We start from the raw sequence: 40,558 nt of genomic DNA on the forward strand, positions 1-40,558 counted from the left end.
GCGCAGCACCTCGCAGAGCAGGCCGAGGCCCTGGGTGTAGCCGGCGCAGACGACCAGCCGCTCCGGGTCGGTCCGCACCCCGCGGACCCGGGCGAGGTAGCCGGCCAGGGCGCGGCGCAGTTCGATCCGGCCGCGCGGGTCGGTGTAGCCGAACGCCTCGTGCGGGGCGGTGGCCAGCGCCCGGCGGGCCGCCGCCAGCCAGGCGGACCGCGGGAAGCGCGAGACGTCCGGGCGGCCCGGCATCAGGTCGTGCCGGACGGCGGGCGTGCGCGGCGCCGGGGACGCCGGCACCGGCACGGACGGGGTGCCGCGGTCGGCCACCACCGTGCCCGAGCCCTGCCGGGAGGCCAGCCAGCCCTCGGCCGAGAGCTGCGCGTACGCCTCCGCCACGGTGTTCCGGGCGATCCCGAGGTCCCGGGAGAGCTCCCGGGAGGACGGCAGCCGGGTGGCCCGGGGCAGCCGCCCGGTGCGGACGGCCTCGCGCAGCGCGTCCTCCAGGGCGGCCCGCAGGCCCAGGCCCCGGGAGCGGCCCGCGGTCAGGTCGAGGTGCAGGTCGCCACCGAAAGTGGCCCAGGATCCCATCCGCCCAATGAACCACACCCGCGGGCCACTTCGCTCCTAGCGTGGAGCCCATGACCACGAACGACCCCGCCCACGTCCCCGCCCACGTCCCCGCCCCCGTCCAGCGGATCTCCCTGCCCGAGCAGGCCGCCGGCTTCTACCGCGCGATGATCGACCTGGACCGCGCCGCCCGGGCCGGCATCGAGCCCTCGCTGGCCGAGCTGGTCAAGATCCACGCCTCGGCGATCAACGGCTGTGCGTTCTGCCTGGACATGCACACCACCGACGCCCGCAAGGGCGGCGAGCAGGAGCACCGCCTCGCCACCCTGCCGGCCTGGCGCGAGGCCCCCTGGTACACCGCCCGCGAGCGCGCCGCCCTCGCCCTCACCGAGTCCGTCACGCTGGTCACCCAGGGGCACGTGCCGGACGCCGTCTACGACGAGGCCGCCAAGCACTTCGACCAGCAGGAGCTGGCCCAGCTGATCGCCCTGATCATCGCGATCAACTCGTGGAACCGGATCGCCATCACCTCCCGGATGAGCCCGTCCCCCAAGCAGGCCTGAGCCGGCGGCACCCCGCCGGAGAGCCTCCGCGAGTCCCTGGAGGCGTCTGCCGTAAGGCATCTCACACTCCGTCGGGCCCGGTCCGGTGCGGACCGGGCCCGACGCGCCCGTATATTTGAACTGACTGGTCAGTTCAAAAACGGGGGAGGGGCGCCATGGCCGACCGGAACACCGCCGGGGCCGCCGTCCGCGCCGAGGCGCTGTCACTGCGCGGAGCACGCGGCTGGGTCTACCGGGACGTCGGGTTCGAGGCGCCACCGGGCGCCCTGGTCGCCCTGGAGGGCGAGGCCGGCACCGGCCGCACCTCCCTGCTGCTGACCCTCGCCGGACGGATGCGGCCCACCGGCGGCAGCGCCTCCGTCGACGGCCTGGAACTGCCCCGGCACGCCGCGAGGGTCCGCCGGATCGCCGCCCTCGGCCCCGTCCCCGGCGTCAACGAGCCCGACCCGGCGCTCAGCGTCGCCGCCCACCTGCGCGAGCAGCTCCACCTGCACGGGCGCCCGTTCGCCCCCCTGGTGCGCCGCGGCACCGACCGGCGGGCCGCCGAGGCGCTCGCCGCCGCCGGACTCGACCCCGACCGGCTGCCCGAAGGGCTGCACACCCCCGCCCGGGAACTCGGCGCGCTCGACCGGCTACGGCTCTCCACCGCGCTCGCCCTGATCGGCGGACCCCGGCTGCTCTGCGCCGACGACATCGACGACCGCCTCGACGACACCGCCCGCCGCGCCGCCTGGCAGCTGCTCCGCGACGTCGCCGACCGCGGCACCACCGTGCTGGCCACCACCACCGACGCCGGCCGCGCCGCCGGCCTCGCCGACCTGACGGCGCGCACCGCGCCCGCCGAGGTCCCCGCGAAGACCGCCGCGGAGACCGCCGCGGCACCCGAGGAGGAGGCCGCCGATGCGCGCGCTTAGCCTGGCCCGCCTGGAGTTCGGCCGCTTCTCGCGCGGTCGGCTGCCCCGCGCCGCGATGGTCGCCCTGCTGCTGCTCCCGCTGCTGTACGGCGCCCTCTACCTCTGGTCGTTCTGGGACCCGTACGGCCGCCTCGACAAGCTGCCGGTCGCCCTCGTCAACGAGGACCGCGCCGTCACCGTCGAGGGCAACCGGGTCGACGCCGGGCACGACCTGACCGCCAAGCTCCGGCAGAGCCACACCTTCGGCTGGCAGGAGACCACCGCCGCCGACGCCGAGAAGGGCCTCGCCTCCGGCCGCTACTACCTGACCCTCACCATCCCCGCCGGCTTCAGCGCCGGCATCGCCAGCAGCAACGGCGACCACCCGGAGCGCGGCACCCTCCAGGTGCGCACCAACGACTCCAACAACTACGTCGTCGGGTCGATCTCCAAGACGGTGTTCAGCGAGGTCCGGGCCGCGGCCAGCGCCAAGGCCTCCGCCGGGTTCTACGACAAGGTCTTCCTCGGCTTCTCCGACCTGCACGACCGCACCGCGCAGGCCGCCGACGGCGCCCACCGGCTCGCCGACGGCACCGCCCGGGCCAAGGACGGCTCGGCGAAGCTCGCCGACGGCTCCGCCCGCGTGAAGGACGGCGCCGACCGGCTCGCCGCCGGCGGCCGCACCGCCAGCACCGGCGCCGCCGACCTCGCCACCGGCCTGGACCGGGCCAAGCAGGGCAGCAGCAGCCTCGACGACGGCATCGCCCGGATCGACGACGGCCTCGCCAAGGTCACCACCGGCGCCCAGCAGGTCGCCGACGGCACCCGCCGGCTCACCGACGAGGTCGACCCGGTGGCCCGGAAGCTCTCCCCGGTGCTGCACACGTACCCGGAGCAGATCCGCACCGCCGCCCGGCTCACCGCCGACGCCGCCGGGAAGCTCTCCACCGACCTGAAGGACCTGCCCGCCCGCTCCTCGGCCGTCCTCGCCGACGCCCGCCGGGTGTCCGCCGACGCCGACGCCTCGTACGCCCGGTACTGCCCCGGCGGCGCCCCCGCCCCGGGCCGCGACGCCGAGGACTGCCGGGAGGCGGCCGAACTCTCCGCCATCGGCCACCGCCTGGTCGCCGTCGCCGAGCACACCGACGCCGTGGTCCAGCGGGCGGCACCCCGGCTGGCGGACGTCGCGGCCCGCGCCGACGACGTGCAGACGGCCGCCCGGAAGCTCGCCGACCCCGACCTCGCCGCCGAGTTCGACGCCAAGGTCGCCGACCTCCACCGGCTGGACGACGGCGCCCACCGGGTCGCCGACGGCGCCGCGAAGGTCAAGCAGGGCACCGCCGCCGCCCTCACCGGCATCCGCGGCCTCGACAGCGGTCTCGGCAAGCTCGACGACGGCGCCCACCGCCTCTCCGGCGGCGTCTACCGGCTCTCCACCGGCATGGCCGACCTCGACTCCGCCACCGGGCAGATCGCCGACGGCATCGGCCGCCTCGACGACGGCCTGGGCCCCCTCGCCGACGGCTCCGGCCGGCTCGCCACCGGCCTGCAGGACGGTGCCGCGAAGATCCCCGACTACACCGACGGCCAGCGCGCCGCCCGCGCCGCCGCGATGAGCGACCCGGTCGCCCTCGCCCGGCAGGAGCTCAACAAGGCGCCCAACTACGGCACCGGCTTCGCCCCGTACTTCGTGCCGCTCGCCCTCTGGGTCGGCGCGATGGTGACCTACATGCTGATGCGCCCCCTCGGTCCGCGCGCCCTCGCCGGCAACGCGCCCGCCTGGCGGGTCGCCCTGGCCGGCTGGCTGCCGGCCGCCGCGATCGGCCTCGCCCAGGCCGCCGCACTGATCGGCGTGCTGCACTGGGGCCTCGGCCTGCAGCCCGAGCGGACGGCCGGACTGCTCGGCTACCTCGCGCTCACCGTGCTCTGCTTCACCGCGCTGATGCAGTGGATCAACGCCCGCTTCGGCCCGGCCGGCCGACTGCTGGCCCTCGCCCTGCTGATGCTGCAGCTCACCTCGGCGGGCGGCACCTACCCCGTCGAGTCGAGCCCCGGGTTCTTCAACGCGATCCACCCCTTCCTGCCGATGACCTACGTGGTCGCCGGACTGCGCAGGCTGATCAGCGGCGGCGACCTCACCGCCGTGTGGACGGGCAGCGCCGTGCTCGCCGCCTTTTGGGTCGGTGCGCTCGCGCTCACCGTGCTGACCGCCCGCGGCCGCCAGGTCTGGACGCTCTCCCGGCTGCACCCCGAGCTGTCGCTCTGACACCCGGCCGGACCCTGCCGGGCGCGCGGTACGATCCGCGCGCCCGGCATTCTTCGTCTCCCACCCACCCGGCGCCGGACGGCGTCGGTGCCCCCACCCACCCGGAAGCACCCATGAGCCAACGCCGCAGCGCGACCCGGCAGAAGCTGTACGAGGCCGCCGTCACCCTCATCGCCGAGAAGGGCTTCTCCGCCACCACCGTCGACGAGATCGCCGAACGCGCCCAGGTGGCCAAGGGCACCGTCTACTACAACTTCGCCAGCAAGACCGAGCTGTTCGAGGGCCTGCTCAAGCACGGCACCGGGCTGCTCACCGACTCGCTGCGGGAGGCCGCCGAGGGCAGACCGCCGATGGAGGGCCTCGACGCGATGATCCGGGCCGGCCTGGTCTTCATCGCCGCCTACCCGTCCTTCGCACAGCTCTTCGTCGCCGAGACCTGGCGGACCAACCGGGCCTGGCACGAGTCGCTGCGGATGATGCGCGACAGCGCCGTCGCCGTGGTCGCCGCGGTGCTCGACGAGGCCGTCGGCGAGGGCCTGCTCTCGGACGACCTGGACACCCAGCTGATCGCCTCGGCGCTGTTCGGCATGGTCCTGGTGGTCGCCCTCGACTGGCTGGCCTTCCAGCCCGACCGCAGCCTGGACGACGTGCACGCCGCCCTCGTCCGCCTCGTCCACGGCCGCATCACCCCGGCCTAGGGCCGTCACCGAAGGCGTACGGGATGCGCCACAGGGGCGGGAGGTGCCCCCACCCGCCCCTTGTGGTGCACCTCCCGATGACGGCGTCAGCCGATCCGCACCGGCAGCTTCCGCACGCTGTTGGAGACGAACGAGGCGATCGGCTCGGGGGCCGGACCGTCCGCCGCCACCAGCGTCGGGTAGCGGCCGAACAGCCCGCGCAGCGCCGTCTCCGCCTCCAGCCGGGCCAGTCCGGCGCCCAGGCAGAAGTGCGGCCCGTGCCCGAGGGACAGGTGCCGCGACGGCGCCCGGGTGATATCGAACCGGTCCGCCTCCGGGTGGTGCCCGGAGTCCCGCCCGGCGGCCGCGTACGAGGCCAGCAGCGCCTCGCCGCGCCGGATCAGCACCCCGCCGACCTCGATGTCCTCGGCCGCGTAGCGCAGCGGGAACTGGCCGACCGGAGAGTCGTACCGCAGGGTCTCCTCGACCACTGCCGACCAGGTCGCCTTCCCGTCCAGCACCAGCTGCAGCTGGTCCGGGTGGGCCAGCAGCGCCCGCACCGCGTTGGTGATCAGGTTCAGCGTGGTCTCGTGCCCGGCGACCAGCATCAGCAGCAGGGTGCCCACCAGCTCCTGCTCGGAGAGCCGGTCGCCCTCCTCGCGGGCGGCGATGAGGTCGGTGGTGAGGTCGTCGCCCGGCTGCTCCCGCTTGGCGGCGATCACCGAGCCGAGCAGCGCGAACAGGCCCTGCTGGGCGGCGATCGCGGCCTGCGGGGTCGCCGAGCTGGACACCAGGGTGTCGGACAGCTCGTGCAGCTCGTCCTGCTGCGTCACGTCCAGGCCGAGGAGTTCACCGATGACCTGCATCGGCAGCGGGTAGGCGAAGTGCTCCCGCAGGTCGAACTCGCCCTCCAGCCCGGCCAGTCCGTCGAGCAGCCGCTCGGCGCGCGCCTCGACCGCGGGCGCCAGCTCGGCGATCCGGCGCGGGGTGAACGCCTGGGTGACCAGGCCGCGCAGCCGCCGGTGGTCGGCGCCGTCCGCGGTGACCATGCCGGGCACCGTGACGAAGTTGAGCAGCGGCCAGCCCTCGGGCAGCCGTCCCTCGCGGAAGGTCGTCCACAGCTGCGCGTTCTTGCCGACCCGCGGGTCGGCGAGCAGCTCCTGCAGGGTGTCGTGGTGGGTTATCGCCCAGACCACCACCCCGCCAGGGAGTTCCACCAGGACCGCCGGCCCGGCCTCCCGGAGCCGGGCGTTCTCGGTGTGCTGGTCGCGTCCGAAGGGGTCGAGTCTGACGGGGGCGGGACGGTCGGCGGTGTCCATGTCGGCCTTTCGGACGCGGCGGGGCGGGGCGGGGAGAACGCGCTGTACAGCACCGGCAGGTCGACCAGGGCGCGCGACCAGGGCGACGGCCGCCACGTCAACTCGCCCGCCGGCACGGCGAGCTGCAGGTCCGGCAGCCGGTGCAGCAGGGTCTCGACGGCGGTCTCGACGATCAGCCGGGCCGGGTGCTGGGCCGGGCAGACGTGCCGGCCGGCGCCCCAGGCGAGGTGCGCCCGGTTGCCGCCGATGCCGTCCGGGCCGTGCACCGCCGGGTCCGCGTTCGCCCCCGCGAGGCCGAGCACCAGCATGTCGCCGGCGCTGATGTACTGGCCGCCGAGCACGGTGTCGCCGGTCGCCCACCGGCCGGGGAAGTTCTGCGTCGGCGGGTCCCGCCAGAGCACCTCGTCCAGGGCGTCCGAGACGCTGAGGCGCCCGCCGGTCAGCGTGGAGCGGAAGCGGCGGTCGGTCAGCAGCAGCCGCAGCGCGTTGCCCGTCCAGTTGATGGTCGTCTCGTTGCCCGCGACGAGGATCACCACCAGGTGGTGCACCGCCTCCTCGTCGGTCAGGCCCGCCTGGTGCGCCAGCAGCCAGGAGGTGAGGTCGGCGCCGGGCTGCTCGCGGCGGCGCCGCACCAGGTCGACCAGGATCGCCTGGAACTCGGCATTGGCCCGCACCGACTTCTCGCTGCTGTCCACGAAGTGGCTGATCAGCTCGATCAGGTGCGGGCCGGCCTCGGCGGGCAGACCGAGCAGCTGGGTGAAGACCAGCAGCGGCAGCCGCCGGGCGTACTGGGCGATCAGGTCGGCGGTGCCGTCCGGGCCCCAGCCGTCGATCAGCGCGTTGGCGGCCGCCTCGGTGGTGGTGCGCAGCTGCCGGTGGTCGATCCTGGACAGCGTGTCGGCGACGGCCGAGCGCAGCCGCTGGTGCTCGGCGCCGTCCAGGTTGAGCAGGGTCGGCCGCCAGGCGGTCATCGGCAGCAGCCGGGAGTCCGCGGCCAGCCGGCCCTCCCGGGCGACCCGCCAGCGCCGCGAGTCCTTGGAGAACAGCGCCTCGTTGCGGGTGAGTTCGAGCAGCTCGGGGTAGCCGAGGACGAGCCAGGCCTCGACGCCGGGCTCCAGCTCGATCGGGGCGACCGGCCCGTGCTGCTCGCGGAGCCGGGCGTACAGGCCGTGCGGGTCGTCGGAGACCGCCGGGCCGTACAGCGGCGCGGGGCGGCCGCCGGCCCGGTGCATCGGGCAGCCGGGCGGTGGCACCGGACCGGTCTCCGGCAGGGGGCTGGTCATGGCTGGAGCTCCAGTACGGCCGTGGCGTGCAGATGGGCGACGAAGTCGATCAGCACGTCGTAGGCGGCCTGCCGGTCGCGGGCGTCGCAGTGCAGGATCGGCACGTCGGGCAGCAGGTCGAGCGCGTCGCGCAGCTCCTGCTCGGAGTGGCGCGCGGTGTCCGGGAAGACGTTGACCGCCACGGCGAACGGGATGCCCTGCTCCTCCAGCTGGCCGAGCACGTCGAAGCTCTCGCCGATCCGGCGGGTGTCCACCAGGGCGATCGCCCCGAGTGCACCGCGCGAGAGGTCCTCCCACAGCGGCCAGAAGCGCTCCTGCCCGGGGGTGCCGAACAGGTAGAGCGCGAGCTGCGGGTTGAGGGTGATCCGGCCGAAGTCGAGGGCGACGGTGGTGGTGGTCTTGCCCGTCCGGCCGGTGAGGTCGTCGATGCCGACGCCGGCCGCGGTCATGGTCTCCTCGGTGCGCAGCGGCGTGATCTCGCTGAGCGACCCGACGAGGGTGGTCTTGCCGACGCCGAAGGGCCCGGTGACGAGGACCTTGACGGCGCCCTGCACGGTGGAGGGCAGATAGGACGGTTCAGCGGAGTTGGCGGAGGCCAACGAGCACCTCCTCGAGGAGCGACGTGGGCAGGCGGTCGGCCTGCGGGACGTCCGGCGACCGGTGGACGGCGGTCGCCGGGGGCAGGACCTGGACGGCGCCGAGGTCCCAGAGATCGCCGACCAGCACCTTCACCACGCTGAGCGGCAGGTGCAGGTGGGCGGAGATCTCGGCGATCGCGAGCAACTGCCCGCAGAGCGCCAGGATGCGCTGGTGTTCCCGGTTGAGCTCGGCCTCGCCGAGGTCCGCCCCGGGCACGGTGGAGACCAGGCTCTCCAGTGCCAGGACGTTCCGGCTGGGCCGGCTCCGGCCGCCCGTGATCACGTACGGCCGGACCGGGCCGCTCACCGCGCGTCCCCGGCCGCCTGCTCCATCCGGGGCGGACTGGTCAGGTGGGTGCCGATCCGCTCGACCATCACCTGCATCTGATAGGCCACCAGGCCGGCGTCGACCGCCTCGCCGGTGACCACCGCGAGGTGGGCGCCGGCGCCGGCCGCGACGATGAACAGGTAGCCGCCGCCGTACTCGACGACGATCTGCCGGGTCGCACTGGTCGGGCCGCCGAAGCCCTGCGCCACGCCGCGGGCGAGTGACTGCAGACCGGAACAGGCGGCGGCGAGCCGCTCGGCGTCGTCACGGCCGATCTTGGCGCTGCGGCCGATCTCCAGGCCGTCGTTGGACACCACGACGGCGTGCTGCACCTCCGGCACGGCGACGATGTCCGCGAGAAGCCAGCCGAGGTCAGGGTTGGTGGTCATAGAACTCTCCTGCGCGCAGGGGGTGTTGGGGGGAGGCGGGAAGCGTCCCGGCCGGCCCGGGGGCGGGCTCGGCCGGAGTGCCGTGCTGCTGGTCCTGCTGGTGCTGCGGGTTCTGCTGGTCCTGACCGGAACGGCCGGTGGCCGACCGGCCGCTGGCGGTGCCGGCCTGGAAGAGCGCCATGAAGGCCTGCGCCTCCCGGGCCGAGCGCTGCGGCGCGGCACCGGGCTGCTCGGCGGCGTGCTGCCGGCCGGCCGCGGGGGCGGCCCGCCGGCGGTTGGTGCGGCGCGGGAGCGCGCCGTCGGCGGGCGCGGCCTGCGGGGCCGGCCCGGCCACGGGTGACGAAGGGGCCGCCGGAACCGTGGGCACGGCCGGGGCGGAGACGGCGGCCGGGACGGCCGGCCCGTGCGGGAGCGGCTCGGTGAGCAGCGCGTTCGGCAGCAGCAGGACCACCCGCACACCGCCGTACGGCGAGGGCGCGGAGCTCAGCGTGACCCGGAACCCGTACTGCTCGGCCAGCCGACCGACCGCGGCGAGGCCCAGCTGCGGCACCTCGCCCAGCCGGGACACCTCCAGCCCGCCGCCGCCGGACAGCGCCGCCGCGGCCTTCTCCACCGCACCCTCGGGCATGCCGACACCGGCGTCGTCGATCTCGATCACGGCGCCGTTGTGCACCGGCATCAGCGTGACGAACACCTGTGTGCTGGGCGGGGAGTAGCGGGTGGCGTTGTCCAGCAGCTCGGCGACCGCATGGATCAGCGCCTCCGCGGCGGCGCCCACCACCGCCGTCTCCAGCCGGCTGCGCACCACGACCCGCTGGAACGGCAGGATCCGCGACTGCGCGCCGCGGACGATGTCCTCCAGCGCGACCGGCTCGGGCCAGTGCCGGCCCGCCCGGGCCCCGCACAGCACCGCCAGCGTCTGGGCCAGCCGGGCCTGTTGGGCGGCCGCGTGGTCCGCCTTGAGTAGGCCCTCCAGCAGGACCGGGTCGTCGTGGTTGCGCTCCATCTCGTCCAGCCCGGCCTGCTGGTCGTGGGCCATCACCAGGATCCGGCGGGCGACGCTGAGGAAGGCGCGCTGGGTGCCGGCGGTGAGCTCCTGCTCGCGCTGGACGGCGGCGCTCTCGGCGCTGCGCCGGGCCAGTTCGCCGGCCAATCGACCGCGCAGCGAGTCGAGTTCGTGCTGCTGCTCGTCGAGCCGGCGGCGCAGGGTGCGGGTGACGGCCCGGTACCTCGCGGCGGTCAGGACCGCGGGGACGGCGAGGACAACGGCTGCCGCTGCGCACCACTGAGACATCGTCACGCGGCGAATTCTAGGATGATGATCCTACGTATGTGTGAACGGATCGCCGGAACGGTGTTCTGAACGCGTCAATCGAGCGGGCCGGGCCGTGATGACGCGTCAATCCTCACTGGCCGTCGACCTCGCCGTAGGGCTCCTGGGCGCGTGCCGGCACCGGCCGCAGCGTGCGCAGCCCGCGCGCCACCGCGAACGCGCGGCGCAGCGCGGCGACCGCGCCGGTGCCGGGTTCGGCGGCCGCCGGGACGAACGGCGGCTCGGCCGGCGGGCGCTGGCCGGGGATGAGCCGGGTGGCGGGCGCGGTGCTGCGGGCCGTCTGCGTCATCTCTCCACGTCCTCCGTGTTCCTGCCGGCTGCCGCCGGACCGGGGCCGGCGCGGGCCGTCCACTTCCAGGTCTACCCAGTGGCGGGCCGGCCGGTGTTCCGATTCGGTGACAGTGCCGTCCGATCCGGCGGCGGTCACCGGGCGTGCTCCACGGCGATCATCGTGCCCTGGAGCAGCGCGACCTCCTTGCCGGGGACGCCGTCGGTGACCGACCGGACCTCGGCGCCGACCACGGTGACGGTCCGTCCGCTGCGCACGACCGTGCCGGTGGCCCGGAGCCGCTCGCCCACCCCGGGGCTGAGCAGGTTGAGCTTGAACTCGACGCTGAGCACGTCCTTGCCCTCGGGCATCAGGGAGAGCGCGGCCGCTCCGGCCGCCGCGTCGGCGAGCGTGGAGATGGCGCCGGCGTGCACGAAGCCGTTCTGCTGGGTCACCCCGGGCCGCACGGGCAGGTCGAGCACCACCCGGCCGCGGGCCAGCTCGACGATCTCCACCCCCAGGGTCGCCAGCATCGGCTGGCCGTCGAGGTTGCTGCGGAGGCGGTCGGTGAGGGTGTCCATGGCGCGGTCCTGGTGCGGGGGGCGGAGTGCCCCAGAACCATCCGCCGCCGACCCGCCCCGCGTCAACCCGGTCGGGGCTGTGCCGGACGGCACACCGGCCGGCCCCGGCCGGCACACCGGACGGCTCGGAGGCCCCGGAGAGCACGGAGACCCCGGACAGCTCGGAGGCCCCGGACAGCACGGAGGCCCGCGCCGGTCGGCGCGGGCCCGTGGAGGTGCGGCAGGGCGGGCGGTCGCGGGACCGTCCGGGCTCAGGCGAGGTCGGCGTCCTCGGCGGCCTGCTCGGCGGCGGCGGTGTCCGGGAGTTCGGTGCCGGTGACCGTCCTGGCGTCACCGGTGCGGTGCTGCGGCCCGTCGGCGTGGGCGCTCGGAGCGGTCAGCGAGGCGACGACGCCGACGGCGAGCGAGGCAAAGGCGAGCATGCTGCGCTTCTTCATGCCCTGCACAACGCGCGGGGCGCCCCCGGGTCACGGGCGGTTCAGCGCGGCCAGTCCCGCAGGCCCGCGACCAGCACCGCGACGAGCCGCTGCCGGGTGGTCGCGACGTCCTCGGCCAGCCGGAACCCGCCGGCGGTGATCAGCGAGGCGAAGCCGTGCGCCGAGGCGCGGACCGTCCGGGTGGCGTGGATCAACTCCGGGCCGGCCAGCCCGTAGCCGCGCAGCACCGCCAGGATCACCTCGACCAGCCGGCCGGCGGCCGCGGTCGACGCCGGGTCGTCCTGCGGCGCCTGCGGCAGGGCCGCGTAGCGGTGCGGGAACTCCACCGCGTAGTCGACGTAGGCGTCGACCAGTGCGGCGAGCGCCTCGTCGCCACTGCGGCCGAGCACCGCCCGGGACAGCCGCCCGGTCAGCTCGTCGGTGACCCGGACGGCGATCAGCCTCCGCAGCTCGGCCAGGCCGCCGGTGACGTGCTTGTAGAGCGAGGGGGTGGCCACCCCGGCGCGGCCGGCGACCGCGGCCAGGGTGAGCGTCTCCGGGCCCTGTTCGTCGACGAGTTCCAGCGCGCGGTCGACGACGGCGGCGGGGGTCAGTCCGGCCCTGGGCATCAGGCGACCTCGTTCACTTCGGCCAGGAAGGGGAGCAGTGCGTCGGCGGTGGCCTGCGGGTACCCCGCCATCGGGTAGTGGCCGCCGCCCTCGATGATCACGGTACGCCCCCGCAGCGCCCGGGCCTGGCGCTCGGCGAGCGCCGCCGGGTCGGGGAAGTCCGGGTCCCGGCTGCCCATGACGACCAGCGCCGGGCACGAGACCCCGGCGCCCCAGCCGGTCGGCGCGGAGTCCCCGCGGACGTAGCCGCGGACCGCCCGGCGGCGCCCCGGCTGCTTCAGTGCGGCGACCAGCCGGGCCCGGTAGGCGTCGAAGTCGGCCGGCCGCGCGGTCGGGAAGTAGAACTTCTGCGCCGCGCCCCACAGCCCGGGGAACCACGTCACGGCCGGGCCGAGCAGGCCGACCGTCGCCTTCTGCAGCAGGTTCGGCGGGAAGTTCTCGAAGAAGGCGTCGACCAGGACGATCCCGGCGACCCGCTCCGGTGCGTCGGCGGCGACCCGCACCACGGTGGCGCCGGTGTACGAGCTGCCGACCAGCACCGCGCGCCCGATGCCCAGGTGGTCGAGCAGCGCACGGACGTCGCCGGCGATCGCGGTCGGCGAGTAGTCGTCCCACGCGGTGGAGGACTCGCCGAGGCCGCGCAGGTCCATGGTGACCACCCGGTGCCCGGCGGCGGTCAGCAGCGGGTGCAGGTGCCGGTAGGCCGCCCGCAGGTCGAGCATCCCGGGGAGCAGGACGACGGGGGCGCCGGTGCCCTGCTCGGTGTCGTCGTACGCCAGGCGGCCGCCGGGGACGTCCAGGTGGCGGGTCTGCAGGGTGTGCTGGATGTCGTTCACGGCCGGCCTCCTTGGCCTCGCTGACGTGGCTGATTGCCCATAGCCATAAAGCTATGGCTAATAGCATTAGCCGTCAAGGGCGGCGCGGCCCGACTGCGGTACGTTTCGGCGGACCGCGGAACCGAGCGACCGGAGGCGTCGTGCCCCTCATCACCGTCAAGCAACTGGCCGGCCGCAGCCCGGAACAGCGCGCCGAGATCGCCCGGGAACTCACCGCCGCCTACGCCCGGGCCACCGGCATGGACCCGGAGAAGGTCTGGGTGGTCGTCGAGGAGATCCCGGCCGAGAACTGGGCGGCCGGCGGCGAGACCTTCGCCGCCAAGCAGGCCCGCGCCGCTTCGGCCGGCTGACCGGCGCCGCCGGGCCGCCCGGGGCCGGGCCCTCCCGTCCGGGCCCGGCTCAGAGGCTGTCCGCCCGGAAGGGGTCGTGCTCGGCCAGCAGCTTGTCCAGCCTGGCCTGGTCGACCCGGGACACCAGCTCGCCGGCGTCCTGCCGGTCGCGGACCACCTTGGCCAGCGTGAACGCGGACGTGATCACGTACAGCAGCGCGACCGCCAGGAACGCGCGCATCCAGGCGTCCACCGGGAGGCGGGCGATCCCGATCGCCAGGGCGACCGTGGCGAGGGCGAAGGACAGGACGGCCTGCACGTAGTAGGCGGCCGTGGTGCGGGTCTGCATCGGTGCGCTCATGCCTTGCAGGGTCCCGGAGCCGCCCCCCGCCCGCATGAGTACGGATACTCACCCCGAGGGGGGCGATCACCCTCCGTCAGGGGCGGATTCGCAATCCATGGCAAATCGCCCATTTCGCGCGTAGCCCTTACGAATCCACCGTCGCAGACGCTTGGAATCAAGGCGTGCCTAGCATTAACGTTTGATAACGCAGCGCGGTCGGCAACGCCGTACCGACACGGCACCGTGCGCGTGTCGCTCAATCCCGCGGCTGCCTTCGCCGGTGGCCACGGGAGCCGGGGAACCACCTTCCTTGGGGTGAATCGGCCGGGCCGGTGGCCCAGCCGTAGGAGACCTTCCTGCTCCGAACCCGTCAGCTAACCCGGTCGGCGAGGGAAGGAAAGGAGTGCGCCCCCGTGGCGTCGACGCACTCGGCGGAGTCCACCGCCGCAGCCACCCAGCTCCTCGACCACCCCTGGGAGCAGGCCGACCAGGCCCGCCACCGGATGCCCCGGCAGACCAGGGGCGGCAACCCGCTGCTCGGCGTCACCGCCACCGTGGCCGCCACCCTCGGAGCCGCCGGCATGACCGCGGCCGCCGCGGGCCCGGCCGCCGCAGCCGAACCCGCCGTGAGCGTGCCCGACCAGGCCGCCGACTCCGCGGACCCGGGCCTCGCGCTCTTCGCCCGCATCCAGCAGCAGGCCGACCACCGCACCGCCGCCGACGAGGCCGCCCGCCTCGCCGCCGCCCAGGAGGCCGAGGCGCGCCGCGCCGTCCAGGCCGCGGTGGAGGCCACCTCCCTCGCCCTGCCCACCGCCGGCTACACGCTCGGCGCCCAGTACGGCCCCAGCGGCCACTGGGCCCACCTGCACACCGGCCTCGACTTCCAGGCCGCCACCGGCACCCCGGTCACCGCCGTCGGCGCCGGCACCGTCACCTCGGCCGGCTGGGCCGGCTCCTACGGCTACCGGATCGTCGAGACCCTGCCCGACGGCACCGAGATCTGGTACTGCCACCTCAACCGGCTCGCCGTCACCGACGGCCCCGTCGAGCGGGGCAGCGTCCTCGGCACCGTCGGTGCCACCGGCAGCGTCACCACCCCCCGCCTCCACCTGGAGGTCCGCCCCGCAGGCGGCGCCCCCGTCGACCCCCTCGGCTGGCTCCGCTCCCACGGCGTCCAGCCCTGATCGATCACCCCGGGGGCAGTACCCCAGGGGCAGAATCCAGGGGCAGCACCCCGGGGGCGCGGGGAACTGCGCAATCCGGATGGGGCGCGCCCGGCAGATCAGGGGCGGCCCCGAGCTGCGTGCATCACCGCCCCCGGCCTGCGCAGTCCTCCCCGGCCTTCGGCCGGGAGGTGCCCCCGCGCGCCCCTAGTGGTCCTCCTCGTCCCGCCCCTGGCGGGCTGCGGCGTAGGCCTCCAGTTCGGCGGTGCCGGGTTCGGGGGCCAGGTCCGGGTATTCGGCGACGAGCAGGGCGGGCAGCCCCGGCACCGTCCACTGCCCGCAGAGCCACAGCGCGACGTCCGCCACGACCTGCTCGAAGTCCTCGAACTCCCCCCGCAGTTCGTACGGCATCGGCTCGCCCAGTGCGGTCAGCGCCGCCAGGTTGCGGTAGCTGCGCTGCATCAGCCCGTACTCCAGCAGCCGCCGCGCCCCGTCCGTCGCCATGCCGATCGACAGCAGGTGAGCCTCGCCCCAGCCCAGTGCGGCGTCCGCCCCGGTCATCGGGTCCAGCCGGCCGTCGTCGACCAGCGCCGCGTACGCCGCGGTCCGCTCCGCGGGCTCCAGCGCACGGAAGCCGTCCAGCCAGGCCCGCACCGCATCGGCGTCCGCGGTGTCCACCCCGTCCGCCCGCAGCAGCAGGGTGTAGAGCCGGGGCCAGGTCAGCAGGTGCGGTCGCCGCAGCAGCGTCCCCAGCAGTTCGCCCTGCCACTCCGCCTCGGCGTGCAGCCGTTCCTGCCGCTTGGCGTTCAGCCGCCGGGCCGCCCGCTGGTGGTCGATCAGCAGCCGGACGGCCGCACCGTACGCACCGGGGTCGCCCTCCGGCTGGACGTACAGGTGGAGCCGTTCGTGCAGCAGCTGCTCCAAGGCGGCCGAGCCGAGTTCGGGCCAGCCGTCGTGCAGCGGCGCGCCGCCGAGCTCCAGCAGGGCCAGGACCTGCTCCGCCGTCTCCTCCGGTACCGGGGGCAGGCCCTCGGCGTCCGCCCAGGCGAGCAGGGAATCGGCGCGGGTGCGGGGGATGAGCTGCAGGTCTTCGTCGTTCACGCCGGTACCGTAGCCGGTGCGGAGCCCGCCGCGCGGCATCCGGGCCCGCCGCGGCCCGGGGTAGGGTCGGGGGCCGTGACAGCCGAACAGGTCCGGACGGTCCGCCAGGTCCGCCTGACCGGACCGCGTCTGGCGATCCGGGAGTTCCGGCTCGACCCGGAGGACGTCCGTGCCCTGCACGCCGTCCTCGGCGACCCGGAGACCGTCCGCCACCTCGCGTACGAGGTGTGCGACGAGGAGGAGTGCGCCGACCAGATCGAGCTCTCCCTCGACGAGGCCGAGGAGGACCCGCGCACCGTCTACCGGCTCGCCGTCGCCCCGGCCGAGCGGGACGGCGGGGCGCCGCCGATCGGCCAGGCCGTCCTCGAACTCGAAGGCACCCGCGCGGCCTCCCTCGGCTGCGTGCTGCGCCGGGACACCTGGGGCCGCGGGTACGCCGCCGAGGTCCTCGCGCTGCTCTGCGGGTTCGGCTTCGGGACGCTCGGCCTGCACCGGTTCGCCGCCCGGGTCGACCCGGAGAACGCCGCCTCGGTGCGGGTGCTCACCCGGGCCGGTTTCCGCCCGGAGGGCCGGATCCGGCACGACCTGCTGGTGCGCGGTGAGTGGCGGGACTCGCTGCTGTTCTCGCTGCTGGAGGACGAGTGGCTGCGGTCCGCCGCAGCACGGGGGTGGGGAGAACCCCACCCCTGAGCCGCCGGTGGGCCGGATTACCCCGGGCGCCCCGCTCCGGCACCGTGGAGTCGTCAGTCCGAACGGACACCGAGGGGCCACGATGACCACCGCACCGCTGCACCAGACCACCGCGCCGTACCCGGGCGGGGCGCCCGCCGCGCGCCGGCCCGGCTTCCTGCGGGCGCCGTTCGCGGCCGCCACCTACCGGGAGATCGGCTTCGTCCTCACCGGCCTGCCGATCGCGATCGCGGCGTTCGTCGTCGCCGTCACCCTGTTCTGCACCGGGCTCGGCCTGCTCGTCACGGCGCTCGGCCTGCCGGTGCTGGCCCTGCTGCTCGTCCAGGCCCGCGGCTTCGGCGCGCTGGAGCGGCACCGGGCCCGGGTCCTGCTCGGCACGCCGGTCGCCGCCCCCGCCCCCGTCCTCGCGAAGCGCCCCGGCTTCTGGGGCACCGTCACCGCCCGGCTCGCGGACGGCGCCGGCTGGCGCGCGGTGCTGCACCAGGTGCTGATGTTCCCCTGGGCGGTGCTGAGCTTCGTCGTCACCGTGACCTTCCTGGTGACGGGCTGGGTGGTCGCGCTGTACCCGCTCTACCACTGGGTCTTCGCCCGCTACACCGACTGGCCGGGCTACCGGGTGTACGACTACACCACCGACGGCGGGCGGCACCACGAGCTCTACATCACCACGCCCGCGCAGATCGCCGGCGTCTGCGCGCTCGGCGTCCTGCTGGTGCTGCTCACCCCGCAGCTGGTCCGCGGGCTCACCGCGGTCAACCGGCTGGCCGCCCGCGGTCTGCTCGGCGGCCGCTGAACACGCCCCGCCGAACGCCCCCGCCGGCCCCACGGCCCCCGGCGGCCCGGATGCGGGCCGCCGGGGGCCGTGGTCCGATGAGGCCTTACCGCGCCCGGCGCCCGCCCGGGGCGCACCGCCCGTCAGCGAGGTGAGCCGTCGTGCTGGTGACGTCCCGTCCGCTCGACGAGTACTGCTCCTCCTTCGGCCTCAGCCGCGCCGGGCTGCGCGCCCTTCCGGGCCCGCTGCTGGACTGCCCGGGCGGCGCCGCCGGGCTCTCCGCCGAGGCCCGGGTGCTCGGCTGCCGGGTGGTCGCCGCCGACCCGCTGTACGCCGCGCCGCCCGCGGTCCTCGCCGACCTCGCACGCGCCGGGCGGGACGCCATGGCGGTGCAGATGCGCAACACCCCGCAGCGCTACCCCGACGCCCGCCACCACCGGTACGACAAGTACCTGCGCAGCTGGGACCGGGCCCGGGAGCTGTTCACGGCCGACCGGGCCGCCCACCCCCACCGCTACGTGGCCGCCGAACTGCCCCGGCTGCCGTTCGCCGACGGCACCTTCGCCCTCACCCTCAGCTCCTACCTGCTGTTCGCCTACCCGGACCGGTTCGCCCCCGACGCGCAGCTGTCCGCCCTGCTCGAACTGGTCCGGGTGACCGATCCGGCGGGCGAGGTCCGCGTCCACCCGCTGCACGACGGGAACGGCCGGCGCTGCCCGCACCTCGACGGGCTGCGGGCCGCACTCGGCCGGCACGGCGTGACCAGCGAGATCACCGTGCGGCCGGCCGGCGGGCTGAACAGCCGGGTACTGCGGCTGCGGGCCGCCCGCCGCCCTCAGGGAGCGGACGGGCCCTTCGGCGCCTGCACCTGAGGCGGGATCGCCGGCACTGCCGCGGCCTGCGGACCGCCGGCCGCGCCGGTGTCCCGGTCGTCGTCACCGCCGCCCGGGCCGCCGTCGCCGGTCGTCGCAGGTGCGGGCAACCGGCGCAGCACGTCCTCGGCGACCGCACGCCGCCGCGAGGACGGCGGCACGTTCCGGGTGTTGCGGATCTTGTAGGCGACGGCGGCGCGCAGCGCCGCCCGCTGCTCCGCGGTGAGCTCGGGGCGGCCGAGCATCGCCTTCGCGGCGAGCAGCGCCTGCAGCAGTTCGAAGGGCGACAGGTGGCGGTCGATCGCCGCGACGACGAGGTCCAGGTTCTCCGGGTCGGGCTTGCCCTGCAGCAGGGCGAGCGCCTGGACCCGCAGGCCCTCGACACCGGTCTCGAAGAGGTCGCGCACCTGGCGCGGCGTGAAGTTCAGCGACCCCGCGGCCAGCACCGTCTGGTTCACCGAGTCGGCGAGGGTCTGCCGGTCGGCGGCGGACAGCGCCCGGGCGAGCAGCAGCCGGGTCAGCAGCCAGCCCGAGAGGAAGCCGAGGACGGTGAAGTACACCGAGAGCGCCGCCGCGAAGCCGGCCGCGCCGGGGCCGCCGCCGACCGCCGGGGCCAGCGCCTCGCCCAGCTCCCTCAGCCGGCGCGGCAGGGTGCCGATCTGGGTGAGGCCGGCACCCAGCAGGATCTTGGTCAGCCAGTCGGAGACCTGCTCCAGATTGGTGTTGGGGGCGTAGCTGGCCGTCGAGGTCGCGGACTGGTCGTCCGGATGGGCCGCCGCCCCGCTGGTCAGCAGCTTGGGGATGCCGAAGAGGAAGCCGAGCAGGCCACCGCCGACCGCGAAGGTCGCCGCGACCACCAGGCCGCCGCCGAGCGCCCGTACGCCGTGCTCGCTCGCCAGGGCGTACAGCACCAGGCCGACCACCCCGGCGCCGACCACCCCGGCCAGTCCGATCCGCACCGCCGGCACCGGCTGTCCGCCGCGCTCCAGCTCCACCCGAGCCACCCCCACCCCGGTCCCCTGTGGTCCGCAGTGACTGTAGCGGACCGGCCGGTCACTCCGGGAGGTCGTGGCGGTCGGTGCGGGCGGTGGCAGTGGCGGTGGCAGTGCGGGTCGTGGCGGTGCGGGCGGTGGCCGCCGGGCGTCCGCGCCCGGACATGCAGACGGCCCGCGGGCTGCTTCCACGGCGCCGGTCCGCGAGGGACCGGCTGCCGAGGCACCGGGGATGTACCGGTGAGCCCGCGGGCCGGGTGACTGCTTGGGTCTGCGCCTGCCGCCGGAGGCCGTACGGCCCCGCACACTGCACAGGCAGGGGCGGCTCTAGCGAGCAGCCACCTCACGCATCCTGATGGAACTCAACTCAGGATCACCTCCTTTCAGTGTGCGGCCACCTTAGGCACGCCCTCCGGAGGAGGGCAACGGAATTTCCGGGTACCGCCGGTACCCGGCTGGGCGGCCCGGCGGGGCACGCCGCGTGCCCGGACACGACGAAGGCCCGGCAGAAGATCTGCCGGGCCTTCGTGCTACTGAGTAGCGGGGACAGGATTTGAACCTGCGACCTCTGGGTTATGAGCCCAGCGAGCTACCGAGCTGCTCCACCCCGCGTCGGTGAACCCAACACTACGTGACGGACGCGCGGAAGGGAAATCCGTTCCCGGCGCGGTGCCGCTCACCCGCCCGGGACGGGGCGGGCGGGCTGTCGGGCGCGCCGGGCGCGGGCCCACACCGCCAGGCAGACCAGGGCCGCGAAGGCGGGCACCATGACCAGCCCGTAGATCAGCAGGAAGCCGTCCGTGCCGAGGCCCGCGGCGCCGTTCCACACCCCGTGCAGGCCGATCGCCGAGACCAGGCCCACCGGGGCGGCGAGCCGGGCGAGCCAGCGCCGCCCGGTGGTGAGGGTGATCGCCACCCCCAGGCCGGTCAGAGCGGTGAACAGCGGGTGCGCGAAGGGTGACAGCAGGGCCCGCAGCACGAAGGTGTGCACGGTGGAGTCGAAGTCGCGCAGGGTGGGCGGTTCGCCGAGGCCGATGGAGTCCAGCCGGGACTGCTGGTCGTCGGTGAAGGCGCGCCCCAGGTACAGGGCGTTCTCGGTGAAGGCGAACCCGCAGGCGGTGATGGCCCCGAGGACGAGGCCGGCCGCCAGCGTCCGCGGGCTCGACCTGGCCCGCGGATGGGCGCGGTTGCCCGGCGCGAGCAGCAGCGGCGGGCGGAAGTACGGCAGCGGCCGCAGGTGCGGCCGTATCCGCGGCAGCGCGCCGCGCGGGCGGCGCGGCCCGGGGACGGCGGGTGCCGGGGCGGCCGGGCCGGGCCCGTGCGGCGCGTCCGGGTCGGCGTCGGCGAGCAGCGCGCAGCGGTGGTCCTGCCGGCAGCTGGGCCGTCTGCGGACGGGCAGCAGCAGGAGCAGGATCGCGGCGCCCTTGCACAGCTCCTCGATCAGTGGCGTGGCGACCTCGGCGCCGAGCGTCTCGCCGCGGCTGCTGCCCTGGTGGGCGACCAGGAAGTCACTGGCCCAGCCGTTGGCCATGAGGGCCACCGTGGTGGCCGCACAGGCGCCCCAGGCCAGGCAGAACAGCGTGTGCCGCAGTGGGACGCGGGCGGTCTGGTTCAGCCAGGCCAGCGAGCCCAGCACGAAGGGCAGCGGCAGCAGGGCGAGCCCCAGGCCGACCAGCAGCCCGGTGGTGCCGGTCTGCCGCTGCACCAGGTGCAGGATCAGCACGCCGCTGCCGGCCAGCGCGAACGCCGCCAGCGAGGAGGACAGCGCGGGGTAGTGCAGCGAGCGGTGGAGGGCCTCCAGCCGCTCCCAGAGCGGCAGCAGGCGGCGGACCGCGCCGGCCCGGGGCCCCGGGATGGTCCGGGTGCCGGCGGGGGTCGCGGGCGGTTCGTCGGCGGCAGTGCGGGCCGTGGTGCAGGGGGACGGGCTGCCGCTGGGCGGACGGCTCACCCGGAAAGCGTAGGCGACGGCTCCGCCCGAGGGGGAGTCCCCGGAACGATCCGTATGCCCATCATCACTCCGGGTGACGGCGCGTCAGCTCCCGGTGGCGATCCGTCGCCACCGGGAGTGGCGGGACTCCGTCGCGGGTCAGCGGCGCCGGAAGAGCAGGTCGTGCACGACGTGCCCCTTGGCCAGACCGGCCCGCTCGAACTTGGTCAGTGGACGCCAGTCCGGGCGCGGCGCGTAACCGGGCACGCTGCCGGCCGGGCGCTGCTCCGGCTCCAGCCATCCGCTGCCGTCGCCCTCGGGGTGGAGGTTCTCCAGCTCTTCCGAGGCGGACAGCACGTCCAGCATCTGCTCCGCGTAGTGCTCCCAGTCGGTGGCGCAGTGCACCAGCGCGCCCGGGGCGAGCTTGGGCAGCACCAGCTCCAGGAAGTGCGGCTGGATCAGGCGCCGCTTGTGGTGCTTGGGCTTCGGCCACGGGTCGGCGAAGTAGACCCGCAGACCGGCCAGCGAGGCGTCCGGCAGCATGTCGCGGAGCAGGATCACCGCGTCGCCGGCCGCCAGCCGCACGTTGCGGGAGCCGTCGCGCTCCAGCATCTGCAGCAGGTTGCCGTGGCCGGGCGTGTGGACGTCGGCGGCCAGGATTCCGGTCGAGGGGTCGGCGGAGGCCATCGCGGCGGTGGTCTCGCCCATGCCGAAGCCGATCTCCAGGGTGACCGGGAGGTCGCCGAAGAGCGCCGGCAGGTCGAGCGGGGTGCCGTCGATCGCCAGGCCGTACCGCTCCCACAGCCGGTCCAGGGCGTCCGCCTGGGCGTTGGTCATCCGGCCGCGGCGCGGCTGGAAGCTGCGGATGCGCCGCTCCCGGTGCTGGGCCTCGGTGGCCTTGTGCGGGTACATCGGCGCCGGGTACGCGGCCGGGGCGGCGGAGAGCCGGGCGGACGGGGACAGCTCGGGGCTGGGGGCGGTGGCAGTCACAATCGCCCCAGTCTACGAGGGTCCGTCGGCGTCCCGGCGTGGCCCGCGTCTCATCGCACCGGCCCCTCCCCGCCCGGGCCGGGCGCCCCACCACCGGCCTCCAGCGCTGCGAGGGCCCGCCGGGCCACCTCGCGGCCGATCGGCAGCGAGGCGGTGGCCGCGGGCGAGGGCGCGTTCAGCACGTGGACGGTCCGCCGCGCCGAGGCCGGGTCGTCCGGGTCGAAGCCGGCGAAGGCGAAGTCGTCCAGCAGCGACCCGTCCCGTGCCACCGCCTGGGCCCGCACCCCGGCCGCGGCGGGGACGAGGTCCGCGGCGGAGACGGCCGGCAGCAGCCGCTGCACCGCGGCGGTGAACGCCTTCCGGGACAGCGAGCGGTGCAGCTCGCCGAGCTCGTACCGCCAGTGCCGGCGGGCGATCCGCCAGGTCCCCGGGAAGGCCGCGGTGCCGGCGAGGTCGCGCAGCCGCACCGTCCGCCAGTCGTAGCCCTCCCGGGCCAGCGCGGGCACCGCGTTCGGGCCGACGTGCACGTCGCCGTGGACGCCCCGGGTGAGGTGCACGCCGAGGAACGGGAAGGCCGGGTCCGGCACCGGGTAGACCAGACCCCGGACGAGACCCCGCCGGTGCTCGGCCAGTTCGTAGTACTCGCCGCGGAACGGGACGATCCGCACCCCCGGGTCGTCGCCGGCCAGCCGCGCCACCCGGTCGCCGTGCAGGCCCGCGCAGTTCACCAGCACCCCGCAGCGGACCTCCCCCGCCGAGGTCTGCACGGTCACCCCGTCGGCCCGGCGGGCGACCGCCCGCAGCTCCGTCCCGGTGTGCAGCACCGCGCCCTTCTGCCCGGCGAGCTCCGCGTAGCGGCGGGCCACCGCCGGGAAGTCGCAGATGCCGGTCGTGCCGACGTGCAGCCCCGCCACCCCGCGGACCTCCGGCTCGTACCCGGCGATGCCCGCCGCGTCCAGCTCGGTCACCGGGATGCCGTTGGCGCGGCCGCGTTCCGCGAGGACGGCCAGCCGCGGCAGCTCCTCGGCCGAGGTCGCGACGATCAGCTTGCCGGTGACCTCGTGCGGGATGCCCTGCTCGCGGCAGAACTCCACCATCTCCGCGGCGCCACCCGTCGCGTACCGGGCCTTCAGCGAACCCGGCCGGTAGTACACCCCGCTGTGGATCACCCCGCTGTTGCGGCCCGTCTGGTGCGCGGCGAGACCCGGCTCCTTCTCCAGCACCGCGACCTGGAGGCCGGGCCGCGCCCGGGTCAGCGCGTATGCCGTGGAGAGGCCCACGATGCCGCCCCCCACCACCAGAACGTCGACGTCGTAGCGCACCTCGGCCCCTTCGCTCGGCTGCCCCCGCCGCAGCGATCGTGCCACGACGGAGGCCCACCGAGAAGGCGGCCGGGGGGCGCGGAGAACCACAGGGGTCCACCTCGGGTGCCCCCGGCGCCCCTGCGGGTCGCCCCGTGCTCTCAGGGGGTTGCCCAGCGCCCCTGCGGGGTCAGTCCTGCTCCCAGGGCCAGTGGGTGGTGCGGCCGGCCTCCAGGAGGGGGATCAGGCGGAAGGCCGCGTCCGTGAGGCCGCCGAAGGTGTGGCGGTGGGCGCCGCCGGAGGGTGCGTGGCCCGCCCGGTAGCCGGCCAGGTTCCAGGTGTAGACCGGGACCTGCGCCGGGACCGCGGCGAGCGGATCCCCCTGCCAACCGCCGTACGCCTGCTCGTCGGTGACGATCACCACCCGGTCGTGGCCGCGGTAGTGCTGCCGGACGGCCTTGCCCGTCTCGGTGCCGCCGAGGTTGGAGAAGCGGTCCAGCACCTTCAGCACCGCCTCCCCGCGCTGCAGCTTGATCCGCCGGCTGGTGGTGCCGAACTCGACCAGGTCGGCGTCGGCCGCGCGCAGCGCCAGCGCCGCACCGAAGACCGCCGCCGAGTCCGCCCGGTTGAGCTGGGTCTGCGCGCTCGGCCGGTCGAACATCGAGCCGGAGCGGTCGACCAGGACGAGCGTGCGGCCCGGCAGCACCGGGACGTTGGCGAGCGAGTGGCCGAGCGCCGTCTCCAGCGCGTGGCCCCAGCGGAGCGAGGGCGCGTGCCGGTGCGCGGCGAGGTAGCGGAACGGGAACTGCCTGGACCGGTGCACCTCGCCCCGGTCGGAGATCCGCCGCGCGACCTGCTCGGCGACCGCGTCGGACACCCCGGCCTGGTCGAAGTTCCGCAGGTTGCGGACGAGTGCCATCGAGCCCATGGACGGGATGATCGCCTCCCAGACCGCAGCGTCCAGCGGACCCTGCAGCCAGCCGGCCAGCGCCTCCCAGGTCATGCCGGCCGCGGCCAGCCGCTCCGCGCCGCCGGGGCCGGTGACGACCGCGCGCCGCTGCTCGACCGGCAGCGCGAGCAGGTCGCGGCTGGCGGTCAGCAGGGCGTCGCCGGCCGGCGGGACGGCCTCGTCCGGGCGGTGCCGGCGGTCCAGCGCGTACCGGAACAGCGGGCCCTGCCACGGCTTGTCGGGGTGCGGCGACGGGTGGGTCAGCTCCAGTACGTCGCCGAACCGGAAACCCTTGGAGACGGTGTCGTACTTGAGCAGCGCGCGGCCGTTGTACAGCCGTCGCGTGGCGTCGGCGACACCCCGCTTGAGCGGCTTCGGCAGCGCCCGGCCGTACCGGGACGTCCAGTAGGCGAGCAGCTCGCCGGGCTCGTCGGGGCGCTGCAGCACCGCGTCGACGGCCTGCCGGGAGAAGCCGGGCACGCCGGCGTCGATCCGGGCGCGAGTGAACTCGGCGGCACCGACCAGCGAGGCGGTGCGCATCGCGGCGCCGTGCCGGAGCCAGCGCAGCAGACCGAGGGTCCACTCCGGGTCGCTCACCGCGAGGAAGCGGACCAGGGCGGTGTACCGGTCGTCGCGCGCGCCGCCGCGCTCGTAGAAGGTGTCCTGGCCGACCAGGTTGGCGACGGCGAGCAGGAAGAGTTCGGACTTCTCGTCGCGCAGGTGGCCCACGCCGCCGGCGTGGTTGAGGGCAGGCTGCCCGGTCGTGGTCACGGGCGAGGTCGGGCCGGTCTTCGGGCGGCGGACGTTGAAGCGAGACATGGAGGTTCCCCCTGCGGGGAGGCGCGGCGGCACCGGGGCGTCCGAGGTCGTGCCGGCCTCGTGGGCCGGCCGCGGCGGAGGTGACGTTCAGGTGCTCTGTCCGCTGAGCTACCGGCCGTGCTCGCGCACGGCCGTCCGGGATTCGAACCCGGGACCGCCTGATCCCATAGAAGTAACCCCCGCCTGCGCACCGGACGCCCCGGCGCGCTGCCTCCCGAGATCAAAAGTGGGTGCCGGCTCATTTCTTGGAGGAAGTAACCGGTCCTGCGCACCGGGAGGTGGCAGTCGTATGCACGTGTGGTGTCCAGAGAACAGAAGCGGCGGAGGTGACGTGTGCTGCTCTACCGACTGAGCTACACCGGCCCGAAGCCGATGACGGGACTCGAACCCGCGACCCGCCCATTAACAGTGGAAGTAACCTCTGCCTGCGCACCTGGACGAGGAAGACGTTAGCCACCGGGCGGCCCGGGGTGCATCCGAATATCCGCGGCGGCCTCAGGTCGAGGCGGTCAGCACCAGCCGCGCGCGCTCCGTCAACTCCCGTACCCGGCGCTCGTCCTGGTAGGGCTCCAGACGGCGCAGCAGCTCCAGCACGTACTCGCGGCTGCGCTGCGAGGAGATCCGTCCGGCCACGTCCACCGCGCGCTCCCCGGCGGCCACCGCGGCGTCCAGGTCCCCCGCCTCGGCCTCGGCCATCGCCGACACCACCAGCCGCAGCGCGTGCGAGCGCACGTAGCCCTCGGTCGGCCTGGCCAGCGCCTCGCGGGTGAACTGCCGCACCTTGGACGGCATCCCGAGGTCGCGGAAGCACTCCGCGGCGTCCGCGGCCAGCCGGTCGTAGGTGTAGAAGTCGATCCAGGTCGGGTCGGCGTCGCCGGGCCGGGAGCGGTCCAACGCCCCCTCCGCGGCGACCAGGGCCGTCGCACAGGCCGCCGCGTTGCCGGCCCTGGCCTGCGCCCGGGCCTCCACCAGGTGGAAGAAGCTCATCGTGCGGGCCGTCGCCAGCCCCCGGTTGCGCTCCAGCGCGGCCTGCGCGAGGTCCACCGCCTCCTCGGGGAAGTTCCGGTAGACCGCCTGCAGGCTCATCGACGCCAGCACGTACCCGCCGAGCGGCACGTCCCCGGCCGCCCGGGCCAGGCGCAGCGCCTGGATGTAGTACCGCTGCGCGGCCTCGTGCTGGCCGGTGTCGAAGGCCATCCACCCGGCCAGCCGGGTCAGTTCGGCCGTCGCGCCGAACAGCGCCCGGCCCACCGCGTCGGTGTACGAGCCGAGCAGCAGCGGGGCCGCCTCCACCCGCAGGCACTCCGGCACCATCGAGGAACGCCAGTCCCCGCCGCCGTACTTGGAGTCCCAGCGGCGGGCCTCCTGGGCGGCCTCGCGGAGCTTCGCCGCGTCCGAGTGGCCCACCCGGTGGCCGGAGCGGTCCGCCGCCGCGGCCTCCCGCGCGACCGACCCGTCCGCCGGGGTGATCAGCCACCGGGAGACCGGCGTCGCGTACGCCGAGACCGAGAAGGTGCCGGCCAGGCTGTCGCTCCACCGGCCGCCGCCGGGGCCTCTGCGCAGGTCCAGGTCGACCCGCCACAGCTCGGTCGCCGAACGGACGGCCTCCGGCACCTCGCGCGGGAACTCCAGGCCGAGTTCGGGGGTCGGCTGGGTGTCGCCGAGGCCGATCTCCTCCAGCGGCACCGGGCGGCCCAGCTTGCTGCCGAGCGCCGTCGCGATCAGGTGCGGCACCGGCCGCTGCGGCACCATGCCCTTGGTGACCCACCGCGCCACCGAGGTCTTGTCGTAGCGCAGCGTCAGACCGCGCTGCGCGCCGAGGTCGTTGACCCGGCGGGCCAGGCCGGCGTTGCTGATCTGGGCGAGGGACAGGAGTGCGCCGAGCCGTTCGTTCGGCCCTCGTGAACTGGCGGACATGGTGGCGGTGGCACCCCCTGGCGAGGTCCTGCGCGGAGGGTGGCGCGCGTATTGCGGCCACCCACTGCACCTAGCGTAGTCGGACGGGTTCCGAGGGTTAAGAGGCCGCATTCCGGATGGCGCGATCGCGCGCACCAACGGCCTGTCGGCGACGGTCCGTCCGCCCCGCGGCGGAAGAGCCCGCTCCGCCGTGCTCCGGGCCGGACTCCCGTGCTCCGGTCCCGTGCCGACGTGCGCCCGCCCGTGCCCCCTGCCCGCAGCGGCAGGTGGGCGATTCGCTGGACCCCGTGGATCGGCCCGCCGTCGAGGACCCGGCGGGCCGGGGGAGACCGCTGCCGCATCCCCGCGGGCAGCGGTGGGTCCGGGAGGGCATGCGGATGCCCTCCCGGGCAGTGCGACGCCTTTCGGCCATTCGGCGATGTCCATGCCACGAGGCGACAGGGGACGGCCCGGGCCACGGAGGGGGCGGCCCGGTCCCGCCCGCGGGGCACCCCGCCGCTCGGCCGGCCCGTCCGCCGGCCGAGCCGCACCACCCCGCGGCAGCCGTCCCGTCGTCGCCCCGCTGCCGTCGCCACGTTGTCGTTGCCGCTGGTGCTGCCGCCGCGCCGTCGCCCGTTGCTCCGCCCGTTGTCGCGCCGCTGACCGGCTCCGACGTGCCCCGGCCGTGCCGCGGGTGCCGCGCCGGCGCGCCGACCGCTCCCCGCCGCGCCCGCCGAACGCCCCGATGCGCCGACGACGTACCGGGCCGCCGCCGAGGACGCCGCTCATCCGCGTGATCCACTGCTGCAACTCGGGTCACACGCCGCACAACCGGTGGCACGATGTCTCCTGCGGCGCACCGCCCTTCGGGACACCCCGTGCGCCCGACCCCTCGTCAGGCGGAGGCGCGATGCGGTGGCTCACCGGCTGGAGCGGAGAGCCCCACGGCGCGGGCGACCCCTCCCCGAACGGCGTCCGCCCGCTGGCCGGGACCGTGCTGTGGACCGGCCCCAACCCGCTCTGGGCGGTCGGCGACTGGCGGCCCGACGAGATCCGCCTCGTCACCCTCCGCCCCGGCGCCGACCCCGTGGTCACCTCGGGCCCACCCCGCCCCGACCACCCCGAACCCGAGGACACCCCCGCCACCACCCGGCTCGCCGTCCTCGGACGCTGCGGCGCCACCGACGCCGAACTCGCCGCCGGCCTGGCCGCCGCCCGCGGCGGCGCCGTCCGCCACCTCACCGGCTGGCCCGGCAGCTACACCGCCGTCCTGCGCAGCGGCACCCGCTCCACCGTGCTGCTCACCGACCTCGCCGGCGCCCAGCCCGTCTTCCACACCCCATGGCGCGGCGGCACCGCCTACGCCACCGCCGCCCTCCCGCTCGCCGACCTGATCGGCGCCCCGGTCGACACCGGCCACCTGGCCGCCCTGCTCGCCTGCCCCGAGTCCCCCGAGGCGCTCGGCCACGGCACCCCGTACGCCGGAGTGCTGCGGGTGCCGCCCGGCCACAGCCTCGGCATCCGCGGCGGGCGGCCCTACCTCGCCGGGTACGAGCAGGAGCCCGGACCGGGCCGCCGCGAGGACGCCCCCGCCGTCCGCGAACTCACCCGCGCGCTGCTGGAGGCCGTCCGCTGCCGGGTCCGCACCACCACCGGCACCTCCGACCCGCACGGCGGTCCGGAGCGGCCCCGGCTCGGCGTCGACCTCTCGTACGGCACCGCCTCCGCGACCGTCGCGCTGCTCGCCGCCGCCGTCCCGCTCGCGCCGGGCCCCGGCCGCGCACCCGCCCGCACTCCCGCCGCCCCCGCCCGCACCGGCGCCGTCAAGGGCTCCTGGGCCCGGCGGCCCGCCGCCGAACCCGCCGAGGGGAACGGCGAGGCCCTCACCGCCGTCACCCACGGCGACGAGGACCGGCTCGCCCTCGCCGTCGACGCACCCCGGCTGCGGCACGTCGTCGTCCCGCCCGGCCTGCCGTACGCAGGGCTCGGCGACGACCCGCTCGCCGGTCCGCTCACCGACGAACCGGGCCCCGCCCTCACCGCCGCCGCCCGGCTCGCCGCCCGCTTCCGCGCCGGCGGCACCGACCACCTCACCGGCTACGGCGCCCGCCAGGTCCTCGACGGCCACCCCGCCCGGCTCGCCGACCTCGTCCGCAGCGGACGCACCCGCGAACTCCTCGCCCCCGTCGCCGCGCTGGCCGGCGCCGACCGGGCCACCGCCGGCGCCCTCACCGGCACCGTCCGCACCCCGGTCACCGTGCTCCGCGCCGCCCACCGGCTCGCCCGCGCCGACTACGCCGACGCCCTCGACGACCTCGCCGTCCGGCTGACCGTCCGCCACTTCGCCGAACCGGCCGGCACCGCCGGCGCCAGCTCCGCCGCCGACCTCGCCTGGAGCGTCCCCGGCCCGGCCGCCCGCTGGCTCTCCGACGAGGCGCTCACCACCGTCGCCCAGCGGCTGCGGATCGCCGCCCGCGGCCCCGTCCCGGTCGAACACCCCGGTGCCCGCCGCGCCCGGCTCGCCCTGCACCGGCACGCCACCGCCTACCGCACCCTCGTGCAGGCCGCCGAACAGCGCGGCCAGCGCCTGCACGCCCCGTTCCTCGACAACCAGGTCGTCCGGGCCGCCCGCCTGCTGCCCGACGACACCCGGCTGCAGCCCGGCGCCCGGCCCGCCCTGCTCCGCTCGATCCTCACCGGCGCAGGACGGACGGACCTCCCCGCCGACTGGGGCCGCACCCCGCGCCCCGACCGCGCCGACGAGGCCCGCGCCGGACTGCGGCTCGCCGCCGACGGCCTCGCCGAGCTCTTCCACCGCCCGCTGCTCGCCGACGCCGGGCTGATCGACCTGCCCGCCGTCCGGCAGACCTTCGCCTCGGCCGCCGAACCCGGCCGCGACCTGCCGCCCGACACCCTGGCCGGCCTCGCCGACCTGGTCGCCACCGAACTCTGGCTGCGCCGGGTCGCCGCCCGCCGGCACGGCTCCTGCTGGACGGGTCTGCCGCCGGTCGAACGGAAGGCACTGGCCCGCCCGGCCTGACCACCGCCGCCCCGCGCGGACGCCACCCCTTCCCGGCGCTGCCCGCTCCGGGACGGTGCGGGCGCGGCGGCGCGCCCCGGCGCGTCCGTCGCACCCGTGGGGCGGCTGACCCGGCATCATGACCGGGTGGCTGCCGCGATGGTCCCCCTGCCCGTGCTCGACGAGCCGCCCCCGACGGCCCGGCCCGGGATCCTCGCGGCCTGCGACGGCTCCGACGGCTCGCTCTGGGCGCTGGACCGGGCGATGACCGAGGCCGAGCTGTTCGGCCTGCCGCTGTACGTGCTGGCCGTCGTCAACCCCTCGCCCGCCGGCTACCCGCCCGGCATGGTCGAACTCGTCCAGCCGAGCATCGAACTGCTGGCCGGCAGCATGGCGGACGGACTGCGCCGCGCGGTGGACACCGTGCAGGCCGCCCGGCCGCGGCCGTACGGCGGGGAGCTCTCGCTGTACGTGGTGCTCGGCAGCGTCATCGAGGTCGTGCTCGCCGCAACCGCGGGCCAGCACACGCTGGTCGTCGGCACCCGCGGCAACGGGGGATTCAGCCGGCTGCTGCTCGGCTCGGTGAGCACCGCGGCCGTCCACCACGCGAACTGCCCGGTACTGGTGGTGCCCGCCCCGCCGGCGGCCTGAGCACCCGTACGGGTCCGCGGGCACGCCGGCCCGCCACTGCGTCAGGCGTGCAGGCGTGCAGGCAAGCAGGCAGGCGGTCGGGCAGGTGGTCAGTCGGTCGGCCGGTCCGTCAGCCGGGCGGCCGCGGCGCGCTGCCGGGCGGTGCTGCCGGTCAGGAACCGCGCGACGACCTCCAGCTCCTCGGTGCTGAACCCCTCGCAGAGCTCCCCGACCTCGCGGCCCCAGTCCTCGAACAGCTCGGCCAGCCGGCCGAGCGCCTCCGGCCGGTGCTCCACCAGGACGCGGCGCCGGTCGGTCGGGTGCTGCACCCGGCGGACGAAGCCCTTGCGCTCCAGCCGGTCCACCAGGCCGGTCACCGAGGCCGGCGCCAGCCCGGACCGCTCGGCGAGCTCCTTCGCGGTGAGCGGTCCGCTGCGCTGGAGCAGGTCCAGGGTCTTCGACTCGGTGGCGCCCAGCCCGGCCTTCTCGGCGATCGCGGAGTGGAACATCACCGTCACCGCGCTCGACTCGCGGCCGACCTCGTAGATCCGGGCCAGCACCACGTCGCGGTCGTGGTCGGCGCCGGGAGCCGGTTGTGCCGCGGTGGTGGGGCGCTGCTGCTCGGGCATGGGGCCAGCCTAGCGGAGTCCTTCGACGGGCCGAATATTTAGTTCTGCCGAACGAAAGACTTGTGGCGCGCTCGGGCTCTGTGCAAGTCTTTCGTTCGGGTGAACGAAATAACCATCCCGCGCAGCCACCCGCGCCCCGGCCCTGCGCCCCCGACTCCTGGAGGGCAGGAGAGATGACCGCACTCGCACCCACCGCCGACAGCCCGCCGGCAGTGCCGCACCCCCGTCGCTGGGCCGCCGCGGCCGTGATGACGACCGCGGCACTGATGGACCTGCTGGACGTGACCATCGTGAACGTCGCGATCCCGTCCGTCGGCCGGGACCTGCACGCCTCCGAGGCCGACCTGCAGTGGCTGGTCTCGGCCTACCTGCTGGGCTTCGCCGCCACCCTGGTGGTGGCCGGCCACCTCGGCGACCGGTACGGCCGGAAGACGCTCTTCCTGGCCGGCACCGCCGCCTTCGGCCTGGCCAGCCTCGCCTGCGGCCTCGCGCAGGGGCCCAGCCAGCTGATCGCCGCCCGCGCCGTGCAGGGCGTGGCCGCCGCCGTGCTGACCCCGCAGGTGATCGGGTCGTTCCGCACGCTCTTCCACGGCAAGGAGCGCGGCGCCGCCTTCGGCATGTACGGCGCGGTCGCGGGCTTCGCCTCCGGGATCGGCCTGCTGCTCGGCGGCGTGCTGACGGACGCCGACCTGTTCGGCCTCGGCTGGCGGACGGTCTTCCTGGTGAACGTGCCGATCGCCGTGGTCTGCCTGGCCGCGGGCGCGGTGCTGGTCCCCGCCGACCGCGAGCGCTCGGCCGCCCGCCCCGACCTGGTGGGCAGCGCCGTCCTGGCGGCCGGGCTGGTCGCGGTGGTGCTGCCGCTCGTCCAGGGCCGCAGCAACGGCTGGCCGCTCTGGGGCTGGCTCTGCCTGGCCGCGGGCGTCGCCGCCGTGGTGGGGCTCGCCCTGGTCGAGTCCCGTCGGGGCGGCCGCACGGCGCCGCTGCTGCCCGCCCGGGCGTTCCGGCTGAAGGCGTTCTCGGTGGGCCTGCTGGTGCAGCTGTTGTTCTCGGTCGCCATGCAGGGCTTCTTCCTGGCCTTCGCGATCTGGCTGCAGCTCGGCCAGGGCTACACGCCGATGCAGGCGGGCCTGGTCACCGCCGCGTTCTCGGTCGGCGGCTTCCTCACCGCCCCGGTCGCCGACGGCCTCGCCGTCCGGTACGGGCGGCTGGTGCTGCTGACCGGAGCCGTCCTGATGGCAGGGGGCTGCGCGTGGATCGGGCACGCGGTCTCCGGTGCGGCCGCCGCGCACACCGGCGCCTGGCCGCTCGTCCCCGGCCTGCTGGTGGCCGGCGCGGGACTCGGCTTCCTGGTCGTCCCGCTGGTCAACGTGGTGCTGTCGGCCGTTCCCGCGGACACCGCCGGCGGTGCGTCCGGGATCTTCTCCACCGCCCAGCAGTTCGGCGGCGCGCTCGGGGTCGCCACCCTCGCGACGCTGTTCTTCCAGCACGCCGGCGACGGCCCCGGCCCGGCGATGACGACCGTGCTGCCCTGGGTGGTCGGGGTGTTCGCGGCCGCAGGCCTGCTCTGCCTCGCCCTGCCGCGGACGGCCCTGGCCTCGCACGACGGCTGACCCGGGGCGTGACCGCGGCCCGCGCGTCGCCGGACGGGAAGGCAGGGCGGGAACGCAGAGCTGGAGCACCGGTCGGGAACACCGGGCGGGAATGCAGAACGGACGGTTGACCGTTCAACCTGGTGGGCGGGCCCCGCGCGCCCGCCCACCGCCCCACCCCCGAACAGGAGCCGCACCCCCATGAAGGTCGAGATCTACTCCGACATCGCCTGCCCCTGGTGCTACATCGGCAAGCGCCGCTTCGAGCAGGCGCTGGACCGCTTCCCGGGCAAGGACGGCGTCGAAGTGGTCTACCGGCCCTACCAGCTGGTGCCCGACGCCCCCGAGCAGGCGAGCCCGCACCGCGCCTGGCTCGCCGAGCGGTACGGCCCGCAGTCCGTCGCCATGGACGCCCGCGTCACCGAGCTCGGTGCCGCCGAGGGCATCACCTACGACTTCGACGCCGCCCTGCACGCCAACACCTTCCTCGGCCACCGCCTGCTCCACCTCGCCGAGACGGAGTACGGCGCCGCCGTCCAGGCCGACGTCAAGGAACGCCTGCTCAAGGCGCACTTCACCGACGGCACCGACATCGGCGACCGGACGGCACTCACCGCGATCGCCGTCGCCGCCGGCATGGACGGCGAGCGGGTGGCCGGCTACCTCACGGGCGAGGAGGGAGTCGAGGAGGTCCGCGACCAGCTCGACCGGGCCCGCTCGCTCGGCATCACCGCCGTGCCGACCTTCGTCTTCGAGGGCCGCTGGGCCGTACAGGGCGGCCAGGAGGCGGACACCTTCCTGCGCGTCCTGCAGCAGGTCGCCGAGGAGACCGGCGCCCTCGTCCCCGCACCCGGCACCGGACCCGACGACGACGCCGCGGCCTGCGCCGACGGCAGCTGCGCGGTCTGACCCGGCACCACCGCGACCACCCACGGCGCCCGGCCCTCCCCCGAAGGACGGCCGGGCGTCCGCATGCCGCCCGTGCCCGCCGCCGGCCGGCCCTCAGCAGGTGAGCCGGGCGTCCGCCCAGTCCGCGACGTCCAGCAGCGCGAAGCCGCCTTCCGCCCGCTCGGCGACCAACCGGATCGAGCGCTGGCCCGCCAGCGGCGCGTGCACCCGCACCGGCCGCCCGCCCGCCCGCACCGGACCGGAGCTCCACAGCACCGAACCGTCCTCGCCCAGCACGCCGAACACCACGCTGCCGCGCCCCACCGCCAGGTCGTCCGGCCCGACCACCGCGTCGAACGCGGTGCAGCTGCGGTTCAGGTCCACCGCCAACCGGGACGGCACGTGCACGCTCAGCGCATGCCGGTACCACTGGCCGGCCATCCACAGCCCCGGGCGCCGCGCCAGCGCCCCGCCGCCGCGCCGGATGCTCGGCCGGCCCTCGTCCTCGGCGTCCCGGCGCCCGGATCCGGCGAACGGCAGGTCGTCCAGCCAGAACGCGGTGGCCGACGGCGTGGGCGTCGGGCTCGGGGTGGGCGTGGGCTCCGGGGACGGCGGCTCGGGAACCGGGCTCGACGGCTCCGGGGTCCGCACCGGGGACGGCGGCTCCACCGTCGCCGACCCGCTCGGCGACGGGACGACCGGCGCGGCGAGCGGCGAACGCCGCGGCGGCGCCGGCTCCACCGGCCGCACCTCGGGCGACGGACTCTCCGACGGCGTCGGCCCCGGCGGCTGCACCGCCGGGGGGTGCGCCGACGACACCACGGCCGCCCGCGGCGCGGCCTCCGGCGACACGTCCGGACCGCTCAGCGCCCAGGCAGCCACGGCCGCAGCGGCCAGGGCCACGCTCGCCGCGATCCCGGCCTTCGCCGCGACCCCCAGCCCCTCACCGGCCACCGCCCCGATCGCACCGCCCGAACCGCCCGCCGAGGCACCGCCCGCCGCGGCCGCCCCGGAAGAAGCAGCCCCACCGGTCACCGCGGCACCCGCCGCACCCGCCACCGCGGCACCGCCGAGCACCGCCCCCGCCGCGGCCGCCTTCGCGAACGCCCCGGTACCGACCCACAGCAGGACACCGCCCGGCAGCACCGCCCGCAGACTGTGGTTGATGTCCGTGAGCTCCACACAGGCCGCCGTGCAGCGGGCGCACCCCTGCACGTGCCGGCCGACCTCCGCCGAGGCCCGCTTGCGCAGCGACCCGCGGGCGTACGCACCGAGCCGGTTCGCGTACGCCGCACACCCCTGCTCCTGGCTGCCCGACACGTGCGCCTGCAGGAAGGCCGCGGCCAGCCGGTCCCGCGCCCGGTGCGCCTGCACCGCGGTCGCGTTCGCCGTCTTGCCGAGCATCACCGCGACCGCCTTCGGCGACTCCCGCTCGACCTCGGTGTGCCACAGCACCACCCGGTCGTCCTCCGGCAGCCCGGCGTACGCCCGCATGACCATCCGCTGGTCGGCCAGCGCCATCGCCCAGGCGTCCGCACCCGGGTCCGCCAGGTCGCAGTCGATCGCGGCACCCGCCGTGCCCTGCGCGAACGAGCCGAAGTCGTCGACCAGTTGCTCGCGCCGCTCGGTCCGCGCCCACGCGGCCGCCACGTTGCGCACCGCCGTCAGCAGATAGGCGCGCACCGCGAACTCCGGCCCGCGACCCGCCTTCAACGCCTGCAGCGTCCGGGCGAACACCTCGCCCGCCAGGTCCTCCGCGGTGAAGCTGTCCCGGCAGCAGGTCCGCGCATAGCGGCGCACCGCCTCGGCGTGCCGGCGGTAGATCTCCTCGTACGCGGTGTCGTCCCCCGCACGTACCCGTGCCGTCAACTCGGCATCGGACGGGGGACGTTCACCGTCCACCGGATCCGCCGGCGCGGGCACCACGGCCCGCGCCGGGGGCTCCTCGCCGATGAAGGCCTCCGGCGTCACACCGCCCCGGCCGGCCGCGGCCTGACCGGGCACCCGGCCGGCCAGCGACTCGCGCAACGGCGCACCCGCCTGGTCCGGCACCTGGCCGGACGGGCCCGCACCGGCCCCCGGCTCACCGCGCTCCTCGGCGCTCACCGCCGCACCCCGGCGGCCGCGCGGCCGCAGCGAGCTGCGGGAACACCGCGCAACGGGACAATGGCTCCAAGCACGGGCAAAGGATTGCATAGCACAGCGCCGGCCGGAAGCCGGACCTGCCGCGACCCACTCGTACGGGCCGTGCGGGCGACGCCCGCACCACCCCAACTCCCTTGCTCAGCGAGCCTGCAGACCCTGCAACAGGATCTGCAGCAGCCGCTGCGCCGGTGCATCGCCGGGTTGACCCTCCGTCGGCTCGGCGCCGTCCGGGACAGCCGTCAGTGCGTGCACCGGGACGGCCGCCGTCAGCACCAGCACCACGTCCGAGACGCTGACCCCGGGACGCAGCTCACCCGCTGCGGCCGCCCGCGCCACCAGCGCCGCCACCAACTGCAGCAGCAGCCGCGGATCGGCGTCCGCCGCACCCGGCCCGGCAGCGGCCGACGGCTCCGCCACCACCTCCGGCCCGCGCTGCTCGGGCACCCGGCCCAGCTCCACCGCGTACCGGAACGCCTCCGGCGGCAGCAGCCGCCCCGCGCCCGACGCGACCGCCCGGCCCAGGAAGCCCGCCAGCGACTCCCACGCAGCCCCGCCGCCGTACAGCGACTCGCGGGCCTGAGCCGTCAGCCAGGCGACCTCCTCCGCGGCGATCCGGCGGACGAGCACCTCCTTGCTCGGGAAGCGCCGGTACACCGTGCCGACACCCACGCCGGCCCGGCGGGCCACCTCCTCCATCGGCGCGTCGTAGCCAAGCTCGCCGAACACCTGGCGGGCCGCCCGCAGCACGCTCTCCAGATTGCGCCGCGCATCCACCCGCAGCCGTCCCGGCCGCCCCGTCCCCGGGCCGGTTGCGACCAGCTCGGACCCGGCGGGCCCGCGCTGCTCCGGCACCGAGCCGTGGCCCGCCCCGATCCGTCCGTGCACCGGCGACACCACGCCGCCCGCCAGACGTTCCTGATCCGTCACTTCAACCCTCCCCCGCGGACGCCGACGGCGCCCGCCCGAACCTTCCGCACCCCCCGGTGCGGCCCCAAGCCGTCCGCCACTCAACAGGTGCGGACTAACCCTTCCCCAGTTCCCCGCCGGCCAGTCGGCCGCCGGGTCGATCGACCCCGACCTTGACGGGGCACAATCCGACCATAGTTCAGGCGAGTTCGTGGCAGAAGCGGACCTACCGCCGCCGCTCCTCCACCGGCCGGCAGCCGCCCTCCGGCGACCCGACACCGCCGCACCCGTCCCGCGCGGCAACCTCCGCCACATCCGGCCCATCCGATCCCGTTCGCCCTGTGGACAAACGCACCCCGCGCATTGCCTCATTGGAGGGCGTCCCGGCGGGACGTGAAACAGGTCACACGGCCCACGGACGGCAGGGGGTGCCCCATCAGGATTCTCATCGTCGGCGGCGGATGCGCCGGCATGGCCGCGGCGCTCGTACTGCAACAGGCGCTCGCCCCCCGACTGCGCACCGGGGACGCCGAGATCACCGTGGTCGAGCCGCAGCCGTACCTCACCTACCACCCGCTGCTCGCCGAGGTCGCCGCCGGCAGCATCGACCCCCGCCACGTCGTCGTGCCCCTGCGCCGGGTCCTCCCGCAGTGCCGCGTGCTCACCGCCCGGATCACCCGGATCGACCACGCCGGCCGGACCGCCCAGGTTGACACCGCCCCCCGCGGCGCCGCCCCGGAACCCACCGAACTCGGCTACGACCACCTGATCCTGACCCCGGGCTCGGTCTCCCGCACCGACCCCGTCCCCGGCCTCGCCGACCACGGCCTCGGCTTCGGCAGCGTCGGGGAGGCGGTCGCCCTCCGCAACCACGTCCTCGAACAGCTCGACCTCGCCTCCTCCACCCGCGACCCCGAACTCCGCCAGGCCGCCCTGACCTTCCTCTTCGTCGGAGCCGGCTACGCGGGCGTCGGCGCGATCGCCGAACTGGAGGACATGGCCCGCTACGCCGTCCGCGGCTACCACAACCTCACCGCCGACGACCTGCGCTGGGTGCTCGTCGAGGCCACCGACCGGATCCTCCCCCAGGAGAGCGCCGACCTCGCCGCCCACACCCTCGCCGAACTGCGCGAACGCAGCATCGACGTCCACCTCGGCACCACCCTGGAGTCCGCAGCCGACCAGGTCATGGCCCTCTCCGACGGCAGCCGCTTCGCCGCCCGCACCCTCGTCTGGACGGCCGGCGTCCGCCCCGCCCCGCTGCTCCGCGACACCGACCTCCCGCTCGACCCCACCGGCCGGGTCCGCTGCCTGCCCACCCTCCAGGTCCGCGGACCCGGCGGCACCCCGCTCGCGGGCGCCTGGGCGGCCGGCGACTGCGCGGCGGTGCCGGACCCGGCGGCCGAAGGTGCGCTGTGCGCCCCCAACGCCCAGCACGCGCTCGCCCAGGCCCGGCTCCTCGCCGAGAACCTGCTGGCCGATCTGGAACGCCGCGACCCGACCGCGTACCGGCCCGAGCGGATCCACTGCTCCACCTCGCTCGGCCTCGGCCGCGCCGTCGCCCACACCCGCCGCGGCCGGCTCACCGGCCGCCGCGCCTGGTGGCTGCACCGGGCTCGCCACCTGCGGCGACTGCCCAGCCTCGACCGCCGGGTCCGGGTCTTCACCGACTGGGTCCTCGGCGGGCTCTTCAGCCGCGAGGTCGTCTCGCTCGGCGCCGTGGAGCACCCGCGCGCGGAGTTCGAGTCGGGCTTCCTGGAGCGCCCCTAGCGCCCCCGCGTACGCCGGTCTGTAGCGAATGCGCCGGACCGGCGATACGACTTCCGAAACGACACCTCCGCCTGACAGGATCTGCCCAGCCGATCATCACGGCCCGTGCTGCCCCGAGCACATCATGTGATGACCACTCAGAAACCGACCAGCCCCCACCCGAGGAAGCGGCCGACGTTGAACCTCATGCGCTGGAGCGCCCGGCTCACCGGAGCCCCGAGGCGCACCGCTCCGTCCGCCCCGACCTCGACGGCCACCGAACCCCTGCCCCTCCCCGGCCCCCGCGACCCGGCCACCGCGACCGTCGCCCTCGACCACCGCGAGATCCACGAGCTGTACGAACTCCGCGGCGTCCTCGACCGGCTGCCCGCCCCCGTCGCGGTCACCTACGGTCCGCTCCACCAGCTCGGCTACGCGAACAACGCCTACCGCGAGCTCTTCGGCGAGCGGACCGCCGGCCTGCCCGCCGCCGACGGACTCCCCGAGCTCACCGCCCTCGGCGTGCTCCCCCTCATGGACCAGGCCCTGCGCGGCGGCCGCCCCCGCAGCGTCAAGGCGCGCTGCATCCTCGGGCCGGCCGGCAGCCGCTACTACAATGTCTCCTGCGTCCCGCTCGCCCCCGCCGACCCGCCGCTCGGCGCCCTCGACCCCCGGCCCGGCCCGCGCCCGCCCGCCGGCCTGCTGATCTACGCGGCCGAGGTGACCGACCAGGTCCAGGCCGCCACCCGGGTCCGCGACGCCGAGCGCCGGCAGCGCGAGGCCGCCGTCACCCTGCAACGCAGCCTCCTCCCGCAGAAGCTCGAACAGCCCGCCGACCTCCGGGTCGCCGCCACCTACCAGCCCGGCGGCGCCGACGCCGCGGTCGGCGGCGACTGGTACGACGTCATCCGCCTCGGCGCCGGCCGGACGGCCCTGGTCATCGGCGACGTCATGGGCCGGGGCCTGCGCGCCGCCGCCGTCATGGGCCAGCTCCGGACGGCCGTGCGCGCCTACGCCCGGCTCGACCTGCCCCCGCACGAGGTGATGGGTCTGCTCGACGGCCTCGCCATGGAGATCGACGCCAACCAGATCGCCACCTGCACCTACGCCGTCTGGGACCCGGCGCCCGGCACGCTGGAGTACGCCTCCGCCGGGCACCTGCCGCTGCTGCTGCGCTGCCCCGACGGCAGCGTCCTCCAGAGCGAGGAGCAGAACGGCCCGCCGCTCGGCACCGGCAGCGGCTGCCACGTCTCGCACACCCTCAAGCTGCTGCCCGGGACCACCGGCGTCCTCTACACCGACGGTCTCGTCGAACGCCGTGACGAGGACATCGACCACGGGCTCGACCTGCTCGCCCGCACCCTCGCCGGCGCGGCGGGCGGCCCGGAGGTCGTCTGCGCCCGCCTGCTGCGGGCCATGGGCGTCACCGCCGAGCACGACGACGACGTCGCGGTGCTGGCCTTCCAGCTGCCCCTTGAACCCGACGGGTCCGACGTGTAATGTTCTCCGAGTTGCCTGACAGGGAGCACCGGACGAGCGAACCGCGCGGACGGTCCCGGGGCGGCCAATCCCTTGAAACACCACCTCCCGGCTCGGGCTGGGTCGCGTCTTGTCGCGGCCCTGTGCGAATTCGGCGTGCGCGTTTATAGGAATTGCGTTCGGACTGGCGCCGGATTCGCTTTTCGGAGCGGGGATCGGCTAAGGTTTGAAACGTCGGACGGGCCGTCAGGCCGGTTCCGACAAGGTAGTGAAGAAAGCAAGTCGGTGAAGAGCACGGACTCGGATCTGATAAGCTGGGAACACGAAAGAGCGAAACGCCCGGAGGGTCCGCTGGAAGGCGGTCCGAAGGAAGTGTCCGTTCCTTGAGAACTCAACAGCG

General features: G+C 75.7%; 37 protein-coding genes, 1 tRNA gene, 1 pseudogene and 1 riboswitch (1 of these 40 running past the window's edge). Of the genes and pseudogenes, 15 read left to right on the forward strand and 24 right to left on the reverse strand.

Annotated features, from left to right (window positions below; all coding sequences use genetic code 11):
* A protein-coding gene (locus IE98_RS0121845) for a PLP-dependent aminotransferase family protein (protein ID WP_030271397.1) crosses the window boundary here: on the reverse strand, positions 1 to 582 show its 5' end (the start). 855 nt of this gene lie to the left of the window's left edge; only the first 582 of its 1,437 coding nucleotides appear in the window; it begins with the start codon at positions 580 to 582; its stop codon lies off the left edge, out of view.
* 50 nt (positions 583 to 632) lie between these two features.
* Here IE98_RS0121845 and IE98_RS0121850 point away from each other — a divergent pair, with 50 nt between their 5' ends.
* The 4 genes from IE98_RS0121850 to IE98_RS0121865 all read left to right on the forward strand — a co-directional run bounded on the left by IE98_RS0121850 (position 633) and on the right by IE98_RS0121865 (position 4,981).
* Positions 633 to 1,124: a carboxymuconolactone decarboxylase family protein gene (locus tag IE98_RS0121850; protein ID WP_030271399.1), complete on the forward strand. Its 492-nt coding sequence runs from the start codon at positions 633 to 635 to the stop codon at positions 1,122 to 1,124.
* 155 nt (positions 1,125 to 1,279) lie between these two features.
* The gene (locus IE98_RS0121855) at positions 1,280 to 2,038 is read left to right on the forward strand and encodes an ATP-binding cassette domain-containing protein (RefSeq protein ID WP_030271400.1); all 759 of its coding nucleotides are present in this window, start codon (positions 1,280 to 1,282) and stop codon (positions 2,036 to 2,038) included.
* Positions 2,025 to 4,283 carry a YhgE/Pip domain-containing protein gene (locus IE98_RS0121860; RefSeq protein WP_030271402.1) on the forward strand — a complete coding sequence of 753 codons (2,259 nt, stop codon included), beginning with the start codon at positions 2,025 to 2,027 and terminating at the stop codon, positions 4,281 to 4,283. Before IE98_RS0121855 ends, IE98_RS0121860 begins: the two co-directional genes overlap by 14 nt.
* 113 nt (positions 4,284 to 4,396) lie before the next feature.
* Positions 4,397 to 4,981, forward strand: coding sequence for a TetR/AcrR family transcriptional regulator (locus tag IE98_RS0121865; protein WP_030271403.1), 585 nt, complete (start codon positions 4,397 to 4,399; stop codon positions 4,979 to 4,981).
* Between the two features lie 86 nt (positions 4,982 to 5,067).
* Here IE98_RS0121865 and IE98_RS46585 read toward each other — a convergent pair whose 3' ends face one another.
* The 11 genes from IE98_RS46585 to IE98_RS0121920 all read right to left on the reverse strand — a co-directional run bounded on the left by IE98_RS46585 (position 5,068) and on the right by IE98_RS0121920 (position 12,980).
* Entirely contained in the window at positions 5,068 to 6,177 is a 1,110-nt protein-coding gene (locus tag IE98_RS46585) for a cytochrome P450 family protein (protein WP_234443624.1), read from the reverse strand.
* Positions 6,141 to 7,562 carry a cytochrome P450 gene (locus tag IE98_RS51005; protein WP_043174740.1) on the reverse strand — a complete coding sequence of 474 codons (1,422 nt, stop codon included), beginning with the start codon at positions 7,560 to 7,562 and terminating at the stop codon, positions 6,141 to 6,143. The genes IE98_RS46585 and IE98_RS51005 overlap by 37 nt, the downstream gene beginning before the upstream one ends.
* On the reverse strand, positions 7,559 to 8,161 hold the full coding sequence (locus IE98_RS0121880; RefSeq protein WP_030271406.1) for a GTP-binding protein: 603 nt from the start codon (positions 8,159 to 8,161) through the stop codon (positions 7,559 to 7,561). The genes IE98_RS51005 and IE98_RS0121880 overlap by 4 nt, the downstream gene beginning before the upstream one ends.
* Positions 8,139 to 8,507, reverse strand: coding sequence for a DUF742 domain-containing protein (locus tag IE98_RS0121885; RefSeq protein WP_030271408.1), 369 nt, complete (start codon positions 8,505 to 8,507; stop codon positions 8,139 to 8,141). The genes IE98_RS0121880 and IE98_RS0121885 overlap by 23 nt, the downstream gene beginning before the upstream one ends.
* A complete protein-coding gene (locus IE98_RS0121890) occupies positions 8,504 to 8,917 on the reverse strand; it encodes a roadblock/LC7 domain-containing protein (RefSeq protein WP_030271410.1) in 414 nt (137 codons plus the stop codon). The genes IE98_RS0121885 and IE98_RS0121890 overlap by 4 nt, the downstream gene beginning before the upstream one ends.
* The gene (locus IE98_RS0121895) at positions 8,901 to 10,211 is read right to left on the reverse strand and encodes a sensor histidine kinase (protein WP_052390792.1); all 1,311 of its coding nucleotides are present in this window, start codon (positions 10,209 to 10,211) and stop codon (positions 8,901 to 8,903) included. The genes IE98_RS0121890 and IE98_RS0121895 overlap by 17 nt, the downstream gene beginning before the upstream one ends.
* Before the next feature lie 112 nt (positions 10,212 to 10,323).
* Positions 10,324 to 10,539: a hypothetical protein gene (locus tag IE98_RS0121900; protein WP_030271413.1), complete on the reverse strand. Its 216-nt coding sequence runs from the start codon at positions 10,537 to 10,539 to the stop codon at positions 10,324 to 10,326.
* Positions 10,540 to 10,673: 134 nt separating this feature from the next.
* Complete coding sequence (locus tag IE98_RS0121905; RefSeq protein WP_030271414.1) at positions 10,674 to 11,099, reverse strand: PaaI family thioesterase; 426 nt, start codon at positions 11,097 to 11,099, stop codon at positions 10,674 to 10,676.
* A gap of 251 nt (positions 11,100 to 11,350) precedes the next feature.
* Positions 11,351 to 11,536, reverse strand: a complete 186-nt coding sequence (locus IE98_RS0121910; RefSeq protein WP_030271416.1) for a hypothetical protein — start codon at positions 11,534 to 11,536, stop codon at positions 11,351 to 11,353.
* A gap of 41 nt (positions 11,537 to 11,577) precedes the next feature.
* Positions 11,578 to 12,144, reverse strand: coding sequence for a TetR/AcrR family transcriptional regulator (locus IE98_RS0121915; protein WP_030271418.1), 567 nt, complete (start codon positions 12,142 to 12,144; stop codon positions 11,578 to 11,580).
* The gene (locus IE98_RS0121920; RefSeq protein ID WP_052390793.1) at positions 12,144 to 12,980 is read right to left on the reverse strand and encodes an alpha/beta fold hydrolase; all 837 of its coding nucleotides are present in this window, start codon (positions 12,978 to 12,980) and stop codon (positions 12,144 to 12,146) included. The genes IE98_RS0121915 and IE98_RS0121920 overlap by 1 nt, the downstream gene beginning before the upstream one ends.
* A 140-nt stretch (positions 12,981 to 13,120) precedes the next feature.
* Between IE98_RS0121920 and IE98_RS0121925 the strand changes: the two genes are divergently transcribed.
* A complete protein-coding gene (locus IE98_RS0121925; RefSeq protein WP_030271422.1) occupies positions 13,121 to 13,330 on the forward strand; it encodes a tautomerase family protein in 210 nt (69 codons plus the stop codon).
* 49 nt (positions 13,331 to 13,379) lie between these two features.
* On the opposite strand, the gene IE98_RS0121930 is transcribed toward IE98_RS0121925, so the two are convergent.
* Positions 13,380 to 13,670 (reverse strand): YiaA/YiaB family inner membrane protein, encoded by a 291-nt coding sequence (locus IE98_RS0121930; RefSeq protein ID WP_030271424.1) that lies wholly within the window; start codon positions 13,668 to 13,670, stop codon positions 13,380 to 13,382.
* A gap of 247 nt (positions 13,671 to 13,917) precedes the next feature.
* A riboswitch (cyclic di-AMP (ydaO/yuaA leader) is annotated at positions 13,918 to 14,058 on the forward strand.
* Between the two features lie 7 nt (positions 14,059 to 14,065).
* On the opposite strand from IE98_RS0121930, the gene IE98_RS0121935 reads away from it, so the two are divergent.
* The gene (locus tag IE98_RS0121935; protein WP_052390794.1) at positions 14,066 to 14,836 is read left to right on the forward strand and encodes a M23 family metallopeptidase; all 771 of its coding nucleotides are present in this window, start codon (positions 14,066 to 14,068) and stop codon (positions 14,834 to 14,836) included.
* A 186-nt stretch (positions 14,837 to 15,022) separates the two neighbouring features.
* Here the strand turns inward: IE98_RS0121935 and IE98_RS46590 are convergent, their stop codons facing one another.
* Positions 15,023 to 15,916, reverse strand: a complete 894-nt coding sequence (locus IE98_RS46590; protein ID WP_159401012.1) for a hypothetical protein — start codon at positions 15,914 to 15,916, stop codon at positions 15,023 to 15,025.
* Between the two features lie 75 nt (positions 15,917 to 15,991).
* On the opposite strand from IE98_RS46590, the gene IE98_RS46595 reads away from it, so the two are divergent.
* The 3 genes from IE98_RS46595 to IE98_RS0121955 all read left to right on the forward strand — a co-directional run bounded on the left by IE98_RS46595 (position 15,992) and on the right by IE98_RS0121955 (position 18,250).
* Entirely contained in the window at positions 15,992 to 16,606 is a 615-nt protein-coding gene (locus tag IE98_RS46595; protein ID WP_052390795.1) for a GNAT family N-acetyltransferase, read from the forward strand.
* An 82-nt stretch (positions 16,607 to 16,688) separates the two neighbouring features.
* A complete protein-coding gene (locus IE98_RS0121950; RefSeq protein WP_030271432.1) occupies positions 16,689 to 17,399 on the forward strand; it encodes a sensor domain-containing protein in 711 nt (236 codons plus the stop codon).
* Between the two features lie 140 nt (positions 17,400 to 17,539).
* On the forward strand, positions 17,540 to 18,250 hold the full coding sequence (locus IE98_RS0121955) for a hypothetical protein (RefSeq protein ID WP_052390796.1): 711 nt from the start codon (positions 17,540 to 17,542) through the stop codon (positions 18,248 to 18,250).
* Here the strand turns inward: IE98_RS0121955 and IE98_RS0121960 are convergent.
* The 7 genes from IE98_RS0121960 to IE98_RS0121995 all read right to left on the reverse strand — a co-directional run bounded on the left by IE98_RS0121960 (position 18,214) and on the right by IE98_RS0121995 (position 27,145).
* Positions 18,214 to 19,245 (reverse strand): hypothetical protein, encoded by a 1,032-nt coding sequence (locus IE98_RS0121960; RefSeq protein WP_030271435.1) that lies wholly within the window; start codon positions 19,243 to 19,245, stop codon positions 18,214 to 18,216. The genes IE98_RS0121955 and IE98_RS0121960 overlap by 37 nt on opposite strands.
* Before the next feature lie 535 nt (positions 19,246 to 19,780).
* A tRNA-Met gene (locus IE98_RS0121970) sits at positions 19,781 to 19,854 on the reverse strand.
* A gap of 64 nt (positions 19,855 to 19,918) precedes the next feature.
* Positions 19,919 to 21,190 carry a PrsW family intramembrane metalloprotease gene (locus IE98_RS0121975; protein ID WP_030271437.1) on the reverse strand — a complete coding sequence of 424 codons (1,272 nt, stop codon included), beginning with the start codon at positions 21,188 to 21,190 and terminating at the stop codon, positions 19,919 to 19,921.
* Positions 21,191 to 21,328: 138 nt separating this feature from the next.
* Positions 21,329 to 22,159: a tRNA (guanosine(46)-N7)-methyltransferase TrmB gene (trmB, locus tag IE98_RS0121980; RefSeq protein ID WP_030271439.1), complete on the reverse strand. Its 831-nt coding sequence runs from the start codon at positions 22,157 to 22,159 to the stop codon at positions 21,329 to 21,331.
* Between the two features lie 50 nt (positions 22,160 to 22,209).
* Positions 22,210 to 23,481 (reverse strand): L-2-hydroxyglutarate oxidase, encoded by a 1,272-nt coding sequence (gene lhgO / locus IE98_RS0121985; protein ID WP_030271443.1) that lies wholly within the window; start codon positions 23,479 to 23,481, stop codon positions 22,210 to 22,212.
* Positions 23,482 to 23,650: 169 nt separating this feature from the next.
* Positions 23,651 to 25,228, reverse strand: a complete 1,578-nt coding sequence (locus IE98_RS0121990; protein WP_030271445.1) for a TROVE domain-containing protein — start codon at positions 25,226 to 25,228, stop codon at positions 23,651 to 23,653.
* 495 nt (positions 25,229 to 25,723) lie between these two features.
* Positions 25,724 to 27,145 carry a hypothetical protein gene (locus tag IE98_RS0121995; protein WP_030271446.1) on the reverse strand — a complete coding sequence of 474 codons (1,422 nt, stop codon included), beginning with the start codon at positions 27,143 to 27,145 and terminating at the stop codon, positions 25,724 to 25,726.
* Positions 27,146 to 28,034: 889 nt separating this feature from the next.
* On the opposite strand from IE98_RS0121995, the gene IE98_RS0122000 reads away from it, so the two are divergent.
* Both IE98_RS0122000 and IE98_RS0122005 read left to right on the forward strand, forming a co-directional pair.
* Positions 28,035 to 30,164 carry an asparagine synthase-related protein gene (locus tag IE98_RS0122000; RefSeq protein ID WP_030271447.1) on the forward strand — a complete coding sequence of 710 codons (2,130 nt, stop codon included), beginning with the start codon at positions 28,035 to 28,037 and terminating at the stop codon, positions 30,162 to 30,164.
* Between the two features lie 126 nt (positions 30,165 to 30,290).
* Complete coding sequence (locus IE98_RS0122005; protein WP_159401013.1) at positions 30,291 to 30,794, forward strand: universal stress protein; 504 nt, start codon at positions 30,291 to 30,293, stop codon at positions 30,792 to 30,794.
* An 89-nt stretch (positions 30,795 to 30,883) separates the two neighbouring features.
* Here IE98_RS0122005 and IE98_RS0122010 read toward each other — a convergent pair whose 3' ends face one another.
* On the reverse strand, positions 30,884 to 31,402 hold the full coding sequence (locus IE98_RS0122010; RefSeq protein WP_030271450.1) for a MarR family winged helix-turn-helix transcriptional regulator: 519 nt from the start codon (positions 31,400 to 31,402) through the stop codon (positions 30,884 to 30,886).
* Positions 31,403 to 31,575: 173 nt separating this feature from the next.
* On the opposite strand from IE98_RS0122010, the gene IE98_RS0122015 reads away from it, so the two are divergent.
* Together IE98_RS0122015 and IE98_RS0122020 are read left to right on the forward strand one after the other, a co-directional pair.
* Complete coding sequence (locus tag IE98_RS0122015; RefSeq protein ID WP_030271452.1) at positions 31,576 to 33,012, forward strand: MFS transporter; 1,437 nt, start codon at positions 31,576 to 31,578, stop codon at positions 33,010 to 33,012.
* Between the two features lie 180 nt (positions 33,013 to 33,192).
* Positions 33,193 to 33,900 (forward strand): DsbA family oxidoreductase, encoded by a 708-nt coding sequence (locus IE98_RS0122020; RefSeq protein WP_030271457.1) that lies wholly within the window; start codon positions 33,193 to 33,195, stop codon positions 33,898 to 33,900.
* Between the two features lie 93 nt (positions 33,901 to 33,993).
* Here IE98_RS0122020 and IE98_RS52005 read toward each other — a convergent pair whose 3' ends face one another.
* Together IE98_RS52005 and IE98_RS51020 are read right to left on the reverse strand one after the other, a co-directional pair.
* A complete protein-coding gene (locus IE98_RS52005; protein ID WP_030271460.1) occupies positions 33,994 to 35,985 on the reverse strand; it encodes a sigma-70 family RNA polymerase sigma factor in 1,992 nt (663 codons plus the stop codon).
* 177 nt (positions 35,986 to 36,162) lie between these two features.
* On the reverse strand, positions 36,163 to 36,951 hold the full coding sequence (locus IE98_RS51020; protein ID WP_420706210.1) for a helix-turn-helix domain-containing protein: 789 nt from the start codon (positions 36,949 to 36,951) through the stop codon (positions 36,163 to 36,165).
* A gap of 450 nt (positions 36,952 to 37,401) precedes the next feature.
* Here IE98_RS51020 and IE98_RS0122035 point away from each other — a divergent pair, with 450 nt between their 5' ends.
* Complete coding sequence (locus IE98_RS0122035) at positions 37,402 to 38,700, forward strand: FAD-dependent oxidoreductase (RefSeq protein WP_030271464.1); 1,299 nt, start codon at positions 37,402 to 37,404, stop codon at positions 38,698 to 38,700.
* 177 nt (positions 38,701 to 38,877) lie between these two features.
* A pseudogene (locus tag IE98_RS0122040) lies at positions 38,878 to 40,167 on the forward strand (PP2C family protein-serine/threonine phosphatase); the annotation flags it as partial.
* Positions 40,168 to 40,558: the final 391 nt, after the last annotated feature.

The organism is Streptomyces sp. NRRL B-24484 (genome assembly GCF_000717715.1).
GTDB lineage: Bacteria > Actinomycetota > Actinomycetes > Streptomycetales > Streptomycetaceae > Kitasatospora.

Excerpts from the sequence above, each read along its gene's own strand:
- IE98_RS0121850 (WP_030271399.1), top strand. The coding sequence starts at position 633 with ATGACCACGAACGACCCCGCCCACGTCCCCGCCCACGTCCCCGCCCCC.
- IE98_RS0121855 (WP_030271400.1), top strand. The coding sequence starts at position 1,280 with ATGGCCGACCGGAACACCGCCGGGGCCGCCGTCCGCGCCGAGGCGCTG.
- IE98_RS0121860 (WP_030271402.1), top strand. The coding sequence starts at position 2,025 with ATGCGCGCGCTTAGCCTGGCCCGCCTGGAGTTCGGCCGCTTCTCGCGC.
- IE98_RS0121865 (WP_030271403.1), top strand. The coding sequence starts at position 4,397 with ATGAGCCAACGCCGCAGCGCGACCCGGCAGAAGCTGTACGAGGCCGCC.
- IE98_RS51005 (WP_043174740.1), bottom strand. The coding sequence starts at position 7,562 with ATGACCAGCCCCCTGCCGGAGACCGGTCCGGTGCCACCGCCCGGCTGC.
- IE98_RS0121890 (WP_030271410.1), bottom strand. The coding sequence starts at position 8,917 with ATGACCACCAACCCTGACCTCGGCTGGCTTCTCGCGGACATCGTCGCC.
- IE98_RS0121895 (WP_052390792.1), bottom strand. The coding sequence starts at position 10,211 with ATGTCTCAGTGGTGCGCAGCGGCAGCCGTTGTCCTCGCCGTCCCCGCG.
- IE98_RS0121900 (WP_030271413.1), bottom strand. The coding sequence starts at position 10,539 with ATGACGCAGACGGCCCGCAGCACCGCGCCCGCCACCCGGCTCATCCCC.
- IE98_RS0121905 (WP_030271414.1), bottom strand. The coding sequence starts at position 11,099 with ATGGACACCCTCACCGACCGCCTCCGCAGCAACCTCGACGGCCAGCCG.
- IE98_RS0121910 (WP_030271416.1), bottom strand. The coding sequence starts at position 11,536 with ATGAAGAAGCGCAGCATGCTCGCCTTTGCCTCGCTCGCCGTCGGCGTC.
- IE98_RS0121915 (WP_030271418.1), bottom strand. The coding sequence starts at position 12,144 with ATGCCCAGGGCCGGACTGACCCCCGCCGCCGTCGTCGACCGCGCGCTG.
- IE98_RS0121930 (WP_030271424.1), bottom strand. The coding sequence starts at position 13,670 with ATGAGCGCACCGATGCAGACCCGCACCACGGCCGCCTACTACGTGCAG.
- IE98_RS0121950 (WP_030271432.1), top strand. The coding sequence starts at position 16,689 with ATGACCACCGCACCGCTGCACCAGACCACCGCGCCGTACCCGGGCGGG.
- IE98_RS0121990 (WP_030271445.1), bottom strand. The coding sequence starts at position 25,228 with ATGTCTCGCTTCAACGTCCGCCGCCCGAAGACCGGCCCGACCTCGCCC.
- IE98_RS0121995 (WP_030271446.1), bottom strand. The coding sequence starts at position 27,145 with ATGTCCGCCAGTTCACGAGGGCCGAACGAACGGCTCGGCGCACTCCTG.
- IE98_RS0122000 (WP_030271447.1), top strand. The coding sequence starts at position 28,035 with ATGCGGTGGCTCACCGGCTGGAGCGGAGAGCCCCACGGCGCGGGCGAC.
- IE98_RS0122010 (WP_030271450.1), bottom strand. The coding sequence starts at position 31,402 with ATGCCCGAGCAGCAGCGCCCCACCACCGCGGCACAACCGGCTCCCGGC.
- IE98_RS0122015 (WP_030271452.1), top strand. The coding sequence starts at position 31,576 with ATGACCGCACTCGCACCCACCGCCGACAGCCCGCCGGCAGTGCCGCAC.
- IE98_RS0122020 (WP_030271457.1), top strand. The coding sequence starts at position 33,193 with ATGAAGGTCGAGATCTACTCCGACATCGCCTGCCCCTGGTGCTACATC.
- IE98_RS0122035 (WP_030271464.1), top strand. The coding sequence starts at position 37,402 with ATGGCCGCGGCGCTCGTACTGCAACAGGCGCTCGCCCCCCGACTGCGC.